At 59.2% G+C, this 57,671-nt stretch carries 51 protein-coding genes and 1 pseudogene (1 of these 52 cut by a window edge); 31 read left to right on the plus strand and 21 right to left on the minus strand.

Annotated elements, in window-relative coordinates; translation table 11 throughout:
• Nucleotides 1-487 precede the first annotated feature (487 nt).
• Nucleotides 488-991, minus strand: a complete 504-nt coding sequence (locus FBY12_RS08660) for a murein L,D-transpeptidase family protein (protein ID WP_092272827.1) — start codon at nt 989-991, stop codon at nt 488-490.
• 78 nt (nt 992-1,069) lie between these two features.
• Nucleotides 1,070-1,621, minus strand: coding sequence for an NUDIX hydrolase (locus FBY12_RS08665; RefSeq protein WP_092272824.1), 552 nt, complete (start codon nt 1,619-1,621; stop codon nt 1,070-1,072).
• Between the two features lie 146 nt (nt 1,622-1,767).
• On the opposite strand from FBY12_RS08665, the gene FBY12_RS08670 reads away from it, so the two are divergent.
• From FBY12_RS08670 to purT, 5 genes are all read left to right on the plus strand, one after another.
• The gene (locus tag FBY12_RS08670) at nt 1,768-2,367 is read left to right on the plus strand and encodes a CoA pyrophosphatase (RefSeq protein WP_121733027.1); all 600 of its coding nucleotides are present in this window, start codon (nt 1,768-1,770) and stop codon (nt 2,365-2,367) included.
• A gap of 51 nt (nt 2,368-2,418) precedes the next feature.
• Complete coding sequence (locus FBY12_RS08675; RefSeq protein WP_092272818.1) at nt 2,419-2,943, plus strand: gamma carbonic anhydrase family protein; 525 nt, start codon at nt 2,419-2,421, stop codon at nt 2,941-2,943.
• Complete coding sequence (locus FBY12_RS08680) at nt 2,940-3,149, plus strand: DUF1289 domain-containing protein (RefSeq protein WP_121733029.1); 210 nt, start codon at nt 2,940-2,942, stop codon at nt 3,147-3,149. The genes FBY12_RS08675 and FBY12_RS08680 overlap by 4 nt, the downstream gene beginning before the upstream one ends.
• A 504-nt stretch (nt 3,150-3,653) precedes the next feature.
• The gene (locus FBY12_RS08685) at nt 3,654-4,121 is read left to right on the plus strand and encodes a VUT family protein (RefSeq protein ID WP_145252619.1); all 468 of its coding nucleotides are present in this window, start codon (nt 3,654-3,656) and stop codon (nt 4,119-4,121) included.
• A gap of 100 nt (nt 4,122-4,221) precedes the next feature.
• Nucleotides 4,222-5,403 carry a formate-dependent phosphoribosylglycinamide formyltransferase gene (gene purT, locus FBY12_RS08690; protein WP_145252620.1) on the plus strand — a complete coding sequence of 394 codons (1,182 nt, stop codon included), beginning with the start codon at nt 4,222-4,224 and terminating at the stop codon, nt 5,401-5,403.
• Between the two features lie 108 nt (nt 5,404-5,511).
• On the opposite strand, the gene FBY12_RS08695 is transcribed toward purT, so the two are convergent.
• The 3 genes from FBY12_RS08695 to FBY12_RS08705 form a co-directional block, all read right to left on the minus strand.
• Nucleotides 5,512-6,828 (minus strand): MFS transporter, encoded by a 1,317-nt coding sequence (locus tag FBY12_RS08695; RefSeq protein WP_092272805.1) that lies wholly within the window; start codon nt 6,826-6,828, stop codon nt 5,512-5,514.
• 301 nt (nt 6,829-7,129) lie between these two features.
• Complete coding sequence (locus FBY12_RS08700; RefSeq protein ID WP_145252621.1) at nt 7,130-8,371, minus strand: HlyC/CorC family transporter; 1,242 nt, start codon at nt 8,369-8,371, stop codon at nt 7,130-7,132.
• 12 nt (nt 8,372-8,383) lie between these two features.
• Entirely contained in the window at nt 8,384-9,196 is an 813-nt protein-coding gene (locus tag FBY12_RS08705) for an inner membrane protein YpjD (RefSeq protein ID WP_101207568.1), read from the minus strand.
• A gap of 210 nt (nt 9,197-9,406) precedes the next feature.
• Between FBY12_RS08705 and ffh the strand changes: the two genes are divergently transcribed.
• From ffh to FBY12_RS08765, 12 genes are all read left to right on the plus strand, one after another.
• Nucleotides 9,407-10,783, plus strand: a complete 1,377-nt coding sequence (ffh, locus tag FBY12_RS08710; protein ID WP_101207567.1) for a signal recognition particle protein — start codon at nt 9,407-9,409, stop codon at nt 10,781-10,783.
• Between the two features lie 250 nt (nt 10,784-11,033).
• Nucleotides 11,034-11,285: a 30S ribosomal protein S16 gene (gene rpsP, locus FBY12_RS08715; protein WP_045059142.1), complete on the plus strand. Its 252-nt coding sequence runs from the start codon at nt 11,034-11,036 to the stop codon at nt 11,283-11,285.
• 5 nt (nt 11,286-11,290) lie between these two features.
• Nucleotides 11,291-11,827 carry a ribosome maturation factor RimM gene (gene rimM / locus FBY12_RS08720; protein ID WP_008014731.1) on the plus strand — a complete coding sequence of 179 codons (537 nt, stop codon included), beginning with the start codon at nt 11,291-11,293 and terminating at the stop codon, nt 11,825-11,827.
• Nucleotides 11,809-12,582: a tRNA (guanosine(37)-N1)-methyltransferase TrmD gene (gene trmD, locus FBY12_RS08725; protein WP_178111736.1), complete on the plus strand. Its 774-nt coding sequence runs from the start codon at nt 11,809-11,811 to the stop codon at nt 12,580-12,582. The genes rimM and trmD overlap by 19 nt, the downstream gene beginning before the upstream one ends.
• A 45-nt stretch (nt 12,583-12,627) precedes the next feature.
• Nucleotides 12,628-12,978: a 50S ribosomal protein L19 gene (rplS, locus tag FBY12_RS08730; RefSeq protein ID WP_063322826.1), complete on the plus strand. Its 351-nt coding sequence runs from the start codon at nt 12,628-12,630 to the stop codon at nt 12,976-12,978.
• Between the two features lie 100 nt (nt 12,979-13,078).
• The gene (gene xerD, locus FBY12_RS08735; RefSeq protein WP_145252622.1) at nt 13,079-13,975 is read left to right on the plus strand and encodes a site-specific tyrosine recombinase XerD; all 897 of its coding nucleotides are present in this window, start codon (nt 13,079-13,081) and stop codon (nt 13,973-13,975) included.
• A gap of 216 nt (nt 13,976-14,191) precedes the next feature.
• The gene (gene dsbC, locus FBY12_RS08740) at nt 14,192-14,923 is read left to right on the plus strand and encodes a bifunctional protein-disulfide isomerase/oxidoreductase DsbC (RefSeq protein ID WP_145252623.1); all 732 of its coding nucleotides are present in this window, start codon (nt 14,192-14,194) and stop codon (nt 14,921-14,923) included.
• Nucleotides 14,924-15,056: 133 nt separating this feature from the next.
• On the plus strand, nt 15,057-16,361 hold the full coding sequence (locus FBY12_RS08745) for a homoserine dehydrogenase (protein WP_046048339.1): 1,305 nt from the start codon (nt 15,057-15,059) through the stop codon (nt 16,359-16,361).
• Nucleotides 16,362-16,465: 104 nt separating this feature from the next.
• A complete protein-coding gene (gene thrC, locus FBY12_RS08750; RefSeq protein WP_101207566.1) occupies nt 16,466-17,890 on the plus strand; it encodes a threonine synthase in 1,425 nt (474 codons plus the stop codon).
• Nucleotides 17,891-18,009: 119 nt separating this feature from the next.
• Nucleotides 18,010-19,383 carry a transporter substrate-binding domain-containing protein gene (locus FBY12_RS08755; protein WP_121731167.1) on the plus strand — a complete coding sequence of 458 codons (1,374 nt, stop codon included), beginning with the start codon at nt 18,010-18,012 and terminating at the stop codon, nt 19,381-19,383.
• 116 nt (nt 19,384-19,499) lie between these two features.
• Nucleotides 19,500-19,907: a response regulator gene (locus tag FBY12_RS08760; protein ID WP_121731166.1), complete on the plus strand. Its 408-nt coding sequence runs from the start codon at nt 19,500-19,502 to the stop codon at nt 19,905-19,907.
• Between the two features lie 165 nt (nt 19,908-20,072).
• Nucleotides 20,073-20,360, plus strand: coding sequence for a DUF3509 domain-containing protein (locus FBY12_RS08765; protein ID WP_092272778.1), 288 nt, complete (start codon nt 20,073-20,075; stop codon nt 20,358-20,360).
• A 170-nt stretch (nt 20,361-20,530) separates the two neighbouring features.
• Here the strand turns inward: FBY12_RS08765 and FBY12_RS08770 are convergent, their stop codons facing one another.
• Both FBY12_RS08770 and FBY12_RS08775 read right to left on the minus strand, forming a co-directional pair.
• Nucleotides 20,531-21,463 (minus strand): TIGR02285 family protein, encoded by a 933-nt coding sequence (locus FBY12_RS08770; RefSeq protein WP_371927395.1) that lies wholly within the window; start codon nt 21,461-21,463, stop codon nt 20,531-20,533.
• Complete coding sequence (locus FBY12_RS08775; protein ID WP_145252625.1) at nt 21,444-22,643, minus strand: CaiB/BaiF CoA-transferase family protein; 1,200 nt, start codon at nt 22,641-22,643, stop codon at nt 21,444-21,446. The genes FBY12_RS08770 and FBY12_RS08775 overlap by 20 nt, the downstream gene beginning before the upstream one ends.
• Nucleotides 22,644-22,789: 146 nt before the next feature.
• On the opposite strand from FBY12_RS08775, the gene FBY12_RS08780 reads away from it, so the two are divergent.
• The 3 genes from FBY12_RS08780 to FBY12_RS08790 all read left to right on the plus strand — a co-directional run bounded on the left by FBY12_RS08780 (nt 22,790) and on the right by FBY12_RS08790 (nt 26,492).
• Complete coding sequence (locus FBY12_RS08780) at nt 22,790-23,332, plus strand: YaeQ family protein (protein ID WP_028623872.1); 543 nt, start codon at nt 22,790-22,792, stop codon at nt 23,330-23,332.
• A 66-nt stretch (nt 23,333-23,398) separates the two neighbouring features.
• Entirely contained in the window at nt 23,399-25,108 is a 1,710-nt protein-coding gene (gene recJ, locus FBY12_RS08785; RefSeq protein WP_145252626.1) for a single-stranded-DNA-specific exonuclease RecJ, read from the plus strand.
• Between the two features lie 277 nt (nt 25,109-25,385).
• Entirely contained in the window at nt 25,386-26,492 is a 1,107-nt protein-coding gene (locus FBY12_RS08790; RefSeq protein ID WP_145252627.1) for an NADH:flavin oxidoreductase/NADH oxidase, read from the plus strand.
• 207 nt (nt 26,493-26,699) lie between these two features.
• Here the strand turns inward: FBY12_RS08790 and FBY12_RS08795 are convergent, their stop codons facing one another.
• Nucleotides 26,700-28,337, minus strand: a complete 1,638-nt coding sequence (locus FBY12_RS08795) for a glucan biosynthesis protein D (protein WP_145252628.1) — start codon at nt 28,335-28,337, stop codon at nt 26,700-26,702.
• A 413-nt stretch (nt 28,338-28,750) separates the two neighbouring features.
• On the opposite strand from FBY12_RS08795, the gene FBY12_RS08800 reads away from it, so the two are divergent.
• Nucleotides 28,751-28,936, plus strand: a complete 186-nt coding sequence (locus tag FBY12_RS08800) for a hypothetical protein (RefSeq protein WP_121731159.1) — start codon at nt 28,751-28,753, stop codon at nt 28,934-28,936.
• A gap of 249 nt (nt 28,937-29,185) precedes the next feature.
• Here FBY12_RS08800 and FBY12_RS08805 read toward each other — a convergent pair whose 3' ends face one another.
• Nucleotides 29,186-29,671: a Bro-N domain-containing protein gene (locus FBY12_RS08805; RefSeq protein ID WP_145252629.1), complete on the minus strand. Its 486-nt coding sequence runs from the start codon at nt 29,669-29,671 to the stop codon at nt 29,186-29,188.
• Nucleotides 29,672-30,173: 502 nt separating this feature from the next.
• On the opposite strand from FBY12_RS08805, the gene FBY12_RS08810 reads away from it, so the two are divergent.
• Together FBY12_RS08810 and FBY12_RS08815 are read left to right on the plus strand one after the other, a co-directional pair.
• Entirely contained in the window at nt 30,174-31,424 is a 1,251-nt protein-coding gene (locus tag FBY12_RS08810; RefSeq protein WP_145252630.1) for an ATP/GTP-binding protein, read from the plus strand.
• A 2-nt stretch (nt 31,425-31,426) separates the two neighbouring features.
• Complete coding sequence (locus FBY12_RS08815) at nt 31,427-32,053, plus strand: RloB family protein (RefSeq protein WP_145252631.1); 627 nt, start codon at nt 31,427-31,429, stop codon at nt 32,051-32,053.
• 38 nt (nt 32,054-32,091) lie between these two features.
• Here FBY12_RS08815 and FBY12_RS08820 read toward each other — a convergent pair whose 3' ends face one another.
• From FBY12_RS08820 to FBY12_RS08855, 8 genes and pseudogenes are all read right to left on the minus strand, one after another.
• Nucleotides 32,092-33,576 carry an APC family permease gene (locus FBY12_RS08820; protein ID WP_145252632.1) on the minus strand — a complete coding sequence of 495 codons (1,485 nt, stop codon included), beginning with the start codon at nt 33,574-33,576 and terminating at the stop codon, nt 32,092-32,094.
• Nucleotides 33,577-33,752: 176 nt separating this feature from the next.
• Nucleotides 33,753-35,177 (minus strand): gamma-aminobutyraldehyde dehydrogenase, encoded by a 1,425-nt coding sequence (locus FBY12_RS08825; RefSeq protein WP_145252633.1) that lies wholly within the window; start codon nt 35,175-35,177, stop codon nt 33,753-33,755.
• Nucleotides 35,178-35,324: 147 nt separating this feature from the next.
• On the minus strand, nt 35,325-36,134 hold the full coding sequence (locus FBY12_RS08830; protein ID WP_121731154.1) for an ABC transporter permease: 810 nt from the start codon (nt 36,132-36,134) through the stop codon (nt 35,325-35,327).
• Nucleotides 36,124-37,071, minus strand: a complete 948-nt coding sequence (locus tag FBY12_RS08835; RefSeq protein ID WP_109503156.1) for an ABC transporter permease — start codon at nt 37,069-37,071, stop codon at nt 36,124-36,126. Before FBY12_RS08835 ends, FBY12_RS08830 begins: the two co-directional genes overlap by 11 nt.
• A 1-nt stretch (nt 37,072) precedes the next feature.
• A complete protein-coding gene (locus FBY12_RS08840) occupies nt 37,073-38,110 on the minus strand; it encodes an ABC transporter ATP-binding protein (RefSeq protein WP_145252634.1) in 1,038 nt (345 codons plus the stop codon).
• A gap of 251 nt (nt 38,111-38,361) precedes the next feature.
• On the minus strand, nt 38,362-39,513 hold the full coding sequence (ydcS, locus tag FBY12_RS08845) for a putative ABC transporter substrate-binding protein YdcS (RefSeq protein ID WP_145252635.1): 1,152 nt from the start codon (nt 39,511-39,513) through the stop codon (nt 38,362-38,364).
• A gap of 108 nt (nt 39,514-39,621) precedes the next feature.
• Nucleotides 39,622-41,080: pseudogene (locus tag FBY12_RS08850) on the minus strand (gamma-aminobutyraldehyde dehydrogenase).
• 132 nt (nt 41,081-41,212) lie between these two features.
• A complete protein-coding gene (locus FBY12_RS08855) occupies nt 41,213-42,127 on the minus strand; it encodes a LysR family transcriptional regulator (protein WP_121731150.1) in 915 nt (304 codons plus the stop codon).
• A gap of 209 nt (nt 42,128-42,336) precedes the next feature.
• On the opposite strand from FBY12_RS08855, the gene FBY12_RS08860 reads away from it, so the two are divergent.
• From FBY12_RS08860 to FBY12_RS08895, 8 genes are all read left to right on the plus strand, one after another.
• A complete protein-coding gene (locus FBY12_RS08860) occupies nt 42,337-43,083 on the plus strand; it encodes a tellurite resistance TerB family protein (protein ID WP_092272756.1) in 747 nt (248 codons plus the stop codon).
• 321 nt (nt 43,084-43,404) lie between these two features.
• Nucleotides 43,405-45,027, plus strand: a complete 1,623-nt coding sequence (locus FBY12_RS08865; protein WP_121731148.1) for a methyl-accepting chemotaxis protein — start codon at nt 43,405-43,407, stop codon at nt 45,025-45,027.
• The gene (locus FBY12_RS08870; protein WP_109503161.1) at nt 45,027-45,563 is read left to right on the plus strand and encodes a chemotaxis protein CheW; all 537 of its coding nucleotides are present in this window, start codon (nt 45,027-45,029) and stop codon (nt 45,561-45,563) included. Before FBY12_RS08865 ends, FBY12_RS08870 begins: the two co-directional genes overlap by 1 nt.
• Nucleotides 45,560-46,843 carry a protein-glutamate O-methyltransferase CheR gene (locus FBY12_RS08875; RefSeq protein WP_145252636.1) on the plus strand — a complete coding sequence of 428 codons (1,284 nt, stop codon included), beginning with the start codon at nt 45,560-45,562 and terminating at the stop codon, nt 46,841-46,843. Before FBY12_RS08870 ends, FBY12_RS08875 begins: the two co-directional genes overlap by 4 nt.
• On the plus strand, nt 46,840-47,523 hold the full coding sequence (locus tag FBY12_RS08880; RefSeq protein WP_121731145.1) for a chemotaxis protein CheW: 684 nt from the start codon (nt 46,840-46,842) through the stop codon (nt 47,521-47,523). The genes FBY12_RS08875 and FBY12_RS08880 overlap by 4 nt, the downstream gene beginning before the upstream one ends.
• The gene (locus FBY12_RS08885; protein ID WP_145252637.1) at nt 47,520-49,820 is read left to right on the plus strand and encodes a hybrid sensor histidine kinase/response regulator; all 2,301 of its coding nucleotides are present in this window, start codon (nt 47,520-47,522) and stop codon (nt 49,818-49,820) included. The genes FBY12_RS08880 and FBY12_RS08885 overlap by 4 nt, the downstream gene beginning before the upstream one ends.
• Nucleotides 49,817-50,821 (plus strand): chemotaxis response regulator protein-glutamate methylesterase, encoded by a 1,005-nt coding sequence (locus FBY12_RS08890; RefSeq protein ID WP_145252638.1) that lies wholly within the window; start codon nt 49,817-49,819, stop codon nt 50,819-50,821. Before FBY12_RS08885 ends, FBY12_RS08890 begins: the two co-directional genes overlap by 4 nt.
• 54 nt (nt 50,822-50,875) lie before the next feature.
• The gene (locus tag FBY12_RS08895; RefSeq protein WP_145252639.1) at nt 50,876-51,877 is read left to right on the plus strand and encodes a PleD family two-component system response regulator; all 1,002 of its coding nucleotides are present in this window, start codon (nt 50,876-50,878) and stop codon (nt 51,875-51,877) included.
• A 285-nt stretch (nt 51,878-52,162) separates the two neighbouring features.
• Here the strand turns inward: FBY12_RS08895 and FBY12_RS08900 are convergent, their stop codons facing one another.
• From FBY12_RS08900 to FBY12_RS08915, 4 genes are all read right to left on the minus strand, one after another.
• Complete coding sequence (locus tag FBY12_RS08900) at nt 52,163-53,227, minus strand: hypothetical protein (protein ID WP_256663287.1); 1,065 nt, start codon at nt 53,225-53,227, stop codon at nt 52,163-52,165.
• A 120-nt stretch (nt 53,228-53,347) separates the two neighbouring features.
• Nucleotides 53,348-54,412, minus strand: a complete 1,065-nt coding sequence (locus tag FBY12_RS08905) for a hypothetical protein (RefSeq protein ID WP_145252640.1) — start codon at nt 54,410-54,412, stop codon at nt 53,348-53,350.
• Nucleotides 54,413-54,533: 121 nt separating this feature from the next.
• On the minus strand, nt 54,534-55,598 hold the full coding sequence (locus FBY12_RS08910) for a hypothetical protein (RefSeq protein WP_256663288.1): 1,065 nt from the start codon (nt 55,596-55,598) through the stop codon (nt 54,534-54,536).
• Nucleotides 55,598-57,671, minus strand: the 3' portion of a protein-coding gene (locus FBY12_RS08915; protein ID WP_145252641.1) for a toxin VasX. It continues 1,649 nt past the right edge of the window; 2,074 of the gene's 3,723 nt are visible here — the last part of the coding sequence; its start codon lies off the right edge, out of view; the stop codon is at nt 55,598-55,600. The genes FBY12_RS08910 and FBY12_RS08915 overlap by 1 nt, the downstream gene beginning before the upstream one ends.

Genomic DNA, 57,671 nt, shown 5'->3' on the forward strand with positions numbered 1-57,671 from the left:
TAGGCAGTTTTCCGATGCGGATGTTGGATTTTTGTCGCCCGGTGGTGGGACGAAAACTAATACCACTTGCATACCATGTCAATCAGACCACTTGGCTCGACAGGCAATGAAATCGGGGCTTTCAGACGCGTAGGTAGGGTGCTGGTTTGAAGTGGTATTACAGCGGGGGATTTTGCGGGCTAAGTTCGCAGCCTGCGGTAATGCTTGCACAGGCAAGTGGTATCTCCACTGCCGGCGCTGCCGAGTGCTGCATTTTTTTGATTTATTTTGCGAAGGGCGACCGGAGGTAGCGTTCAGGCTCTTTGTTTGAGCTGACACACAACTCTGTGGCGAGGGGGTTTACCCCCGTTGCACTGCGCAGCAGTGCCAAATGTTGCCGCGCAGGTTTCATCGACAAACCGCGTGTGCTGACTTCACGACTGCTGCGCAGCCGGACGGGGGTAAACCCCCTCGCCACACGGATCTCAGGAAGAACGGATGCAAAAAGCTACGGGCGGATCTCGATCATCGTGCCATCCGGCACCAGTCCCCAGACTTCGCGCATGTCCATGTTGCGCATGGCGATGCAGCCATCGGTCCAGTCCAAGGTGTGAAAGAGGTTTTCCGGGTAGTCGTAGGTATCCGGCGTGCCGTGAATCATGATCATGCCGCCCGGCGGTACGCCTTCGCGGCGCGAGCGCTCGGTGTCGTCGCGGTTGGGGTAGGAGATGTGCATCGCCAGGTTGAAGCGGTCACTGACCTTGCGCCAGTCCACCCAATAAAAGCCTTCCGGGGTGCGCTTGTCGCCCTCCATCAGCTTCGCGCCACGCGGCTGTTTTCCCAGCGAGATGCGGTAAGTACGCAACGGCTGGCCGTCGGCGATCAGTTGCAGTTGATGGGCCGATTTGAGCACCAGCACTTTATCGATGGTCTTGCCGTCCAGGGTGACCGTGGTGGAGGCCTGGGAAACGACAACAAACGACAGGCAAAACAAGGCAAGCAACCAGCGCATTGAAACGATATCCCTAGAGGTGTCGCGACATGATTAAGTTATAGACGGCTAATTCAAAGCTGCTTTGCGCGCAGACGCTTAAGTGATGGCAGCTTGCGCGAGCGGTGGGATCGACTCGGAACGCACCGGGTAGACCTCGGTCTGCCGGTCCGCGAAAAAGCATTCTAAGGTACGGCCCACGGTGCGGAAAGCCAGGTCGGACCAAGGGATGTCAGCCTCTTCAAAAAGCTGCACTTCGAGGCTTTCCGGGCCGGCGGAAAAGTCCAGGTCGACCAGCTCGGCGCGGAAGAACACGTGCACCTGGCTGATGTGCGGCACGTCGATCAAGGTATAGATGCTCAATTCGCGCACGCGGGCGCAGGCTTCTTCGGCGGTTTCGCGCACGGCGGCTTGCTCGATGGTCTCGCCGTTTTCCATGAAACCGGCGGGCAGCGTCCAGTAACCGAGTCGCGGCTCGATGGCGCGGCGGCACAGCAACACTTTTGAACCCCAGGTGGCGACGCAACCGGCGACGATATTGGGATTCTGATAGTGAATGGTCTGACAGCTGTCGCAGACAAATCGCAGGCGCGAATCGCCTTCGGGAATACGCTGGGTGACCGGGTTACCGCACTGGCTGCAAAATTTCATGCTTGGGTTCCTGGAGGCTGCGCCTATCTTGGCGTGCGGCGGTGGCAGTCGGCAAGTTGTCGTTTCACGACATGGCGCAGTTCGGGGGTTGGGCGGTCGGTTCGATTGGTGCATGATGCGAGGTAGCCAACAGATCGAGAGCACTCATGCTGGACGAGCTACTTCATCGGGTAAGCAACCACACGCCAACAACGCTGGAGACCGACAAGCGTTTCCCCGAAGCCGCGGTGCTGGTGCCGATCACCCGCAGCGACGAACCGGAACTGGTCCTGACTCTGCGCGCCAGCGGGCTCTCGACCCATGGCGGCGAAGTGGCTTTTCCCGGCGGGCGGCGTGACCCCGAAGACCCTGACCTGATATTCACCGCGCTGCGTGAAGCCGAAGAAGAAATCGGCCTGCCGCCGGGGCTGGTCGAAGTGATCGGCCCGCTCAGCCCGCTGATTTCGCTGCACGGCATCAAAGTCACGCCTTACGTCGGGGTGATCCCCGATTACGTTGAATACCTGGCCAACGATGCCGAGATCGCTGCGGTGTTCAGCGTGCCGCTGGAGTTCTTTCGCAAGGACCCGCGCGAACACACGCACCGCATCGATTACCAGGGCCGCAGTTGGTACGTGCCGAGTTATCGCTACGGCGAGTACAAGATCTGGGGTTTGACCGCGATCATGATCGTCGAATTGATCAACCTGCTGTACGACGCCGACATCAGCCTGCACCGTCCGCCGAAAAGCTTTATCAATACCTGAATCAATACCTGAAAGTGCACCCGCGGCTGCCTGAGCCTTGAGGATAACGAGATGAAATACCGCTTGGGCGATGCCCGTGTCGAAACCCATCCACAGAGCTGGGTCGCGCCTAATGCCGTGCTGGTGGGCAAGGTCAAACTGGAAGAGGGCGCCAACGTCTGGTTCAACGCCGTGTTGCGCGGCGACAACGAACTGATCCTGATCGGCAAGAACAGCAACGTCCAGGACGGCACGGTGATGCACACCGACATGGGCTATCCGCTGACCATCGGCACCGGCGTGACCATCGGCCACAACGCCATGCTCCACGGCTGCAGCGTCGGCGATTACAGCTTGATCGGCATCAACGCGGTGATTCTCAACGGCGCGAAAATCGGCAAGAACTGCATCATCGGCGCCAACTCGCTGATCGGCGAAGGCAAGGAAATCCCCGACGGTTCGCTGGTCATGGGTTCGCCGGGCAAAGTGGTGCGCGAACTCACCGAGCCACAGAAGAAAATGCTCGAAGCCAGCGCCGCGCACTATGTGCACAACTCACAGCGTTACGCGCGCGATCTGGTCGAGCAGGAAGAATGAACGCCACGGAACGGCCGGTAATGTCGCCGTGCGTGAGCATTTGTGCGCTGGATGAGGATGACATTTGCACCGGTTGCCAGCGCACGGTCGAAGAGATCACGCGCTGGAGCCGGATGGACAACGACGAGCGGCGCAAGGTGTTGGGGTTGTGTCATGAGCGGGCCAAGTCCAGCGGGTTGATCTGGATGTTGCCTTCGAAATCCTGATTCGGCTTGAGATCGACCCCTCACCCTAACCCTCTCCCCGGGGGGGAGAGGGGACTGACCGAGGTGTTCCTGGAGTTACATCGACCTGGAAGACTGTGCCGAACTCAGGTTTCGGAGAAGACTTCGCCGTATTCAGGTTCTGGAAAAGACTGCGCCGCACTCAGGTTCCGGAAAAGCGGCTCTGGATTGAGCCGAGCACCCGAAAGCACCGAAGATCGGCTCCCTTTCCCCTCTCCCCACTGGGGAGAGGGGGCTGACCGAGGTGTTCCTGGAGTTACATCGACCTGAAAGACTGTTACGAATTCAGCTTCCGGAACAGCGGCTTCGGATTGAACCGAGCACCCGAAAACAACGAAGATCAGCTCCCTTTCCCCTCTCCCCACTGGGGAGAGGGCTGGGGTGAGGGGTGGCTCTCGAAGTCCGGCAACGATCTCAACATTTCCCTCCCTTGGCCCGACCTCACTCCCTGAAGTACCCTGTGCGCCAATTTCCCAGGTCGACCCCATGATTTTCCTGATTTCCTACATCAGCAGCGTCGTGCTGATCAACTACGCCTTTTCCACCGCGCCGCACCTCGACATCATCTGGTCGGCGTGGGGCGGCCTGGTGTTCGTGCTGCGCGACATGGTGCAGACCCGTTTCGGTCACGGCGCCATCGCCGCGATGCTGGCGGCGCTGGTGTTGTCCTACGTCACCTCCGATCCATCGATTGCGCTGGCCAGCGCCACCGCATTCGCGGTGTCTGAGTGCATTGACTGGCTGGTATTCAGCATTACCAAACGGCCGTTGCACGATCGCTTGTGGATAAGTTCGGCGCTGAGCATCCCGCTCGATACCTTCATCTTTTTCGGCATGATCGACGCGTTCACCCCAGGCGTGATCCTCACCGCAATGGGCTCCAAGTTCGCCGGCGTCACCGCCGTGTGGCTGATCATGGCGTGGCGCCTGCGCAAACAGGCCGTCGCCGGCTGAAGCCAAACCCTCTGGTTCATGTAAAATGCCGCGCTTTCTCCCCATGGGAAGCGCGCCCGGCGTCGCGACCCTCGATGATCCGCTTCTTTGAGGACCTGAGATGACCCGTATCGGAACTCCATTGTCGCCAACCGCGACCCGCGTAATGCTCTGTGGCTGTGGCGAGTTGGGCAAGGAAGTGGTGATCGAGCTGCAACGCCTGGGCGTTGAGGTGATTGCCGTCGATCGCTACGCCGACGCGCCGGCCATGCAAGTCGCGCATCGCAGCCACGTGATCAACATGCTCGACGGCGCCGCCCTGCGTGCGGTGATCGAAGCCGAGAAACCGCACTTCATCGTGCCGGAAATCGAAGCCATCGCTACCGCTACCCTGGTCGAACTGGAAGCCGAAGGCTTCACCGTGATCCCGACCGCGCGCGCCACCTCGCTGACCATGAACCGCGAAGGCATCCGTCGCTTGGCCGCCGAAGAGCTGGACCTGCCGACCTCGCCGTACCATTTCGCCGACACATTCGAGGACTACAGCAAGGCTGTCCAAGACCTCGGTTTCCCGTGTGTGGTCAAACCGGTGATGAGTTCATCGGGCAAGGGCCAGAGTCTGTTGCGCAGCGCCGATGATGTGAAAACCGCGTGGGATTACGCCCAGGAAGGCGGGCGCGCCGGTAAAGGTCGGGTGATCGTCGAAGGGTTTATCGATTTCGACTACGAAATCACCTTGCTCACCGTGCGCCACATTGGCGGCACCACGTTCTGCGCGCCGGTCGGTCACCGTCAGGAAAAGGGCGATTACCAGGAATCCTGGCAGCCGCAAGCCATGAGCCCGATTGCCCTGGCAGAATCCGAGCGCGTTGCCAAAGCCGTGACCGAGGCCTTGGGTGGCCGGGGTCTGTTTGGCGTCGAGTTGTTCATCAAGGGGGATCAGGTGTGGTTCAGCGAAGTTTCGCCGCGTCCGCATGACACCGGTCTGGTGACATTGATTTCTCAGGACCTGTCGCAGTTCGCGCTGCACGCACGGGCGATTCTGGGCTTGCCGATTCCGTTGATTCGTCAGTTCGGGCCATCGGCTTCGGCGGTGATTCTGGTGGAAGGGCAGTCGACCCAGACCGCTTTCAGCAATCTGGGCGCGGCACTCAGCGAGCCGGACACGGCGTTGCGTTTGTTCGGCAAGCCTGAAGTCAATGGCCAGCGCCGGATGGGCGTGGCGTTGGCGCGCGATGAGTCGATTGAAGCGGCTCGCGCCAAAGCGACCCGTGCTTCGAAGGCTGTTGTGGTAGAGCTGTAACCGAGGCTCGGCTATCGCGAGCAGGCTCACTCCCACATTGAATCGCGTTCTTTCTGACAGAACGCGGTCCCCTTGTGGGAGTGAGCCTGCTCGCGATGCTCTTGCTTTTTAAGCCACCCGATTCAAATCGTTATTACGCGTCTCTTTCAAGCACAGCACCGCAATCAAACTCAGCACCGCCGCCCCCGACACATACCCGCCGACGTAGCTCAAACCGCCCATCGCCACCAGTTTCTGCGCAAAGAACGGCGCCGCCGAGGCCCCGACAATACCGCCGAGGTTGTAGGCCGCTGACGCCCCGGTATAACGCACATGCGTTGGAAACAGCTCCGGCAGCAGCGCACCCATCGGCGCAAACGTTACGCCCATCAGAAACAGTTCGATGCACAAGAACAGCGCCACGCCCCAGGTCGAACCCTGCGTCAGCAACGGCTCCATCAGGAAACCCGACAAAACCGCCAGCACGCCGCCGATGATCAACACCGGTTTGCGCCCATAACGGTCACTGGCCAGCGCTGACAACGGCGTTGCGGCGGCCATGAACAGCACCGCAAAACACAGCAGCGCGAGGAAGGTTTCGCGGGTGTAGCCGAGGGTCGATACGCCGTAACTCAGCGAAAACACCGTCGAGATATAAAACAGCGCGTAGCACACCACCATCGATCCGGCACCCAGCAACATCGGCGCCCAGTACTGGCTGAACAGCTCGACCAGCGGAATCTTCACCCTCTCCTGACGCGCCATGGCGTTGGCGAACACTGGGGTTTCGTGGAGTTTCAGGCGCACGTACAGGCCGACCATCACCAGCGCCGCGCTCAGCAGAAACGGAATGCGCCAGCCCCACGCGCGGAACTGCTCGTCGCTGAGGGTCATGGCCAGCGTCAGGAACAGGCCGTTGGCCGCAAGGAAACCAATCGACGGCCCAAGCTGCGGAAACATGCCGAACCAGGCGCGTTTGCCTTTCGGCGCATTCTCGGTCGCCAGCAACGCCGCGCCGCCCCATTCACCGCCCAAACCCAGGCCTTGGCCGAAGCGCAGCACACACAACAGGATCGGCGCCCAGGCGCCAATGCTGTCGTAACCCGGCAACACGCCGATCAGCGTCGTACACACGCCCATCAACAGCAGCGAGGCGACCAGCGTCGATTTGCGCCCGATGCGATCACCGAAATGGCCGAACAGCGCCGAGCCCAGCGGTCGCGCGAGAAACGCGATGCCGAAGGTGAGAAACGCCGAAAGCATTTGCGCGGTGCCGGAGGTCTGCGGAAAGAACACCGGCCCGATCACCAGCGCGGCGGCGGTAGCGTAGACGTAGAAGTCGTAGAACTCGATGGCGGTGCCGATGAAACTCGCAGTGGCCACGCGGGTGGCGGAGTTTGTCGGCGGGGCAGGCGTGGTGTCGCTATAAGCGGTGCTGGTGGTCATGCGGTGATCCCTGACAGTCATGCTCCAGTGGAGCGAATTATTATGGTCGAACACCCAGGGATGTGGGTTTGCAGCAGGGTGCGGGTAGCACAGGGTAGGGCGGGGCTTGGGTAAGCGGATTCGATTATAGGAAGGTGGCTAATGATCGAACAAGAGGCTTGGATTGGAGAGGTGAATGCGCAGGAGTACAGAGGACCCTGTGGGAGCGAGTTTGCTCGCGATAGCGGTCTGACATTCAACGGCTATGTTGACTGAAAGATTGCCATCGCGAGCAAGCTCGCTCCCACAGGTGCTGCGTCTGTCAGTTCTTGGCCAGCGCTGGGGCCGAGCTGGTGTGCCAGATCAGCACGCGGCTGACGCGGTTGTCTTCGGTCTCGAGAATTTCCAGCCGATAACGGCCGATCTTCAGGCACACCGCGCAGTCCGGAATCGTCTCCAGCGCCTCGGTGACCAAGCCGTTAAGGGTTTTCGGCCCGTCGCTGGGCAGGTGCCAACCGAGGCTTTTATTCAGATCACGAATCGACGCTGCGCCATCAATCATCAAACAGCCGTCGGCCTGTGGATGAATGTGCGGGTTGTCGAGGCTGTGCTCGCTTTCGAACTCGCCGACGATTTCTTCGAGAATGTCTTCCAGCGTCACGATGCCAAGCACTTCGCCATACTCGTCGACCACCATGCCCAGGCGTCGCTGCTGCTTGTGAAAGTTCAGCAACTGCAATTGCAGCGGCGTGCTTTCCGGGACGAAATACGGTTCGTGGCAGGCTGCCTGCAAGGCTTCCAGGGTCAGGCTCGCATCCGCCAGCAAATGGCGGATCTGCCGAGTATTGAGCACCGCTTCGACCTGGTTGATGTCGCTGTGGAATACCGGCAAACGCGTGCGCCGGTTGCTGCGCAGTTGCTCGATGATTTCTTCGAGCGAGTCGTCGAGGTTGATCCCGTCGACGTCACTGCGCGGCACCAGAATGTCGTTGACCGTGATGTTGTCCAGCGCATGAATACCCGACAACGGATGCGGGCGGGTCGAAGCGTGTTCGTGTTCTTCGTGGCGATCGGTCGGCGCCTCGTCTTCGCTTTTTTGCACCACTTTCGCTTTGCGGGCGAACGGGCGCGTCAGCAATTGACTGAAGGCGTTGAGCAGCCACGCGGCGGGGTAGACCAGTTTCAGCGGGGTGCCGAGCAACGTATTGCCCAGTGAGAGGATCGCGTCCGGGTAACGCACGGCCAAGTTGCGCGGCAGGTATTCGGCGAACACCAGCAACAGCACGCAAACGCCGAGGCAAGCGGCCCACGGACCGTTTTCGGCGAAAGTGAAAATCGCCAGCAAAGTGCTGATGATGATGGCCAGCACGCGGCACAAGGTGTTGCAGAAGATCAGGCTGTTGAGCGCGAAGCTCAGCTTCGCCACCGGTTTGTCTCTGGAGCGCGACGCCACGCGCTGCGCCAGCAAATGCTGTTGCGCGACTTCGATGGCGGTAAACAGCCCCGACCACAAAATCAGCAGGGCAATCACCGCCAGCATCGGCCCTATGGGCAAGTCGTCCATTATTGCCGCCCGTCAGATGTGCAGAATGTATTCACGAACCAGCTTGCTGCCGAAATAGGCCAGCATCAGCAGGCAAAAACCGGCGAGGGTCCAGCGGATCGCCTTGTGCCCGCGCCAGCCGAGGCGGTTACGCCCCCACAGCAACACGCTGAACACAATCCACGCCAGACAGGCCAGCAGGGTTTTGTGCACTAGGTGTTGGGCGAACAGGTTCTCGACGAACAGCCAACCGGAAATCAGCGACAGCGACAGCAGGGTCCAACCGGCCCAGAGGAAGCCGAACAGCAGGCTTTCCATGGTTTGCAGCGGTGGGAAATTCTTGATCAGCCCGGACGGATGCTTGTGCTTGAGTTGGTGATCTTGCACCAGCAGCAGCAACGCTTGGAACACCGCGATGGTGAACATGCCGTAGGCGAGGATCGACAACAGAATGTGCGCGAGGATGCCGGGCTCTTCGTCGATCACCTGCACGGTGCCGGCGGGGGCGAATTGCGCCAGCAGCACAGTGGCCATCCCCAACGGAAACAGCAGCACCAAGAGGTTTTCCACCGGAATTCGCGAGCAGGCCAGCAGCGTCAGGGCGATCACCGCTGCGGCGATCAGACTGGCGGCGCTGAAAAAGTCCAGGCCCAGGCCGATCGGCGTCAGCAAATGGGTCAGCAGGCTGGCGCTATGAGCCAGCACCGCGAGCACGCCAAGCGTGACCAGCAGGCGTTTGTTCGCCTTGGCGCCAGTGGCCAGACGAGTGCCCTGATAGAGAGTCGCAGCGGCATATAAGCAGGCGGCGGCGAGGGTGGTGAGCAAACTGGGTGACAAGGGGAGCATAAATCCTGTTAGGCAAGCCCGAAAGGCGCTGAGTTTGGCATAGAACCCACTTCACACGAAAGACCATACAAGCTGACAGCGAGGTGTCCGCCAGACGCAGTCTTCGCTATAATCCGCGACCTGCCCACGCCGCAGGCTCGCCGAGCACATGTTTACTCCGGTCTGGGCCGCCATTATCCCGGTCTGTACAGGGCCTGAAAGGATCGCGCAATGTTTGAAAACTTAACCGACCGTCTCTCGCAGACGCTGCGCCATGTCACCGGCAAGGCCAAGCTGACTGAAGACAACATCAAAGACACCCTGCGTGAAGTGCGCATGGCGTTGCTCGAAGCCGACGTCGCCCTGCCGGTGGTCAAGGACTTCGTCAATTCGGTCAAGGAACGCGCCGTCGGCACCGAAGTGTCGCGCAGCCTGACGCCGGGCCAGGCCTTCGTGAAAATCGTCCAGGCCGAACTCGAAAGCCTGATGGGCGCGGCCAACGAAGACCTGAACCTGAGCGCCGTTCCACCTGCCGTCGTGTTGATGGCCGGTTTGCAGGGCGCGGGTAAAACCACCACCGCCGGCAAACTCGCGCGCTTCCTCAAAGAGCGCAAGAAGAAGACCGTCATGGTCGTGTCCGCTGACGTTTACCGTCCGGCGGCGATCAAACAGCTGGAAATGCTTGCCGGGGAAGTCGGCGTTACCTTCTTCCCATCCGACCTGAGCCAGAAGCCGGTCGAGATCGCGCAAGCCGCTATTAAAGAAGCAAAGCTGAAATTCATCGACGTGGTCATCGTCGATACCGCCGGTCGTCTGCACATCGACGAAGAGATGATGGGCGAGATCAAGGCATTGCACGCCGCGATCAACCCGGTCGAAACGCTGTTCGTGGTCGATGCCATGACCGGCCAGGACGCCGCCAACACGGCCAAGGCCTTTGGCGACGCATTGCCGCTGACTGGCGTGATCCTGACCAAGGTCGACGGTGATGCCCGTGGCGGTGCCGCGCTGTCGGTCCGCGCCATCACCGGCAAGCCGATCAAGTTCATCGGTATGGGCGAAAAGAGCGAAGCGCTCGAACCGTTCCACCCCGAGCGTATTGCTTCGCGCATCCTCGGCATGGGCGACGTGCTCAGCCTGATCGAGCAGGCCGAACAGACGCTCGACAAGGACAAGGCCGACAAACTGGCCAAGAAGCTGAAGAAGGGCAAGGGCTTCGACCTCGAAGACTTCCGCGATCAGCTGCAACAAATGAAGAACATGGGCGGCCTCGGCGGGCTCATGGACAAACTGCCGAACATCGGCGGCGTCAACCTGTCGCAAATGGGCAATGCCCAAGGCGCGGCGGAGAAGCAATTCAAGCAGATGGAAGCCATCATCAATTCCATGACCCCGGCCGAGCGCCGCGACCCTGAGCTGATCAGCGGTTCGCGCAAACGCCGGATCGCCATGGGTTCCGGCACCCAGGTGCAGGACATCGGTCGCTTGATCAAGCAACACAAGCAGATGCAGAAGATGATGAAGAAATTTTCCGCGAAAGGCGGAATGGCCAAAATGATGCGCGGCATGGGCGGTATGCTGCCCGGCGGCGGCATGCCGAAAATGTAAAGAATTCGAGCCTGGGCTTGCCTTGGCTCCGACCCACAGGGATGTGGGATCTCCAGTAAACCCGCCATTGGCGGGAGCTGACTCGCCGTTTTCAACGACGGCTCTATAGCAAATCTTGATGGCGACTGAAAGGCCGCCGGAAAAAGTCATTTGCAAAAGTCCGGATATTCCTTAGAATATGCGGCCTTTCGGGCACCTATGCCCGCTGTGCCTTTAGATTTGCAGCACCGACTACAGGAACGATGTTCACATGCTAACAATCCGTCTTGCCCTTGGCGGCTCCAAAAAGCGCCCGTTTTACCACTTGACCGTAACCGACAGCCGCAACCCGCGCGACGGTTCGCACAAGGAACAGGTTGGTTTCTTCAACCCTGTTGCTCGTGGTCAAGAAGTCCGTCTGTCCGTGAACCAAGAGCGCGTAGCCTACTGGCTGAGCGTTGGTGCACAACCTTCTGAGCGTGTTGCTCAGTTGTTGAAGGACTCGGCTAAGGCTGCGGCCTGAGCAATATGAACGCGACGCCTGCTGTTGCTGATGATTTGATCGTTATCGGCAAAATCTACTCTGTTCATGGCGTTCGCGGCGAAGTGAAGGTGTATTCCTTTACTGATCCGACTGAAAACCTGTTGCAGTACAAAACCTGGACGCTCAAGCGCGAAGGCAATGTGAAACAGGTTGAGCTGGTCAGTGGACGCGGGAACGACAAGTTCCTGGTCGCAAAGCTCAAGGGTCTCGATGATCGTGAAGAAGCTCGTCTTCTGGCCGGTTATGAGATCTGCGTGCCGCGCAACCTGTTCCCTGAATTGACCGACGGCGAGTACTACTGGTACCAGCTCGAAGGTCTGAAGGTCATTGACCAACTCGGGCAATTGCTCGGGAAGATCGATCATCTTCTGGAAACCGGCGCCAATGATGTAATGGTGGTCAAGCCTTGCGCAGGCAGCCTGGATGATCGCGAGCGCCTGTTGCCCTATACGGAGCAATGCGTGTTGGCCGTCGACCTTGCCGCAGGCGAGATGAAGGTGGAATGGGATGCGGACTTCTAAGCGTGGCTAATTTGCGCGTGGAAGTGATCAGTTTGTTTCCCGAGATGTTCTCCGCCATCAGCGAGTACGGCATCACCAGTCGTGCGGTGAAACAGGGGCTGTTGCAGCTCACCTGTTGGAATCCGCGAGACTACACGACGGATCGACATCACACTGTGGACGATCGCCCATTTGGCGGTGGCCCGGGCATGGTGATGAAGATCAAACCCCTGGAAGATGCTCTGGTTCAGGCCAAGGCAGCAGCCGGGGAGGCGGCGAAGGTGATTTACCTGTCCCCCCAAGGCCGTCAACTGAATCAGTCGGCGGTACGCGAGTTGGCGAATCTGGATGCATTGATCCTGATTGCCGGCCGTTATGAAGGCATTGACGAGCGTTTTATTGAAGCTCATGTCGATGAAGAGTGGTCGATTGGCGACTATGTACTGTCTGGCGGCGAGCTGCCGGCGATGGTCCTGATCGATGCGGTTACACGACTGCTGCCTGGAGCTTTAGGGCATGCGGACTCCGCCGAGGAAGATTCCTTTACGGATGGTTTGCTGGATTGCCCGCACTACACCCGACCGGAGGTGTATGCGGATCAGCGTGTTCCCGACGTATTGCTAAGTGGCAATCACGCGCATATCCGGCGTTGGCGTTTACAGCAGTCCCTTGGTAGGACCTTTGAACGACGCGCCGATCTTCTGGAAAGCCGCTCGCTTTCTGGAGAAGAGAAGAAGCTGCTCGAGGAATACATCCGCGAGCGGGACGATAGTTAACAACGTATCGATGGTAAATCCGACGATTTACCTTAGGAGCACAGCATGACTAACAAAATCATCCTTGCACTCGAAGCAGAGCAGATGACCAAAGAGATCCCTACCTTTGCCCCGGGCGACACTGTTGTCGTTCAGGTGAAAGTAAAGGAAGGCGACCGTTCGCGTCTGCAAGCGTTCGAAGGTGTTGTTATCGCCAAGCGTAACCGCGGCGTAAACAGTGCTTTCACCGTTCGTAAAATCTCCAACGGTGTTGGCGTAGAGCGTACTTTCCAGACCTACAGCCCGCAAATCGACAGCATGGCCGTTAAACGTCGCGGTGACGTACGTAAAGCCAAGCTGTACTACCTGCGTGACCTGTCCGGTAAAGCAGCTCGCATCAAGGAAAAACTGGCTTAAGTCCAGCTTCCCGATGCAGAAAAAAGCAGCCTACGGGCTGCTTTTTTGTTGCCTGCGATTTATCTTCCCTGACTGTAATGTCAGTCTTGCCTGAGCCTTTATGCCCGCCATCGACCATCCCCTGATAGACCAATTCCTCGACGCGCTGTGGCTGGAAAAAGGCCTCTCCGATAACACCCGAGATGCCTATCGCAGCGACTTGGCCCTGTTCAACGGCTGGCTGCAGGAGAAGGGGCTGGAACTGATCAACGCCGGCCGCGAGTTGATCCTCGATCACCTGGCCTGGCGCCTCGAGCAAAACTACAAACCCCGTTCCACGGCGAGATTTCTCTCCGGCGTGCGTGGCTTTTATCGTTATCTGCTGCGGGAAAAGCTGATTGCGGTCGATCCGACCTTGCGCGTCGATATGCCGCAACTCGGCAGGCCGTTGCCCAAATCCCTCTCCGAAGCCGACGTCGAGGCGTTGCTGAATGCGCCAGACCTGAGCGAACCAATCGGCCAGCGTGACCGCGCCATGCTCGAAGTGCTTTACGCCTGCGGCTTGCGTGTGACCGAGCTGATCAGTCTGACACTGGAACAGGTCAACCTGCGTCAGGGCGTGTTGCGCGTGATGGGCAAGGGCAGCAAGGAACGGCTGGTGCCGATGGGCGAGGAGGCGATTGTCTGGGTCGAACGTTACCTGCGCGACGGTCGGGGCGAGCTACTCGGCGGACGCCCGAGCGATGTGATGTTCCCGAGCCAGCGCGGCGAGCAGATGACCCGCCAGACCTTCTGGCACCGCATCAAGCATCAGGCCAAAGTCGCCGGGATCGGCAAATCGCTGTCGCCGCACACATTGCGTCACGCTTTCGCCACGCACCTGCTCAACCATGGCGCCGACCTGCGCGTGGTGCAAATGCTCCTCGGCCACAGCGACCTCTCGACCACTCAGATCTACACCCACGTCGCCCGCGCCCGCCTGCAAGACCTGCACGCCAAACACCATCCGCGCGGCTAACCAAAACCTGTCGCGCGGCCACCCACGACCCTTGCCACGCGGGTGCCCACGACATCAAAGCGTCGTGCGCCGTGAGCGGGAGGTGTTGCATCACCCGCATTCGGCCACGCAGCCCTTATGTGATAGGCTTTGCCGGTTTGCACGATGGGCGATTATGACCCGGTGTTTCGGCACGGGCGTTCTGATCGTCCCATTTGTCCGCCCTCAGGAGTTCTCATGCGTCTGACCCAGATTTTCGCCGCCGCAGCTATTGCGTTGGTCAGCACCTTTGCCGTCGCCGATGACGCGGCCGACAAAGCCATTCGTCACAGCCTCGAAAGCCTCCAGCTCGAAACACCCATCGAAGCCATCAGCGCCAGCCCACTGGCCGGCCTCTACGAAGTCAAACTCAAAGGCAGCCGCGTGCTCTACGCCAGCGCCGATGGCCAGTACGTGATGCAGGGCTACATGTTCCAGCTCAAGGACGGCAAACCGGTCAACCTGACCGAAAAAACCGAGCGCCTCGGCGTGTCCAAACTGGTCAATGAAATCCCGGTAGCCGAAACCGTGGTCTACCCGGCGATCGGCGAAACCAAATCGCACATCACCGTGTTCACCGACACCACCTGCCCGTATTGCCACAAGCTGCACGCCGAAGTGCCTGAGCTGAACAAGCGCGGCATCGAAGTGCGTTACGTCGCATTCCCGCGTCAGGGCCTCGGCTCGCCGGGTGACGAACAACTGCAAGCGGTCTGGTGCTCGAAAGACAAAAAAGCCGCCATGGACAAAATGGTCGATGGCAAGGAAATCAAGGCCGCCAAGTGCGACAACCCGGTTGCCAAGCAATTTGCGTTGGGTCAGTCGATTGGCGTGAACGGCACGCCGGCCATCGTTTTGGCTGACGGTCAGGTCATTCCGGGCTACCAGCCTGCGCCACAAGTCGCCAAACTGGCGCTGGGCGCGAAATAATTCGCATCGTCACGGTCAGCCTTTGACGATCATGGTTCGGCGGCAGCGTTTGCCGAGCCATTAATAGAGAACCGCGAGTATGCGGTTGTTTTCACGGCCGACCTTGCGTCGGCCGTTTTATGGGGAGTTCACAGTGAAACCGGTCAAAGTAGGCATCTGTGGGTTAGGGACCGTCGGTGGCGGTACCTTCAACGTACTTCAGCGCAACGCCGAGGAAATTGCTCGTCGTGCCGGGCGTGGAATCGAAGTGGCACAAATTGCCATGCGCACGCCAAAGCCTCAGTTCCAAACGACCGGTATTGCGATTACCAACGATGTCTTCGAAGTGGCCACGAACCCTGAGATCGACATCGTCATAGAGCTGATGGGCGGCTACACCGTTGCCCGCGAGCTGGTACTCAAGGCCATCGAGAATGGCAAGCATGTGGTCACCGCGAACAAGGCACTGATCGCCGTTCACGGTAATGAGATTTTCGCCAAGGCACGCGAGAAAGGCGTGATCGTCGCGTTCGAAGCGGCTGTGGCCGGTGGCATCCCGGTGATCAAGGCCATCCGCGAAGGCCTGTCCGCCAACCGCATCAACTGGGTCGCGGGCATCATCAACGGCACCGGCAACTTCATCCTCACCGAAATGCGTGAGAAGGGCCGCACCTTCGAAGACGTCCTCGCCGAAGCGCAGGCGCTGGGCTACGCCGAGGCCGATCCAACGTTTGACGTTGAAGGCATCGACGCCGCGCACAAACTGACGATCCTGGCGTCCATCGCGTTCGGCATTCCGCTGCAGTTCGACAAGGCCTACACCGAAGGCATCACCAAACTGACCACCGCCGACGTCAATTACGCCGAAGCGCTGGGCTACCGCATCAAGCACCTGGGCGTGGCGCGCAGCACCGCGGCCGGCATCGAGTTGCGGGTACACCCGACGCTGATCCCGGCCGATCGCCTGATCGCCAACGTCAACGGCGTGATGAACGCCGTGATGGTCAACGGTGACGCGGCCGGTTCGACCTTGTTCTACGGCGCCGGCGCCGGCATGGAGCCAACCGCTTCGTCGGTGATCGCCGATCTGGTGGACGTGGTTCGCGCCATGACCTCCGACCCGGAAAACCGTGTGCCGCACCTGGCGTTCCAGCCGGATTCGCTGTCGGCGCACCCGATCCTGCCGATCGAGGCCTGCGAAAGCTCCTATTACCTGCGCATCCAGGCAAAAGACCATCCGGGCGTGTTGGCCCAAGTGGCGAGCATCCTTTCGGAGCGCGGCATCAACATCGAATCGATCATGCAGAAAGAAGTCGAAGAACACGACGGCCTGGTGCCGATGATCCTGCTGACCCATCGCGTGCTGGAACAGCACATGAACGATGCCATCGCCGCGCTTGAAGCGTTGGCCGGCGTCGTTGGCCCGGTGGTGCGGATCCGCGTCGAACACTTGAATTGAAACAGCGGCAAGCGGCAAGCTTCAAGCTGCAAGTAAAAGCCGATGTGCTTTTGTCTTGCCGCTTGTAGCCTGCAACTTGTAGCTCAAACCGAAGGTTTGCCCCTATGCGCTATATCAGTACCCGCGGCCAGGCACCGGCCCTGAATTTCGAAGACGTTCTGCTCGCCGGCCTCGCCACTGACGGCGGCCTGTACGTGCCTGAATGCCTGCCACGTTTCACCCAGGAAGAAATCGCTTCGTGGGCCGGCCTGCCGTATCACGAATTGGCCTTCCGCGTGATGCGCCCATTCGTCACCGGCAGCATCCCGGACGCCGATTTCAAAAAGATTCTGGAAGAGACCTACTCTTCTTCCGAGCAAGGCGTGTTCTCGCACAGCGCCATCGCCCCGTTGCGTCAGTTGAACGGCAACGAATGGGTCCTGGAGCTGTTCCACGGCCCGACCCTGGCGTTCAAGGATTTCGCTCTGCAACTGCTCGGTCGCCTGCTCGATTACGTGCTGGAAAAACGCGGCGAGCGCGTGGTCATCATCGGTGCGACCTCCGGTGATACCGGCTCGGCCGCCATCGAAGGCTGCAAGCACTGCGAAAACGTCGACATCTTCATCCTGCACCCGCACCAGCGCGTGTCCGAAGTGCAGCGTCGGCAGATGACCGCCATTTACGGCGAGAACATCCACAACCTCGCCATCGAAGGCAACTTCGATGACTGCCAGGAAATGGTCAAGAACAGCTTCGCCGACCAGAGCTTCCTCAAAGGCACGCGCCTGGTAGCCGTGAACTCGATCAACTGGGCGCGGATCATGGCCCAGATCGTTTACTACTTCCACGCATCGCTGCAATTGGGCGGGCCGGCGCGCTCGGTGTCGTTCTCGGTGCCGACCGGCAACTTCGGCGACATCTTCGCCGGTTACCTGGCGCGCAACATGGGCCTGCCGATCAACCAGTTGATCGTCGCTACCAACCGCAACGACATCCTGCACCGCTTCATGAGCGGCAATCAGTACGTCAAGGAAACCCTGCACGCCACGCTGTCGCCGTCGATGGACATCATGGTTTCGTCGAACTTCGAACGTCTGCTGTTCGACCTGCACGGTCGCAACGGTGCCGCAATCGCCGGGCTGATGGACAACTTCAAGCAGGGTGGCGGCTTCAGCGTCGAACAGGAACGCTGGACCGAAGCGCGCAAACTGTTCGATTCGCTGGCCGTCGACGATGCGCAGACCTGCGAAACCATCGCCGAAGTCTACGCCCAGACCGGCGAGGTGCTGGACCCGCACACCGCCATCGGCGTCAAGGCTGCGCGCGAGTGCCGCCGTAGCCTGGACATCCCGATGGTGATCCTCGGCACCGCCCATCCGGTCAAATTTCCGGACGCGGTGGAGAAAGCCGGTGTAGGAAAAGCGCTCGAACTACCTACACATCTTTCTGATTTGTTTGAGAGAGAAGAGCGCTGCACCGTGTTGCCGAACGACCTGAAAGCCGTGCAGGCCTTTGTCAGCCAGCATGGCAACCGCGGCAAGCCGTTGTAAGCGCGAAAAACTGTCACATTTTGAAGCCCGTCTCCTGACGGGCTTTTTCATTTCTGCGTGCACACTTGCCGTGTTTTCGCCCCTGAGGGAAGGGCGAGTTGATCACGAAGGAAGCGGCAATGTTGTTTTTCAGAAGTTTGATTCCAGCCATCTGCTGGATTTTTTTGCTGAGTACGCTGGCACTCGCGCAACCTGGTTTCGCCGCGCAGTTGGTGGCTTATGAGGGCGCCAAGCCAGTGGCCGTCAACGCCATCAAGCTCAGTGCCGAGGAGCGCCAATGGATTCGGGCGAACCCGAAGGTCATCGTCGCTTCGGCGCAGTTTCCGTTGTATCTGTTCAAGGACGAGCATGGTCACTGGAGCGGTTTGAACAACGACATGCTCAACCGCATCAGTGCGATGACCGGCCTGAATTTTGTCCATGAAGAATCGTTTTCCACCGGTCAGTTGCTTGGGCGTCTGGAGCAGGGTGGGGCGGACATGAGCACCACGCTGGCGATGAGTGACGAACGCCGGGATTTTCTCGATTTCAGCCATGCCTTCGGCGGTTCGGCGTGGATTATGGTCGGGCGCGCCGGGGCGCCGGAGTTGCAGTCGCTGGAACAGTTGTCAGAAAAAGTCCTGGTGTTACCCGCCCGGCATGCCATGGAAGAAACCATTCGCCGCGACCATCCGCGCATCACATTGCTCACGGTCAAGACCTACGCCGAGGCGCGGGCACTGGTCGAAAGCGGTGAGGCGGACGCGACCATCGAGAACGAAACCGGCTCGCAGCTTTATCCGATCGGGCAACTGAAAGTAGGACATACGGTAGAAGGTTCGTGGGAAGCCGACCGTTTAGCCGTGCGCAAAGGCCAGCCGCAATTGTTGAGCATCCTCAACAAGGCGCTTGAAGCATTTCCTCCGGCAGAATTGCGCGCGATGCGCCTGAAGTGGCTCGACGGCATTGCCCCACGGCCGGCACTTTCGTTCTGGCAGCAGCTATCGCGATGGGGTTGCTGGGGCATGTTTTTCGTCAGCCTGTTCGCCCTGCTGTCGTTGCTCTGGAACCGTCGGCTCGCGGTGTTGATCAAGCGACATCGAGACGTCGAGAAAGACCTCGGCGATCAACTTGCCTTTCAGCAAGCGCTGTTTGATGCCATGCCTGATCCGATGTTTGTGCGTGATCTGCAGGGGCGTTTGATCAAGTGCAACAAAAGCTATGAAGAGGCTTTATCGAAGCGTTTCGATCAGGTTCAGGGGCTTCGCTTGATTGAAGGGAACATCTTGCCGAGGGAAACCGCAGAAATGCTGCATGCCGAATTCATCGTGCAGATCGAAACCCGCAAGCCGCGTTTCACCCGGCGTCTGCTGCTATTCAACAACGGTGTCAGGGACATCGATCAATGGACGGTGCCGTTCTACGGGGCGGACGGGCATGTTCGCGGGTTGCTGGGCGGCTGGACGGATATTGAGCTGCGCAAGAGTGAAGGGCGGTGCCAATGCGCACGCTGAGTTTCGGAATTGTCCTATACGACGTGGCTACTTTTCCGATGGGCCGCTGAAGAAGGCTGGCCTAGAGTGGTCGACAACTGCGGTCCGAGCCCGCGAGTGTCGTTCCAGAGGTCGCTATGCGCACGCTCAAAATCCTGATTCTTGAACACAATCCTTTCCAGATGATGGCGTTGCACCAGATGCTCAACGCCATCGGCGTCTATGACGTGCTGGCGGCGCCGTCGCTGCGGGTGGCGCAGCGTTCGCTGGCGCGCCGGGGCACGGTCGATATTGCCTTCTGCAATCCGCAATTGCGCGGCGGCGAGGGGCTGGCGTTGATCCGTCATCTGGTCGAACAGCGCGAGGCGCAATCGCTGGTGCTGCTCGGCAATGTCGCCTCCAGCGTCATGCCGGCCGTGACGGCGCTGCTGGCCGAACGCGAAGTGCAACTGCTCGGGCACCTGCACACGCCGGTGTCCGCCGTGCTGATGCGCCGGCTGCTGGACATTTATCTGATGGAATCGATGTTGAAAGCGCAGGCCTGAACAGGCGTGTTTTTTACTTGTCATCTTTGCCGTGCATGCTCAATCGACCGGGCACCGCCATCGAGCGCGTTCGGTATTCAGAACTTTCTACTCGGGCCAGGGGTCATTTATGTAGACACGCCCTCCCAGGCACTTTGTTTCGGACTATTGAGTGGTGATTGCCAGATGGAAAGTATCAGTCTATTGCTCGGCGAGGCTTTGAGCCCGTATCAAGTGACATTGACTCCTTCGGGCGTCCACGGCGAATGCTTGGTGACGCTGAAGAATGCCGTTGGGGCGATTGTGGTGGAACGCTCGTTCAATCAGGCGCAGTTGACCGACAAGTGGCAACTGACTGATGTCGTCGACGGCTTGCACCGCGATGTGCTGATTGCCGAAGGTCGCCTGGAGCCCTGCGTGATCGCGGCGTTGCGCAACGCCGCTCAGGACAAGATCCTGGCCAATCGTAATTGAATTGTTTTTTGTGGGAACCTTCCTGCGCCAAGGTCAGTCAGAGCATGTAACAGCAGGATCAAGCATTGTGCTCCGGTGCTTGTAGCTTGCTGCTACGGGTCTTTATGTAGACCACGTTTAACCCCGAGTTGTCTCCCCACTCCTCGGGGTTTCTTTTTGCCCGAATTTCGTCATGGGCCTGCGCGCTGTTGGAAAAACGCCCGGGTTTCTTCCAGGTATTCCACGCGTCGCTCCGGGTCCAGCCATTTTGCGTAGGCCTCCACCAAATGATCATGGGGCAGGGTACGCAGCACCTGGTTGATCTCGCTGATCGCCCGACGCCCCTGAGCCGTGTTCGAACAGGCGATATAAGTCGTAATGTATTTATCCGTGCCTCTGGCCGGGTAAAACGTCAGTTCGTCAGCCGCAATCTGTTCCTGTTGCGCCAGATATCGAATCTCCGGCCAGTAACCCATTACCCCGATCAAGCGCCCCAGCCGCTGCATCTGCAGCAGACTGCCGAGTGCGTCATTGCCGTAATGCTCAATCACCGTATCGGCCGGCGCCTCGGTCAATTGCGCATCGAGCAACTGGCCATAACTGCGTCCGGCCACCGCGCCGACTTTTTGTGTGCCGCTGGCGAGTAACGCCGCCACGTTGACTTCGCCGTTTACCAGATAAGGTTCGAGTTGGCGTTTGGCATCCTGGCGCACCGTGATTCCGTTGCTGACGATGCGGAACACTGGAGTCGAAAACACCATCCATGCTTCGCGCTCCTTGCTCCAGACCAGCGACGGATCGCAGGTGAAGGATTCCTCGCGCAGCATCTGCAGGCTGCGCGCACGATTGACTCGCATCAGTGTGTGATTGTATTGCGGCATGCCCGCGATCAACGACGGGATCAGTTGATCAATAACGCCCTTGCCCTTCTCCGGACCTTCGAAAATGGTCAACGGCGGCAAGTCGCGCAACAGCCAGATCAGCGTTTCTTTCGGTTGCGCATCGGCGGGCGCCGAGCCGCTTTGCAGCACCAACAGCACCAACATCGCCAGCACGTAGCGGCCGCTGGCGCGTTGGCCGAACACTGAACGCAGGCGCTTCAGCTTAAATGGCTCCGTCTTCACGCAACCGTGCAATCTGTCCCTCGTCGTAGCCAAGTTCGTGCAATACCTGCGCATTGTGCTCACCCAACTGCGGTCCGACCCATTCAGACGTGCCAGGTGTGTCAGAGAGTTTCGGCACGATCCCCGGCATCTTGAAGTCTTTGCCGTCGGGCAATTTGGCGTGGAGGAACATTTCCCGGGCCAGATATTGCGGATCGCTGAACATGTCTTCGGCGCTGAAGATCCGGCTGGCCGGGACCTCGGCCTGATTCAACTGCGCGATCACGCTGTCGAGCGGCAGCGAATTGACCCAGCGATCGATCACCCCATAAATCTCGTCGCGACGGCTGTCGCGCCCATCGTTGCTGGCCAGCAAGGGATCGTTGGCCAGATCTTCGCGGCCGATCAGGTGCATGAAGCGCTTGAAAATCGCATCGCCATTGGCGCCGATCTGCACGTGTTTGCCGTCGGCGCTGGTGTGAATCGAGGAGGGCGTGATGCCCGGCATGATGTTGCCGGTGCGTTCGCGGATGAAACCGAACGCGTCGAATTCCGGGACCATGCTTTCCATCATGGCGAAGATGGCTTCGTACAGCGCCACATCGACCACTTGCCCGAGACCGCCATTCACCTCGCGATGACGCAACGCCATCAGCGCGCCGATCACGCCCCAGAGCGCGGCAATCGAATCGCCAATGGAAATCCCGGTGCGCACTGGCGGTCGATCCTCGAAACCGGTGATGTAGCGCAGACCGCCCATCGATTCGCCGACTGCACCAAAACCCGGCTGATCTTTCATCGGCCCGGTCTGGCCGAAACCGGAGAGCCGCACCATCACCAGTTTCGGATTCAGCGCGTGTAAAACTTCCCACCCCAAACCGAGCTTTTCCAACACGCCGGGGCGAAAATTCTCGATCAGGATGTCTGCTTCGCTGAGCAGTTTTTTCAGGATCGCCAAGCCGTCCGGGTGTTTGAGGTTGAGCGTCAGGGACTTCTTGTTGCGTGCCTGGACAAACCACCACAGCGAGGTGCCTTCGTACAACTTGCGCCATTTGCGCAACGGATCACCGCCGTCCGGCGATTCGATCTTGATCACTTCGGCGCCGAATTCGCCGCAAATCCGCGAGGCAAACGGCCCGGCGATCAACGTGCCCAATTCGATGACTTTCAGACCTGAGAGCGGTTTTCCGGTGAGCGGCATACGGGATCCTGTAGGACAAAGTGCGAACGATAGAGCGTTTTAACATAGCCGCGTGTCAGTCGCGCGAAGTTGATGGCGGTCAATTCGTTGATTGCCTACTGCATCGGTTAGACTTGGCGCCTTTCCCCGTATCAAGAAGCCCGTTCATGGCCCAGCCGTCCACGACCTACAAGTTTGAACTGAACCTCACCGACCTCGACCGCAGCGTTTACGAGAGCGTTAAGCAGACCATCGCCCGTCACCCTTCGGAAACCGAAGAACGCATGACCGTGCGGTTGCTGGCCTACGCCTTCTGGTACAACGAGCAGCTGTCGTTTGGTCGCGGTCTGTCAGACGTGGATGAACCTGCCCTGTGGGAAAAGAGCCTGGATGACCGCGTGCTGCACTGGATCGAAGTCGGCCAGCCAGACGCCGATCGCCTCACGTGGTGCTCGCGTCGCACCGAGCGCACCAGCCTGCTGGCCTACGGCAGCCTGCGCGTCTGGGAAACCAAAGTGATCCCGGCGATCAAAAACCTGAAAAACGTGCACATCGCTGCGGTGCCGCAAGAAATCCTCGAAACCCTGGCCAAAGACATGCCCCGCGTCATCAAGTGGGACGTGATGATCAGCGAAGGGACGATTTTCGTCACCGACGACCGTGGTCAGCACGAAGTCCAGTTGCAGTGGTTGAGCGGCGAACGCGGCTGATCATTCAGCGTTCGCACGCGTCATCCGGTTTTATCCTACGTATTCAAGAGAAGCACCTGTCACCCCATGCGCATCGAACCTCGCCTGTTGCCCGACACCCTGCCATTCCTCGGTGACCTGCCGCCGCTGTTGACCCGCTTGTACGCGGCGCGCGGCGTGCTCAATGAGGCTGAACTGGACAAGAGCCTCGCGCGGCTGATTCCGTATCAGCAGCTCAAAGGCATCGATGCCGCAGTGGATTTGCTGGTGACCGCGCTGGAGCAACGCCAGCGGATTCTGATCGTCGGCGACTTCGACGCCGATGGCGCCACCGCCAGCACCGTTGGCGTGCTGGGCCTAAGGCTTCTGGGCGCGGCGCACGTCGATTATCTGGTGCCGAACCGCTTCGAATATGGCTACGGGCTGACCCCGGAAATCGTTGATGTCGCACTGACCCGCACCCCGCAATTGCTGATCACCGTGGACAACGGCATCTCCAGCGTCGAAGGCGTGGCAGCGGCGAAGAAGGCCGGGCTCAAAGTGCTGGTCACCGACCACCATTTGCCCGGCGACGAACTGCCGCTGGCCGACGCCATCGTCAATCCGAACCAGCCAGGTTGCGAGTTTCCGAGCAAGGCGTTGGCCGGGGTCGGGGTGATTTTCTATGTGTTGATGGCGTTGCGCGCGCGCCTGCGCAACCTCGGCTGGTATGCAAGCCAACCGCAGCCGAACATCGGCGAACTGCTGGATCTGGTAGCGCTGGGCAGCGTCGCCGACGTGGTGCCGCTCGACGCTAACAACCGCATCCTCGTGCATCAAGGCCTGGAGCGGATTCGCGCCGGCCGCGCGCGTCCGGGGGTCAAGGCAATCCTTGAAGTGGCCAAACGTGACCACGCGCGCATCACCTCTACCGACCTCGGTTTTATCGTCGGCCCACGCCTGAACGCGGCGGGGCGCCTGGACGACATGAGCCTGGGCATCGAATGCCTGCTCACCGACAACGCGCAAAGTGCGCGGGAAATGGCGGTGCAGCTCGACAGCATGAACCAGGACCGCAAATCCATCGAGCAAGGCATGCAGCGTGAAGCGCTGGCGCAGCTCAAGGATTTGCCGGTGGAATCGATGCCGTTCGGCTTGTGCCTGTTCGATCCCGAGTGGCATCAGGGGGTTATCGGCATCCTCGCGTCGCGAATGAAAGAACGCTATTTCCGCCCGACGTTTGCTTTTGCCGATGCCGGCGACGGTTTGCTCAAGGGCTCGGGACGTTCGGTGCAGGGCTTTCATATTCGCGACGCCCTGAGCGTGGTCGCGGCGCAACATCCGACGTTGATCAGCAAGTACGGCGGCCACGCGATGGCGGCCGGTTTGACCCTGCCGGAAGTGAATTTTCCGCTGTTTGCCGAGGCATTCGACGCTGAAGTGCGTAGGCAATTGCGCGAAGAAGACCTGACTGGGCGGTTGTTGTCGGACGGCACATTGGCGGTCGAAGAGTTTCATTTGGAACTGGCCCGCGCCCTGCGGCATGCCGGCCCTTGGGGCCAGCACTTTCCGGAGCCGCTGTTTCACGGGGTGTTCCAGTTGGTCGAGCAGCGCGTGGTCGGCGAGCGGCACCTGAAGGTGGTGCTGAAAAGTGAATGCGGTTCGGTGAAACTCGACGGGATTGCCTTCGGGATCGATCGCGAGATCTGGCCGAACCCGACGATCAAATGGGTGGAATTGGCCTACAAACTCGACCTCAACGAGTTTCGCGGCAATGAGACCGTGCAGTTGATGATTGCCCACATCGAACCGCGCTGATCCTATCGCGAGCAAGCTCGCTGCCACATTGGTTTTGTGAACACTGCAAAGCCCCGGTGGGAGCGAGCTTGCTCGCGATGGCGTCTCCCGGCGCCAAATATCCCGGAACCCTCGCTCATCCCGCGTTGTCGACTAGGCTCTAAGCACTGCTTGATTGGCCTTGTGACTTTTTGTCGAATTTTTTACCCGCGGGGGCGGGTGCTGCACCCTTTTTCTGTCACTCGTCGACTTTTCAAACAGAACCCTGGAGCCTGACCACTGATTCGAGAGGTGCCCCATGAGTCTGCTGCTTGAACCCTATACCCTTCGCCAATTGACCCTTAATAACCGCATCGCGGTGTCGCCGATGTGCCAATACTCGAGCGTCGATGGCCTGGCCAATGACTGGCACCTGGTCCACCTCGGCAGCCGTGCCGTTGGCGGCGCCGGGCTGATTTTCACCGAAGCCACGGCGGTCACTGCCGATGGTCGCATCACCGCCGAAGACCTCGGTTTGTGGAACGACGAACAGATCGAACCGCTGCAGCGCATCACCCGCTTCATCGCCGCCCAGGGCGCGATTGCCGGCATTCAACTGGCGCACGCCGGGCGCAAGGCCAGCACCCATCGGCCGTGGATCGGCAAGCATGGCAGCGTCAAACCGGAGGACGGTGGCTGGACCCCGGTCGGGCCTTCGCCGATTGCTTTCGACCCGCAGCACACACACCCGACCCAACTCGATGAAGGGCAGATCGCCGAGGTCATTCAGGCCTTTGTCGCTGCGGCCAAACGTGCTTTGACCGCCGGTTTCAAAGTGGTCGAGATCCACGCCGCTCACGGTTACCTGCTGCATCAATTCCTTTCGCCCCTGAGCAATCAACGGCGCGACCAGTACGGCGGCTCGTTCGAAAATCGCATTCGGCTGGTCCTGCAAGTCACCGAAGCAGTGCGTGCAGTCTGGCCTGAAGAGCTGCTATTGTTCGTCCGCGTGTCGGCCACCGATTGGGTGGAAGACGGCTGGAACCCGGATGAAACCGTGGAACTGGCGCGACGCTTGAAAGACCTTGGCGTGGACCTGATCGACGTTTCGTCCGGCGGCACCGCAGCGAATGCGGAAATTCCGACAGGCCCGGGTTATCAGACGCGCTTCGCTGAGCGGGTGCGCAAGGAGTCAGGCATCGCCACGGGCACCGTAGGAATGATTACCGAGCCGGCGCAGGCTGAGCACATTCTGCGCACCTGTCAGGCCGACATCATCTTCCTCGCCCGCGAATTGCTGCGCGATCCGTACTGGGCGCTGCATGCCGATGATGATCTGGGTGGGCGCAAAGCGGTGTGGCCGGCGCAATATCAGCGCGCTACGCATCGCGATCAGCCGATTCATGAGTCCGATTTGCGTGACTGATTGAGGCGCTGAAAACAAAAAGCCCCGGCCAATTGTGGTCGGGGCTTTTGCGTTTCTGAGTCGGGATTTCTGTTGCCTTTACCGTCCTCTTCGCGGGCAAGCCTCGCTCCTACAGGGTTTGCGGTGTGTGCCAATGATGCGGACGACACAAATCCCGTAGGAGCGAGGCTTGCCCGCGAAGACGCCCGCGAAAGCGACCCTTCAACCTCAGATGTACTTACGCTTCTCAGGCGCCGGCGGGAAGTATTGGTACAACCAGGTCTCGCTCAACGTCCGGTCATTGGTGCGGATAAACAACCGCAGCTCCACCGGCGCGACGCTGTCATTGGTCGGGTACCAGTCAAAGGTAATTCGGTAACCTTTGATGTCGTCCAGCACCAGCACGTTGAAATCCTTCACCTCGCCGTTCGAGCAGGTCACTACCGGCTCAATGCCCGCACCGGCCGGCAAGCGATCAAGCCCGCCGCCGGTGAAGTCCACGGCAAAACGCCGCGCCCAGACTTCCGGGTAATGCTCGCCCGGCGCCCAGCCTTCAACAAAACCGCCCATGCCCGAACGGGTCGCGTTGACCCGCGCCAGCGGGGTGCTGACCGGCGGCAGCGCGCTCCAGTAGAGCTTGTAGCCGTAATTCAGCGAGTCACCGGCAGCCACCGGTTTCTTCGGCGTCCAGAAAGCGACGATGTTATCCAGGGTCTCGCCGGTTGTAGGAATTTCCAACAAATCGATAGAGCCTTCGCCCCACGCGGTTGTAGGTTCTACCCACAGGCTCGGACGTTTGCTGTACCAATCGACGGTGTCCTGATAACTGGCGAACTCGTGATCGGTCTGCACCAGGCCGAAACCTTTCGGGTCAGTGTCGGCGAACGCATTGAATTGCAGGGTCGCCGGGTTGTTCAGCGGTCGGCAGATCCACTCGCCGTTGCCGCGCCACATTGCCAGGCGATCGGAGTCGTGGATTTGCGGGTGAATGGTGTCGCACATGCGCCGCTCGTGGGTGCCGCAGCTGAACATGCTGGTCATCGGTGCGATGCCCAATTGTTCGATGGCGGTGCGCGCATTGATGTGCGCGTCGATGGCCATGACCACTTGGCTGGCCTGGCAGTCGATATCAAAACGGTAGGCGCCGGTAGCGCTCGGCGAGTCGAGCAGGGCGTAGACCACAAACCGTGTGCTGTTCTTGTCCGGCGTTTCGAACCAGAACTTGGTGAAGTCGGGGAATTCTTCGCGTTTCTTCGCGTAAGTGTCGATCGCCAAGCCGCGCGCCGAGAGGCCATATTGGCCAGAGGCATCGACCGCGCGGAAGTAGCTGGCGCCGAGGAAAGACAACACGTCGTGCTTGTCCAGCTCAGGTGCCTTGAACAGTTTGAACCCGGAAAAACCCAGGTCGGCGCCCAGTTGCTTGGTGTCGACCGTGGTTTTTTCGTAGTTGAACAGCGACGGGCGGAAATGCACTTCACGCGCCTGACGCGTCTTCGGATCGACGCTGTACATGCGCACCGGTTGCTTGAAACCCATGCCGACATGGAAGAACTGCACGTCCAGTTGACCGTTGACGTCGTTCCACAGTGAGTGCTTGCCGTCGTACTGAATCGCGTTGAAATTCTGCGGTGTCATCGTCGCCAGCGTCGGCGGCAGCACCTGCTTGGTGTCCTGATAACGACTGGTGGCAAGCTGCTTGGCCTGGATTTTCAGCGCTTCGAAGTCAAACGCCTGAGCGTCGCCATCAGCGGCGCCACCATTCGCGCCATTGCCGGCCCACGCGCGTGCGGCGAGCAGGCCAGTGGCCGAAAGACCGGTGTAGGCAGCGATAGCCATGGACGCTTTGAGCAAATTCCTGCGGTGCATAAGTACAACCTGTCGTGAACAATCCCGCGCCATTCCTGGCACTGCTGGATCAAAAAAAGGGGTTCGGACATGCCTTCGGCCAAACGCAACGGACTTTAAACAGATGCCAAATAGCTTAAACCGTTCGGTCACCCAGAAAAAATGATTGGTTACAGCATGTCAGTGTGGCAATGAAACAAGACATGTCAGTGAACATTTCCCACAGCACTTTCTGATTTAGAGGGCATATCTGCTTTTTTCGACTAATTACTCTAAAAACCCCTTTTCAGCGCCGATTTAATTCCTATTCTATGGACATGACCGGTTGCGGCCCTGAAGGCCGGTGGGTTCAGCGCGCACCCAGTGACTGCTGAAAGTGGTAGGGCGATGCGGTTTTCTGAAGTTTTCTTTGACGTATTAAAAGGACATCGTCCATGTCGAAAGTACAAGGCATCACCGAACTGTTAGGAATCTTCCCTTGCCTGGCCACCGGCCGGCGCAGGCGTCGACTCAATTCGGAGGAAATGAAACTGGTGGAGCGTTATCGGGAGTTGTCCGAGAGCGATCGGATTGCGATGAGGTATCTGGTGGATGCGATGAGGAGTGTTTCGCGGTTTTGAGGAGGGGGATTCTGGCCGTGACAGGGTGTTGCGGCCGAAAGGCGATCATGTAGCAGCTGGCGAAGCCTGCGTTCGGCTGCGAAGCAGTCGTGAAATCAGACTGTGCGGTGCTTCAGGAAGACCGTGCGTTCAGGGTTTACGACTGCTCCGCAGCCGAACGCAGGCTTCGCCAGCTGCTACAAGGAGGGTGTTTCGACTAACCAAAGGGGCGGACCGTAAGGTCGGCCCCTTTTCATTTTTACCCTGCCTTCAACTGCAAGTGCCCATGATCTTGAAGGGACGCTGTACCTGCAGCAGGTCGGGCATATCGCGCCAGTTGATCCATGCTTGATGCTGCCAGTGCAGCAGCGGCACCGATATGCCGGCCCATTGCAGCGAGCTCATGCGTGGTCTGTTATCCATGGGTGACGCGCTGGAGTTGCGCAACATGGGGACGACTTCATTGCTCAGCCAGTGGCGCAGGTTTCGATTTTCTGGGATGAAATGGTGGATCAGCAGGGCATATACCCCGGATTCGCTGATCATCAGCGTTTCGACGCTCGCTCCGCTCCTGAGCAGCCAGACGTTGCGGCGCTGGTCTGGGTCCAGCTTCAGCGTCAGGCGTTCGGCCATCGGCCGGCACATCAGGCGCCCGAGGTCCTGTACGCAGAACCACGCTTGGTCATCTTGCAGGAGCGTGTGAAGGAAGCGGTTATGGCGGGTGAAGATAGTTGGGGTGAAGTAAGACTGAGTCATGGCTTGCTCCCGAATGGGAGGCTTGAAGCTTTTTCGAACGATTTTCGAGCGTGCCTGAACATGTAGGTAACTTCCGTTTTGAATTGAGAAAGTCGCCATCAACCCTTCGACAGATTGGGTGGCGGACCGAGTGGCGTTCGAAGTCGGGACACTTCCAGTCAAAACGCAAGCCAAAAGGCCCGCACCACACGGCCCGCCATAAAGCAGCACTGAAGGCATTGAACAGCTTCAGTTGCAATGGGGGCACGCAAGCACCGTTTTGATTTTTTCCGGCTTCGACACCAAGCCGCTGATTTGGCAGCGACGAGGTAAAGCCTATCGTCCAGGCGCTCGCGGCGGCTAGTCTACTCTGGCGCCGCGGGTTGTAGGAATCGGGGTCTTTGGCTGAAGGCTGGATCTGTAGGAAATTCCTGATTTTGCATGTGCCCACGTCTAGGAACGTTTGAACGCTGTTTTTTCCTATAGGTTTTGCACCCTCAGGAACGAACTACGGGTTTGCCAGATGTTGATCGAGTTTTCCGTTTCCAATTACCGCTCCTTCCGTGACAGGCAAACCCTGTCGATGGCGGCGACGCCGCGCCTGATCAAAAAGCGAAACCTCATCGCGCCGCCCGTTAATGGCGAAAAACTGCCGGATTTACTGAAAATCGCGGCAATTTACGGGCCGAACGCGTCGGGTAAATCGTCGCTCATCAGGGCCATGGGCATCATGGGCCAAATGATCGCCGCACCGCCCTCCCTGAACGATCAACCATTGCCTGTATCGCCTTTCCGGTTTGATCCGCAGCTTCTTAACGCGCCCAGTTGTTTCGAATACAACTTCATCCAGCGCGGTATTCGCTATCAATTTGTGCTGCGAATGACTGCGCTGCGAATTATCGAGGAACACTTGATTGCCTACCCCAATGGCAAGGAAGCATTGCTGTATCAGCGAAAGTTTGCAGAGGAGGGCGAACGTTACGTGTTCGGAGAAAGCCTTGAAGGTGGTAGCGATGTTCATAGCGCGTGGCGGCGCCTGACAAATCCAAAAACGCTGTTTATAGCGCAAGCGGTCGCCAATAGCAGCGAAGAACTCACGCAGCTGCGCGGGCCCTTTAGTTGGTTCCAGACCGGGCTACTGGTTATCGAGCAGAACAACATGATGGGGCTGTCAGCAGCGTCTATCAGATTTTTGCGGATGGCCTCGGACTCCACCAAAGATCTGCGAGATTTTCTGAGAGATGTGGATATTCCCGTCTCAGCCATCCAGCTCAATATTGAGGACGTGGCGGTCCAGAGCACTAGAAAACTTACGTTGAAAGAGTTCTTTGCCGCCGCCCAAAAAGACAAGGTGACCCTGACCCATAGCAGTCTCCTGGGCAAAGCAGAATTCGATTTTTCGGAGGAGTCCGGGGGTACAAAAAACCTGATCGGATTCTGGTTGCCCTGGTTCATGATCAATCACGCCGATGGCAGCGGAATTCTTTCAGTTGATGAGCTGGACAGCAGCCTTCATCCGCCAATAGTCGATGACCTGATTGAAAAACACCTCGAGAGCGGCCTGGATACCCAACTTATCTTCACAACTCACGACACCCATCTCATGAACGCCACAACGCTGCGGCGCGATCAGTTCTGGATTACCGAACGCGATGCAAACGGCGCCACCTGCCTGTTTTCTGTCCATGACTTTGAAGGTTGCGAGGGCGAGGATATTGAGCAGCGCTACTTTGATGGGCGCTATCGCGGCTTGCCGTTAATAAGGCGGGGTTGACTGTGGCGCGTTCTCTGCGGCGATTTGATCGAAAGGCGCCGAAGTTCAAACCTCAACCTAAAGTGCTGATCCTCTGCGAAGACAGCAAGTCTGGAAAACGATATCTGGAGGAAGCCGCCATTCATTTTCGTGCCAACGCTCAAGTGGAAATCGTCCATTGCGGCGTTACGCATCCAAGTGGCATTGTCGAAAAAGCGATCATCCGTCAGAACGGCTTTGACAAAGTTTTTTGTGCGTTGGATCGCGATACGCATCTGTGTTTCGAGAGAGCGATAGATCTTGCGGAGGCGCATCCGAAAATCACAATTATCGCCTCTTATCCCTGTTTCGAGTTTTGGCTGCTTTTGCACTTCGGTTTTAATCGAAAACCTTTCCGGGCGGTCGGAAAGTATTCGCCCGGTAATCTGGTCACTAAAAGCCTAAGGGAAAAGCCCAACATGGATAACTACCAGAAAGGCGAGGACACCAATTATTTCGCGCAACTATTGGGTGAGCCATTCCAGATGGCCAGAGCTTTGGCTCCGAGGATTATCGAAGACGTTGCGGCCAGCGGGGAACCCAACCCTAGTACCGAAATACATTTGCTGATGGATGAATTCGAGATGCTTTCCAAGCCTCTGCTCCTCTGACAACTCAGTCCGCATTGCTGCGGACTGAGCAAATTTCCCTACCGCCCCACCTTCCAGGCATCCCCCGCAGGCGCAGTCCCATGGTCATACGGCTTGCCCAACCACATATAAACCAGCCCCAACCCAATCACGATCGCTGTGCTCAGCACCATCGCGTAGTTGATGTACCAAGGCGCATCCGGCGTACGCGGCCATGCCATGTTGATGATTGCGCCGACGCCATACACCAGCGCGCCGATGTTCACCGGCCAGCCCCACGCGCCGAGGGTGAATTTGCCGTTGGGTTTCCAGCCTTTGGTCCGTGCGTACAGCGCTGCCAGCACGATCATCTGGAATGCCAGGTAAATCCCGATGGCCGCGAAGCTGACGATGGTGGCTACCGCGTCCTGCAGGAAGAAGCCGAGCGCGATGATCAGGGCCGGCAGGACGCCTGACACGAACAGCGCCGCAACCGGCACTTGTGTTGTAGGAGAAATCTTTTTCAGCAGGGCGCTGCCGATGACCATTTCGTCACGGGCGTAGGAATACAGCAGACGACTCGCCGCTGCTTGCAGGCTGATGACGCAGGAGATGAAGGAAATCATCACCACGCCCATCACTACTTTCGAACCGACGGCGCCGAATGCGTTGTTGAGGATGGTGGCGACCGGGTCTTTGTCGGTGCCGTTGATCACGGCTTGCATGTCCGGCACGGCGAGGATCAGTGCCAGGCAGGCGAACATCGCCGAGATGCCGCCGATGTAGATGGTCATGCGCATGGCAATCGGGATTTGTTTGCTCGGGTTCGGGGTTTCTTCGGCGACGTCACCGCAGGCCTCGAAGCCGTAGTAGAGGAACATCCCGGCCAGCGATGCGGTGAGGAAGGCCGGCAGGTACGAGCCATCGATGCTGATGTCGAAGGTGTTGAACAACACGCTGATCGGTTGGTGGCGCTCGAAGATCAGCAAGTAGACGCCGACGATCACCGCGCCAATCAACTCGCAGAGAAAGCCGAACATGGCGATTCGTGCGAGCACTTTGGTGCCGCTGAGATTGACCAGCGTGGCGAACAACGTGAGGACCAGCGCGATAACGATATTGGTGTTGTTGCTCGGTTCAAAACCCAGCATCGCCGCCAGGTACGGGCCGGCGCCAACCGCAACGGCAGCGATGGTCACGCACAGGGCAATGGAGTAGATCCAGCCGACCATCCACGCCCAGCGCTTGCCGACCAAGCGGCGCGCCCATGGGTAGACGCCACCGGAAATCGGGAACTGCGAGACCACTTCGCCGAAGATCAGGCACACCAGCAACTGGCCGCAACCGACCAGCAAATAGGCCCAGAACATCGGTGGCCCGCCCGCCGCGAGGCACAGGCCGAAGAGGGTATAAACCCCTACGACCGGCGAGAGATAAGTGAAGCCCAGCGCGAAGTTTTCCCACAGGCTCATGCTGCGGTTGAAGTTTGAGGTGTAACCCAGCTTGCGCAGTTGCTCGGCGTCGCTGTCGTGGACGTTTGGATTGAGGTCGGGTGATGCGTTCATGGTCATCGAGCTCCGGAAAATCGGCAGATTTCGGATGTCCGAAACCGTGGCGGGGCCTTGGCGGCGCAGCCCGGATCGGTGGTTATTGTTTTGTGTTGCGGTGAGGCCATCGCGAGCAGGCTCGCTCCCACTTGGATCGCGCTGAACCTGTGGGAGCGAGATCACTCGCGATGCTTTTAGTGTTTGAACATCACATGCCGAACCACGGTGTAGTCCTCCAGCCCATACATCGACATGTCCTTCCCGTAGCCGGACAATTTCTGACCGCCGTGGGGCATTTCGCTGACGAGCATGAAGTGCGTATTCACCCACGTGCAGCCGTATTGCAAACGCGCCGCGAGGCGATGAGCGCGACCGACATCGGCGGTCCACACCGAAGACGCCAAGCCGTAATCCGAGTCGTTGGCCCAGCCCAGCACCTGCGCTTCATCGACAAACTGCGTCACCGACACCACCGGCCCGAACACTTCGCGCCGGACAATTTCATCGTCCTGTTGCGCGTCCGCCAACACCGTTGGTTCGAAGAAAAATCCGTTGCCCTCCACCGCTTTACCGCCGGTGATCAAACGAATGTGCGATTGCGCCACGGCGCGTTCGACGAACCCGGCCACGCGGTCGCGATGTTGCGCGGTGATCAACGGACCCAGCTCGGTCGCCGGGTCATCCTGCACGCCGTACTTGATGCTGCTGACCGCCGCGCCAAGCTTCTCGACAAACTTTTCGTAAATGCCCTTCTGCGCGTAGATGCGGCACGCGGCGGTGCAATCCTGGCCGGCGTTGTAAAAACCGAAGGTGCGAATGCCTTCGACGGCAGCGTCGATATCGGCGTCGTCGAAAATGATCACCGGGGCTTTGCCACCCAGCTCCATGTGCGTGCGTTTGACGCTGTCGGCCGTGCTGGAAATGATGTTCGAGCCCGTGGCGATGGAGCCGGTCAGCGAGACCATGCGCACTTTTGGATGCGTGACCAGTGGCTGGCCGACGGTAGGACCCCGACCAAACACCAGATTGAGTACGCCGGCGGGGAAAATCTCTGACGCCAGTTCGACCAGACGCAGCGCGGTCAGCGGGGTTTGTTCCGACGGTTTGAGCACCACGGTATTACCAGCGGCGAGCGCCGGGGCGATTTTCCAGGCAACCATCATCAACGGGTAATTCCACGGCGCGATGGACGCGACCACGCCGACCGGGTCGCGGCGGATCATCGAGGTGTGGCCGGGCAGGTATTCGCCGCCCGCCGAACCGCTCATGCAACGGCTGGCACCGGCGAAGAAGCGGAACACGTCGGCAATCGCCGGGATCTCGTCGTTGAGCGCTGCGCTGTAGGGTTTGCCGCAGTTGTCCGATTCCAGTTTGGCCAGTTCTTCGCTGTGGGCTTCGATGGCGTCGGCGAGTTTGAGCAGCAGCAGCGAACGCTCTTTCGGCGGAGTTTGCGACCAGGCGTCGAAGGCATTGTCGGCGGCGCGCACGGCGGCATCGACCTGGGCTTCGCTGGCTTCGTTGATTTCCACCAGCACACGGCCAAGCGCCGGGTTGAACACCGGTTGGGCGGGGCCTTCGCCGTCGATCAGTTGGCCGTTGATCAAGAGTCTGGTTTGCATGGTCTTGTCCTCGTCAAAGCAATTGTTATTTTTCTGCACAATCCCGATCCCTTGTAGGAGCGAGGCTTGCCCGCGAAGGCGTCTTCGAGGCCGCCAAAAGCTTCGCGGGCAAGCCTCGCTCCTACAGGATTCGGTTTGCACGTTGGTTTATTTCCCGCCACTACCCGCCACGCTTTCACCGCCCCGGGTCAGGTAATACGCGCCGAGAATCGGCAACATCGTCACCATCATCACCAGCATCGCGACGACGTTGGTCACCGGCACATCGCGTGGGCGGCTGAGCTGGTTGAGCAGCCACAGCGGCAGCGTGCGTTCATGCCCGGCGGTGAAGGTGGTGACGATGATTTCGTCGAACGACAAGGCAAACGCGAGCATGCCGCCGGCCAACAGCGCCGAGCCGAGATTGGGCAAAACGATGTAGCGAAAGGTCTGCCAGCCATCGGCGCCGAGGTCCATCGAGGCCTCGATCAAGCTGTGCGAAGTGCGGCGCAAACGGGCGATGACGTTGTTGTAAACGATGACCACACAGAAGGTCGCGTGGCCGACGATGATGGTGAACATCCCAGGCTCGATCCCCAGTGTCTTGAAGGTTGCCAGCAGCGCGATCCCGGTAATGATCCCCGGCAGCGCAATCGGCAGGATCAGCATCAGCGAAATGCCTTGCTTGCCGAAAAAATCGCGCCGGTACAGCGCCGCTGAAGCGAGGGTGCCGAGGACCATCGCGATCAGCGTGGCGATGGCGGCGATTTGCGCCGAAAGCTTGATCGCTTCGAGCACGTCGGGCCGCGAAAACGCCACGCTGAACCACTTCAACGTGAAGCCCTTGGGCGGAAAACTGAACGCCGCGTCTTCGGTGTTGAAGGCGTAGAGAAAGATGATCAGGATCGGGAAGTGCAGGAACACCAACCCGCCCCACGCGGCGACGCGTAAACCCAGTGAAGCGCGCTCAGAGTGCATCGAAGGCCCCCAGTCGTTTGACGATGGTCAGGTAAACGGCGATCAACACAATCGGCACCAGCGTGAACGCGGCGGCCATCGGCATGTTGCCGATCGCGCCTTGCTGCGCGTAGACCATGCTGCCGACGAAGTAGCCCGGCGGCCCGACCAGTTGCGGCACGATAAAGTCGCCCAGCGTCAGCGAAAAAGTGAAGATCGAACCGGCGGCAATGCCCGGAATCGACAGCGGCAAAATCACCTGCATAAAGGTCTGGCGCGGCTTGGCGCCAAGGTCCGCCGAGGCTTGCAGCAGGGACGGCGGCAAGCGTTCGAGCGAAGCCTGGATCGGCAGGATCATGAACGGCAGCCAGATATAGACGAACACCATGAAACGCCCCAAATGCGAGGTCGACAACGTGCTGCCGCCCACCCCCGGAATGCCCAGCACAAACTGCAAGACCGGCTCCAGGCCCAAGTGCTGAACGAACCACTGGGCGACGCCGCCCTTGGCCAGAAGCAAGGTCCAGGCGTAGGCCTTGACGATGTAACTGGCCCACATCGGCAGCATCACCGCGATGTAGAAAAACGCCTTGGTTTTGCCGCTGGTGTAACGCGCCATGTAGTAGGCAATCGGGAACGCGACGATGGCGCTGGCGATCGAGACGACGATGGCCATGCTCAGCGTGCGCAGGATGATGTCGAAGTTCGACGGCTGGAACAGCGCGGCAAAATTCGCCAGCGTCAGGTCCGGCGTGACCGCCATGGTGAAGTCGTCGAAGGTGTAGAAACCCTGCCACAACAGCATCAGCAGCGAGCCAAGGTAAATCGCGCCGAACCACAGCAGCGGCGGTACCAGCAGCAACGTCAGGTAGAAGTTCGGTCGGCGATACAGCAGGTTGGAAAACCGCCGCAACGGCGAACGGCTGGCCGCCGATTGAGAGAGCGCCAAAGTGCTCATCTCAAGCTCCGCCAACGACGTGGTCATGTAACGGGATCATCGCTTCGCGAGCCCAACGTGCGCTGATGCGTTGGCCGGTTTGATGGCGGGCGCTGGTGTCCAGCCACTGGTTGTTTGCCTGGCTGATGTTCAGCGTCTGGCCGTTTTCCAGTTTCACTTCGTAGCGCGTGGCGCTGCCCTGATATTGGATGTCGTGAAGCAAACCGCTGACTTCTATTTCATGGCTGGCCAGCGGGCCTTCAGCGAAACGCACGTGTTCCGGACGAATCGAAAACGCTTGCGGATTGCCGCTCAATTGTCTGGCCAGCTCGCCGCGAATCACGTTGGAGGTGCCGACGAATTCTGCGACGAAGGTGGTGGCCGGTTTCATGTAGAGGTTGCGCGGCGTGTCGACTTGCTCGATGCGTCCTTTATTGAATACGGCGACGCGGTCGGACATCGACAGCGCTTCGGTTTGATCGTGGGTGACGAAGATGAACGTGATGCCGAGTTGGCGTTGCAGTTTCTTCAGTTCGCTTTGCATTTGTTCGCGCAGTTTGAGGTCGAGCGCGCCGAGCGGTTCGTCGAGCAGCAACACGCGCGGACGATTGACCAGCGCGCGGGCGAGGGCGACACGCTGGCGCTGACCGCCGGAGAGTTGCACCGGTTTGCGCTCGCCGTAGCCGCCGAGGGCGACCATGTCGAGGGCTTCTTCGGCGCGTTTGTGGCGTTCGGTTTTGCCCACGCCTTTGACTTTCAAGCCGTAGGCGACGTTGTCGCGAACGTTCATGTGCGGGAACAGTGCGTAGTCCTGGAACACGGTGTTGACGTCGCGTTGATAGGGCGGCAATCCGGCGGCTTCTTCGCCGTGAATGCGGATCGAACCGGCGCTCGGTTGTTCGAACCCGGCAATCAGCCGCAGGCAGGTGGTTTTGCCCGAGCCGGACGGGCCGAGCATGGAAAAGAACTCGCCGTCCTCGATGTCGATGGAAACCCGGTCAACGGCCTTCACCTCGCCGAACTGCCGGGAAACATTGGTGAACTGGACTGCAAGCGTCATGGTGCGGTGCTCCGAAAAAGCGCGGGCCGTCACAGCGGCCCTGCCTGGACTTCTGAAAAATCTGAAACATCTGAAGGTGAATGCGATCCGCTTTCAGCTCCCTCTCCCTCCGGGAGAGGGCGGGGGGTGAGGGCGGCTTTATCAGCCCTTACCCAAAATTTCGAGGCAAGATCAAACGCTACCCCCTCACCCCAGCCCTCTCCCCCAGAGGGGAGAGGGGGAAAGGGAGCCGACCGAGTTGTGTCCGAGAGCTATCTGCCGCCCATGATCGCGATGTAATCCTGAGTCCAGCGGCTGTAAGGGACGAATTTGCCGCCCTCGGCCTGCGGGGTTTTCCAGAAGGCGATCTTCTCGAACTGGTCGAAACCGTTGGTTTTGCAACCCTCGGCGCCGAGCAATTCGCTGCCGGTGCACGCTGCCGGCACCGCTGGCAACGAGCCAAACCACGCCGCCACATCGCCCTGGACTTTCGGTTGCAGCGACCAGTCCATCCATTTGTAAGCGCAGTTCGGGTGCTTGGCCTCGGCGTGCAACATCGTCGTGTCAGCCCAGCCGGTCGCGCCTTCTTTGGGGATCGTCGAGGCAATCGGCTGCTTCTCGTTCATCAAACCATTGACCTGATACGGCCAGGCACTGGATGCCACCACGCCTTCGTTCTTGAAATCGCTCATCTGTACGGTGGTGTCGTGCCAGTAGCGGTGGATCAGCGGCTGCTGTGCGCGCAACAGATCGAGCACAGCCTTGTACTGATCTTCGCTGAGTTGATACGGGTCTTTGATGCCCAGCTCGGGTTTGGTGCTCTTCAGATACAGCGCCGCGTCGGCGATGTAGATCGGGCCGTCGTAAGCCTGCACGCGCCCCTTGTTCGGCTTGCCGTCGGGCAGGTTCTGCGCGTTGAACAACACGTTCCAACTGGTCGGCGCGGTTTTGAATACGTTGGTGTTGTACATCAACACGTTCGGCCCCCACTGGTACGGGGTGCCGTAAGTCTGGTTGTTGACCACGTACCACGGCGCATCCTTGAGGCGCGGGTCGAGACCTTTCCAGTTCGGGATCAACGCGGTGTTGATCGGCTGCACACGCTTGCCGCCGATCAAGCGCAACGAGGCATCGCCCGACGCGGTCACCAGGTCATAACCGCCCTTGGCCATCAGGCTGACCATTTCGTCAGAGGTCGCCGCCGTTTTCACGTTGACCTTGCAGCCGGTTTCCTTCTCGAAACCCGTCACCCAGTCGTAGGCCTTGTCGCTCTCGCCACGTTCGATGTAACCCGGCCAGGCGACGATATCCAACTGACCTTCGCCGGCACCGACAGTTTTCAGCGGTTCGGCGGCCTGGATACTGGCACTGGCGAGCAGTGCCGTAGTGATTGCGCTGAGCAATGCGGTCTTGTGCACGAACATGGGGTTTCCCTCTTCTTTAATTATGGTCGGGGCAGTTGTGAACGTGGTGAAGCATGCCGTTGGCGGCTGGTTTTTATCAGGCCGTTATCGGTCTTGTTATTAGCGTAGTCAGAGATGCTGGCCGTGCCGGGCCATGATGTGCCGCACCACGCTGTAGTCCTGCAGCGAATCGCTGGACAAATCTTTGCCGTAGCCCGAACGCTTGAGCCCGCCGTGCGGCATTTCGCTGACCAGCATGAAATGGCTGTTGATCCAGGTGCAGCCGTATTGCAAACGCGCCGCGACTTGCATGGCTTTGTCGAGGTTCTGCGTCCAGATCGACGAGGCGAGCCCGTATTCGGAGTCGTTGGCCCAGTCCACCGCTTGCGCGAGTTCATCGAAACGGGTGACGGTCACCACCGGGCGCGAATACTTCGCGCTGGACGATTTCATCGCTTTGCTTGCAACCGGCGAGCAAGGTCGGCTGATAGAAGAAACCGGCGCCGGAATGCACCGCCGCACCGGTGACGCGTTCGATGTGCGGCTGACCGAGAGCGCGCTCGACAAAACTGGCGACGCGGTCGCGCTGGCGGGTGCTGATCAGCGGACCGATTTCATTGTCGGCATCGCGTTTGCCGGCGAAACGCAGGCTGCTGACCGCCGCGCCAAGCTCTGCGACCAACCGATCATGAATCCCGGCCTGCGCGTAAATCCGGCACGCGGCGGTGCAATCCTGGCCGGCGTTGTAATAGCCGTAAGTGCGCACGCCTTCGACCACCGCTTGAATATCCGCGTCGTTGCAGACGATCACCGGCGCTTTGCCGCCGAGTTCGAGATGCGTGCGTTTGAGGGTTTTCGCCGCCGCTTGCAGGATCTTCTGCCCGGTGACGATATCGCCGGTCAGCGAAACCATGCGCACTTTCGGGTGGCTGACCAAATGGCTGCCGACCCCTTCGCCGCCGCCACAAATAATGTTGATCACCCCGCGCGGGAGAATCTCGGCCAGCGCTGGCGCCAGTGCGAGGATCGACAGCGGCGTGTGTTCGGACGGCTTGAACACCAGCGTGTTGCCGGCAGCGAGGGCCGGGGCGATTTTCCACGCGGCCATCATGATCGGGTAATTCCATGGCGCAATCGATGCGACCACGCCAATCGGATCGCGCCGCACCATGCTGGTGTAGCCCGGCAGGTATTCGCCGCTGAGCTGGCCAGTCTGGCAACGCACGGCGCCGGCAAAAAAACGGAAGACATCAACCGTCGCGCTCAAATCATCCTGACGCGCCAAGTGCAACGGCTTGCCGCAATTCAGCGATTCGAGGCGGGCGAGCAGGTCGGCGTTTTTTTCGATGGCGTTGGCGATATCCAGCAACAGGTTCGAGCGCTGCTGCGGGGTGGTCCGCGACCAACTGGCGAACGCACGGTGGGCGGCGAGGATCGCGGCTTCGACTTGCTCGGTGCTGGCCTCGGCAATGTGCGTCAGCACTTCCCCGGTGGCCGGATTGAGGATCGGCTCGACAAAACCCTGACCCGCGACCAGTTCGCCATCGATCAACAGTGCGGTGAACAAAGGGGTCTGCGCGCCGGGCATTTTTCGGGTTCTCTTTTCTTGTGTAGCCATGGTGCTCCCAGTGACTGGAGCCCGGCCGTCTTATAAAGATGTGACAAGACTAGTGCGCGGGCCCGAGGTCGACAAATTCTAAATACTGAAGGTGGCGTTCGATTAAATAGATGGCTTGCGCCCGCCGTGCGGTTGTTCGCGAGCGACGGTCAGGAACGGGTCGACCAGCGCCGGACGTGCCGTGCCCCGGCGCCAGGCGAGGCCGACGTCGAGGGTCTGGCTGAGGTCGGCGATCGGCCGCGCCTCAATGATGTCGCCCTCCAGCGACCACGGCCGGTAGGTCATGTCAGGCTGGATTGACACGCCCAGACCCGCCGCCACCAGACTTCGCACGGCTTCCGTCGACGCAGTTTTGAGGGTGATGCGCGGTTGCAGGGACGCGGCCGACCACATGCGCTGGGCGTTGCGGTCCATTTCATCGACGTTGAGCTGGATCAGCGGCTCGCGGGTCACGTCGGCGAGGTTGATGCTGTCGTGTTCCAGCAGCGGATGTTGTGCCGGCAGCCACAAACGGTGCGGCGAATGCGTGAGCACTTCAGTCTGCAAGGCGTGGCGATCTTCGAGGTTGGAGAGGATCAACACGCCGACATCGATTTCGCCGCTGACCAGCAAATGCTCGATGTACGGGCGCTCGTCTTCCATCACGCGGATCTCGACGTTGGGGTAAGCGCGCTGGAATCGGGTGAGCAGATCGGCGAGGTAATAACCGGCGACGAGGCTGGTCACGCCGATGATCAATTGCCCGGCAACCTGATCGGTGCTTTGTTGCAGGCTGCGTTTGGCGTTGTCGACCGTGGCCAGAATCAGGTGCGCCTGGCGCAGAAATTGATGCCCCTGGTGCGTCAGCGTCATGCCTTTGGCGTGCCGGTTAAACAGGCTGACGCCGATTTCCTGCTCCAGTTGCTGGATCGCCAGCGTCAGGGTCGATTGCGAAATGAATGCGGTTTGCGCAGCAGAGGAAATGGAGCCGGTCTCGGCCACGGCAATGAAGTGACGGATTTGACGCAGGGTCATCATTGGAAAATACCCGGTGGGCGGTTTTTATCGATGTGTTCGAGTGTATGTCTGTTTTTTCGAATGACCAGTTTCCAATCATGAAAGCTTGCGGGACAGGATTAATTGGCCAAGCAACATCTGGAAGCACTCTCGCCGCCGGGCGTTGGGCACTTTCGCCCTAGGCTGGTTGCCTTATTGATCCGGTTACCCCGAATTCGTGGAGGCAACAAATGAACACCCGTGGATTGCTCGATCAGCTACTCAAATCCGGCCAGGACTTGTTGCAGAAAAAGGCTGGCGGTCACTCGCAGAAGTCTTCTGGCGGCTCGGTTGGCGGTTCTGTCGGCGGCGCGCTGGGCGGTTTGCTCGGCGGCAGTGGTGGCTCGGGCGGCCTCGGCGGTTTGCTCTCGGGCGCGGGCGGCGGCGCATTGGCAGCGGGCGCGATGGGGCTGTTGATGGGCAACAAAAAGGTCCGTAATGCTGGCGGCAAAGTCGCGCTCTACGGCGGCCTCGCGGCGTTGGGCGTGATTGCCTACAAGGCTTACGGCAACTGGCAGGCGCAGCAGGGCACCGCAGCGAAGGTCGAACCGCAAACCGTCGACCGGGTGCCGCCCGCGCAGGTCGAGCAACACAGCCAGGCGATTCTCAAAGCACTGGTCGCGGCAGCCAAGGCTGATGGTCATGTCGATGAGCGCGAACGTGCGTTGATCGAGGGCGAATTCACCAAGCTCGATAACGATCAGGAACTGCAGCACTGGCTGCACGCCGAGCTGAACAAACCGCTGGACCCGACCGACGTCGCCCGCGCCGCCAGCACCCCGGAAATCGCCGCCGAAATGTACATCGCCAGCGTGATGCTGGTGGACGAAGAGAATTTCATGGAGAAATCCTACCTCGACGAACTCGCGCGGCAGTTGAAGCTTGAGCCGGGGTTGAAGCTCGAACTGGAAAAACAGGTACGCGCCGCTTCGGTGTAAAACCTGAAATTGCCCTCGCGGGCAAGCCTCGCTCCTACACAGTTAGCGTTGGTCGGTCGCTCGCACACGACAGCGATTCTGTGGGAGCGAGGCTTGCCCGCGAAAGCGTCTTCAGCCGCGCACCATGTCTGCTGGCCAATCCACGGCCCACTTCTGCCAATCCCCCTCTGGCAAACACCCCCCGATCTAGCGGAAAGTCCCATCCCAGAGCCTGCCCGGCGATCTGCGCGCGCAAATTGCGGCAACGCGCATCCGTCTTATAAATGAAACACTGCGCTCAGCTATACTCCGCAGAATTTGAAAATGGCCCGAGGACTTACTGTGAAGAACTGGACGTTGCGCCAACGGATCTTGGCGAGCTTTGCGGTGATTATCGCCATCATGTTGCTGATGGTCGTCGTCTCGTATTCGCGGCTGTTGAAAATCGAAGAAAGCGAAGCCAGCGTCCGTGAAGACGCGTTGCCCGGCGTCTATTACAGCTCGATGATCCGGGGCGCCTGGTCCGACAGTTACCTGCGGGTTCAGGAAATGCTCGGCCTCAAGGAAGGGCAGGGCTTCAGCACCGAAGATGCCGCCGAATTCAAGACGTTCGAACTGCGCTTGCAGGCGCAGATCGACAACTACCGCGCCACCGTCACCACCGAAGAAGACAAGGTCGAATTCGCCACTTTCGAAAAGATCCACGAAGAGTACAAAACGCTGCTGGCCGCGGTGCTCGACTTGCATCAACGCAATCTGGAAGTCGAAGCGGTCAAGTTATTCAACGAAAAACTCACGCCGACCTGGACCGCCGGTCGCGTGAAGCTCAACGACATCCTCCGTGAAAACAAAGCCGTCGCCGATCAGGACATCATCGCCATCGACAACGCCGTGCTCGCGGCCAAAGTCAGCATGGGCGTCTCGCTGCTGGTCGCGGTGCTCGCCGCCGGTTTCTGCGGTTTGCTGCTGATGCGCGCGATCATGGCGCCGATGAACCGCATCGTGCAGATCCTCGAAATCATGCGCACCGGCGACCTCAGCGGTCGCCTCAATCTGGAACGCAAAGACGAGTTCGGCGCCGTCGAAACCGGCTTCAACGACATGATGGCCGAGCTCACCTCGCTGGTGTCGCAGGCGCAGCGCTCGTCGGTGCAAGTCACCACGTCGGTGACCGAAATCGCCGCGACGTCCAAGCAACAACAAGCCACCGCCACCGAAACCGCCGCCACCACCACCGAAATCGGCGCGACCTCGCGGGAAATTGCCGCGACCTCGCGTGACCTGGTGCGGACCATGACCGAAGTCTCCACCGCCGCCGACCAGGCCTCGGTGGCCGCCGGCTCCGGGCAGCAAGGGCTGGCGCGCATGGAAGAAACCATGCACTCGGTGATGGGCGCAGCGGATCTGGTCAACGCCAAACTGGCGATCCTCAACGAGAAGGCCGGCAACATCAACCAAGTGGTGGTGACCATCGTCAAGGTTGCCGACCAGACCAATCTGTTGTCGCTGAACGCTGCCATCGAGGCGGAAAAGGCTGGCGAATATGGCCGCGGATTTGCCGTGGTCGCCACCGAAGTCCGGCGTTTGGCGGACCAGACCGCCGTGGCCACTTACGACATCGAACAGATGGTCCGGGAGATTCAGTCGGCGGTGTCGGCCGGGGTCATGGGCATGGACAAATTCTCCGAAGAAGTGCGGCGCGGCATGTCCGAAGTGCAGCAAGTCGGCGAGCAGCTGTCGCAGATCATTCATCAGGTGCAGGCGTTGGCGCCGCGGGTGTTGATGGTTAACGAAGGCATGCAGGCGCAGGCCACCGGCGCCGAGCAAATCAACCACGCGCTGGTGCAGTTGGGCGATGCCAGCAGCCAGACCGTCGAGTCGTTGCGTCAGGCCAGTTTTGCCATCGACGAACTGAGCCAGGTGGCCGTCGGGCTGCGCAGTGGCGTCTCGCGATTCAAAGTCTGATGAACGAACTCACGGCCAAACGCCACGCCGTGACGGCGGCGAGGCAAGCGCTGTTTCTGGTGTTTCGCATCGGTGACGAGCGTTATGCGCTGCAAGCCATCGAAGTCGCGGAAGTGTTGCCGCGCCTGCCGCTGAAACCGATTGCGCGGGCGCCGCAGTGGGTCGCCGGTGTATTCGCCTATCGCGGCGCCGTGGTGCCGGTGATTGACTTGAGCGCGCTGACATTTGGCCAACCGGCGCAGGCGCGCACCAGTACGCGGCTGGTGCTGGTGCACTATCGCCCCGACGCCGCCACGCCCGCGCAATTGCTCGGGTTGATCCTCGAACAAGCCACCGACACTTTGCGCTGCGACGCGGCGGAATTTCAGCCCTATGGCCTCGACAATCGCCAGGCGCCGTACCTCGGCCCGGTGCGCAAAGACGCGCTGGGATTGCTGCAATGGGTGCGGGTTGCCGACCTGCTCGACGACGATGTGCGCGCGCTATTGTTTCCGCCATCGCCGCTGGACCTGACGTTGCTTGAGGATCAGCCATGAGCAGCGATCAGCGCTTTTTCGATTTCCTCAAGGATCGCATCGGCCTCGACGTTGCGTCGGTCGGCGCGGCGATCATCGAACGCGCGGTTCGCCAGCGCACCACAGCCTCAAAAGCGCTGAGCGCCGATGAGTATTGGCAGACTTTGCAAGGCTCGCGGGATGAGCAGCAGGCGCTGATCGAAGCGGTGATCGTCCCGGAAACCTGGTTTTTCCGTTACCCGGAATCCTTCGCCACGCTGGCGAAACTGGCGAGTAAACGCCTGACCGAGATCAACCACATGCGCGCCTTGCGCATTCTCAGCCTGCCGTGTTCCACCGGCGAAGAGCCTTATTCGATTGCCATGGCGTTGCTCGACGCCGGGCTCAAACCGCACCAGTTCAAAGTCAAAGGCATGGACGTCAGCCCGCTTTCGGTGGAAAAAGCCAGGCGCGCGGTGTACGGCAAAAACTCCTTTCGTGGGCAGGACATCGCGTTTCGCGAGCGGTATTTCAGCGCCGAAGACGACGGCTACAAGCTCAGCGAACGGGTGCTGGAACAAGTGCGTTTGCAAGTGGCGAATCTGCTCGATCCGACGTTGCTGGCGAACGAGCCGCCCTATGACTTCGTGTTCTGTCGCAACCTGCTGATCTATTTCGATCAGCCGACCCAGCAGCAAGTGTTCGAAGTGCTCAAGCGCCTGACCCACGTCGATGGGGTGCTGTTTATCGGCCCGGCTGAAGGCAGTTTGCTCGGGCGATTGGGCATGCGTTCGATCGGTATTGCGCAGTCGTTTGCGTTCAGTCGGCAAAGTCTGGCAGAGCCGGAACCGTTACCACCGACCGTTTTGCCAACGCCGCTGCAAACACCGCTGCCCGCGCGCCAACCACTGCGCAGCGCGACGCCGCCGCCACGCAGTCGCCCGTTCGCGGCGGTTGTGCCATTGACGAACTCCACGAAAACGCCCAACTCCGACGCCGCCACGTTACTGGCGAGCATCGCCGCGCTGGCCAACGAAGGCAAAAGCACCGAGGCGCGGGCGGCGTGTGAACTGTATCTGCGCAGCCACGAACCGGTCGCGCAGGTGTTTTATTGGCTGGGATTGCTCAGCGACGTGGCCGGGCGTGCGCTCGAAGCGCAGGGCTTTTATCGCAAGGCGTTGTACCTCGAACCGCAACATCCTGATGCTTTGATGCACTTGGCGGCGTTGCTGCAATCCCAAGGCGATACGGCGGGCGCGCGACGCTTGCAGGAACGCGCCGCGCGCAGCGAACGCGCGGCTGACAGTGAGCGTAAACGATGAACGGCGCGGACACTTTGCACGTCACCCACGAAGATGCGCAGGCCATCGACGACTGCTGGAACCGTATCGGCATCCACGGCGACAAGTCCTGCCCGCTGCTGGAAGAGCACATTCATTGCCGCAATTGCTCGGTGTATTCGGCGGCGGCCACGCGGTTGCTCGACCGTTACGCGTTGCAGCAGGACCACCACGAGCAAGTCGCGACGGCGCTCGAAACCGAGGTCAAAACCCGCTCGCTGCTGATGTTCCGGCTCGGCGAAGAATGGCTGGGGCTGGCCACGCGCAGCCTGGTGGAAGTCGCGCCGCTGCAAGCCATCCATTCGCTGCCGCACCAGCGCTCGCGGGCCCTGCTCGGCGTGGCGAATGTGCGCGGCGCGTTGGTCGCGTGCCTGTCGCTGGTGGAATTGCTTGGCCTCGACACCAGCAACAATGTCGCGTCCGGCGCGCGAGTGATGCCGCGCATGTTGATCATCGCCGCACGCGGTGGCCCGGTGGTGGTGCCGGTGGACGAGGTCGACGGGATTCACGCGATCGACCAACGCATCCTCGACGCCGCCTCGCAATCGGGCGCGCAGGCCAGCGCCAAATACACCCGTGGCGTGTTGCAATTCAAAGGTCGCAGCCTGCGCTGGCTGGATGAAGAACAGTTGTTGTCCGCCGTGACCCGGAGCCTCACATGACCCCCGAGCAAATGCGCGACGCCTCTTTGCTGGAGTTGTTCAGCCTCGAAGCCGAGGCCCAGACCCAAGTGCTCAGCGCCGGACTGCTGGCGCTGGAGCGCGACCCGACCCAGGCCGATCACCTCGAATCGTGCATGCGCGCGGCGCATTCGCTCAAGGGTGCGGCGCGGATTGTCGGGGTGGATGCCGGGGTCAGCGTCGCGCATGTGATGGAAGATTGCCTGGTCAGCGCGCAGGAATCGCGGCTGTATCTACGCCCCGAACACATCGACGCATTGTTGCAAGGCACCGACCTGTTGATGCGCATCGCCACGCCAACCCACGCGCCGTCGGCGCTGGACGTCGAGGCTTATGTGGCGCTGATGGGGCGCTTGCTCGATCCGCTGGCACTGGCGCCGCCGATCAGCACGCCGATTGCGCCGTTCATGGACGAGCTGCAATTGCCGGCGCCAACGGTCGAAGTGCCGGTGCCGGTGATCGAGCAACCGCTGGTGGCGCCGGCCGTTGCGAGCGAGCCTCCCCGGGTCAACCGCCGCACCACGGAAAACGGTGAGCGCGTGTTGCGCGTCACCGCCGAGCGGCTGAACAGTTTGCTGGATCTGTCGAGCAAATCGCTGGTGGAAACCCTGCGGCTGAAACCGCATCTGGCGACCATGCAGCGGCTCAAACGCACGCAGAGCAATGGCTTGCGCGCGCTGGAAAACCTCAATGTTCATCTCAAGGATTTGCACCTGAGCCTCGAAGCTCAGGAAGCGCTGGATGACGCGCGGCGGTTGTTGGCGGAATCCCAGCAGTTGCTGGTGGAAAAAAACGCCGAACTGGATGAGTTCGCCTGGCACGCCAGCCAACGCGCGCAGGTGTTGTACGACACTGCGCTGGCCTGCCGCATGCGCCCGTTCGCCGATGTGCTGAGCGGGCAAGTGCGCATGGTCCGCGACCTCGGGCGCGACTTGGGTAAACAGGTGCGGCTGGAGATCGAAGGCGAGAAAACCCAGGTTGATCGCGACGTCCTGGAAAAACTCGAAGCGCCGCTGACCCATCTGCTGCGCAACGCCGTCGACCACGGCATCGAAACCCCGGAACAACGCCTGCTCGGGGGTAAACCGGCGGAAGGTCTGATCCGCTTGCGCGCCTCACATCAGGCCGGTTTGCTGGTCCTTGAACTCAGCGATGACGGTAACGGCGTCGACCTCGAAAAGGTCCGCCGCAGCATCATCGAGCGGCAGTTGTCGCCGGCGGAAACTGCTGCGCAGTTGAGCGAAGAAGAACTGCTGACGTTCCTGTTTCTGCCGGGTTTCAGCCTGCGCGACAAGGTCACCGAAGTCTCCGGGCGCGGGGTTGGCCTCGACGCGGTTCAGCACATGGTCCGCCAGTTGCGCGGCGCCGTGGTGCTGGAGCAGACGGCGGGCGAGGGCAGTCGTTTTCATCTGGAAGTGCCGCTGACCCTGTCGGTGGTGCGCAGCCTGGTGGTCGAAGTCGGCGACGAGGCTTATGCCTTTCCGCTGGCGCACATCGAGCGCATGTGCGACCTCGAAGCGGACGACATCGTCCAGCTCGAAGGGCGCCAGCACTTCTGGTACGAAGGCCGCCACGTCGGTTTGGTCGCGGCCAGCCAATTGCTGCAGCGCCCGGCGAGCCAGACCAGCCAGCAAACGCTCAAGGTCGTGGTGATTCGCGAGCGCGATGCGATCTACGGCGTGGCGGTTGAACGTTTTGTCGGCGAGCGGACCTTGGTGGTCTTGCCGCTGGATGAGCGGCTGGGCAAGATTCAGGACATTTCCGCCGGGGCCTTGCTCGACGACGGTTCGGTGGTGTTGATTGTCGACGTCGAAGACATGCTGCGTTCGGTCGACAAACTGCTGAATACCGGGCGCCTGGAGCGGATCGCCCGGCACAGTAATCAGGCCGCTGAAGCGGCGCGCAAACGCATTCTGGTGGTTGACGATTCGCTGACGGTACGTGAATTGCAGCGCAAGTTGCTGCTCAATCGGGGTTACGACGTGGCCGTCGCGGTCGACGGCATGGATGGCTGGAACGCGTTGCGTTCGGAGGATTTCGATCTGCTGATTACTGACATCGATATGCCGCGCATGGATGGCATCGAACTGGTGTCGCTGTTGCGTCGGGACAATCGCCTGCAATCGCTGCCGGTGATGGTGGTTTCCTACAAGGACCGCGAAGAAGACCGCCGCCGTGGACTGGACGCCGGAGCCGACTATTATCTAGCCAAGGCGAGTTTTCATGACGACGCCCTGCTCGATGCGGTGGTTGAGCTCATTGGAGGAGCGCGGGCATGAAAATCGCTATCGTCAATGACATGCCCATGGCGGTCGAAGCGCTGCGCCGCGCCCTCGCATTCGAGCCCGCGCACCAGGTGATCTGGGTCGCGAGCAATGGCGCCGAAGCGGTACAACGCTGCGTCGAACAGACGCCGGACCTGATCCTGATGGACTTGATCATGCCGGTGATGGACGGCGTCGAGGCGACCCGGCGGATCATGGCCGACACGCCGTGCGCCATCGTGATTGTCACGGTGGACCGCCAGCAGAACGTGCACCGGGTGTTCGAAGCCATGGGGTATGGCGCGCTGGACGTGGTCGATACGCCGGCGATTGGTGCCGGCAATCCTGCGGAAGCGGCGGCGCCGTTGCTGCGCAAGATCCTCAATATCAGTTGGCTGATTGGCGACAAGGGCAATCGTGTGCGCACGGCGCCGAGCCCGCTGCGCAGCTCCGGCTCGCGGCAAAAACTGGTAGCGATCGGCTCGTCGGCGGGCGGGCCGGCGGCACTCGAAGTGTTGCTCAAAGGCTTGCCGAAGAATTTTTCCGCCGCAATTGTGCTGGTGCAGCACGTCGACCAGGTTTTCGCCGCCGGCATGGCCGAATGGCTGAGCAGCGCCAGCGGCCTCAATGTGCGGCTGGCTCAGGAGGGTGAACCGCCGCAACCCGGCACGGTGTTGCTGGCGGGGACCAATCACCATATTCGTCTGTTGAAGAACGGCACGCTGGCTTACACCGCCGAACCGGTCAACGAGATTTACCGGCCTTCGATCGATGTGTTTTTCGAAAGCGTGGCCAGTTACTGGAATGGCGACGCAGTCGGCGTTTTGCTCACCGGCATGGGGCGCGACGGCGCGCAGGGGCTTAAACTCATGCGCCAACAGGGTTACCTGACTATCGCTCAGGACCAGAACAGCAGTGCGGTGTACGGAATGCCGAAAGCGGCGGCGGCAATCGATGCCGCCAAAGAGATCCGTTCACTGGACACGATAGCGCCACGATTGCTGGAGATATTCTAGAAATGACGACTTTTCGCCGCAATCCTGGCCCCGGCAGTATTCAGGTGACCGCACATGAATGACCTACAACTCGACGACTTCAAGACCGACGAAAACGCCGCCATGGTGTTGTTGGTCGACGATCAAGCGATGATCGGCGAGGCGGTTCGGCGCGGTCTGGCGAATCAGGAAAACATCGATTTCCACTTCTGCGCCGATCCGCATCAGGCCATCGCACAAGCGGTTCGTATCAAACCGACGGTGATCCTCCAGGATCTGGTGATGCCCGGCCTCGACGGTCTGTCGCTGGTGCGCGAATACCGCAATCATCCGGCGACCAAGGACATCCCGATCATCGTCCTCTCGACCAAGGAAGACCCTCTGATCAAAAGCGCGGCGTTCGCGGCCGGGGCCAACGATTACCTGGTGAAACTGCCGGACAACATCGAACTGGTGGCGCGAATTCGTTACCACTCGCGCTCGTACATGACGTTGTTGCAGCGCGATGCGGCGTACCGCGCGTTGCGTGTCAGTCAGCAGCAATTGCTCGATACCAATCTGGTGTTGCAGCGCCTGATGAACTCCGATGGCCTGACCGGGCTGTCGAACCGACGGCATTTTGATGAATACCTCGAACTCGAATGGCGCCGCTCATTGCGTGACCAGACGCAACTGTCGTTGCTGATGATCGACGTCGATTACTTCAAATCCTACAACGACAGCTTCGGCCATCTGGAGGGCGACGAAGCCCTGCGCAAAGTCGCCACGGCGATCCGCGACGCCAGCGCCCGACCTTCGGACTTGCCGGCACGCTATGGCGGCGAAGAGTTTGCGCTGGTGCTGCCAAACACCTCGCCGGGCGGCGCGCGATTGGTCGCGGAGAAACTTCGGCAGACTGTGGCGGGGCTGAAAATCCCCCACGTGTTCCCGGCAGAAGGGGCGATTCTGACCATCAGCATCGGCCTGTCAACGATCACCCCGCAGCAGGGCAGCGATTGCCGGCAACTGATCTCGGCGGCGGATAAAGGGCTGTATCTGGCGAAGAACAATGGGCGTAATCAGGTGGGGATTGAGTAGCGGGTGGCCTGAGCTCATTTTCCAGGCTTAGACGCCCCGAGGCACGGGGCTTTTGTGGCGAGGGGGCTTGCCCCCGTTGGGTCGCGAAGCGGCCCCGGCGTTTTTCCTCCCATACGCTTCGATCCTTCTACGACTAATTCTCAGCCGAACGGGAGCAAGCTCCCTCGCCACAGGTTATTCGTGCTCGACACCTGCGCTTCTTTCACCCTTGGCTAGCTAACGGCCACCCCGATAGCCATTCCCCATAAAGTGTTTCGCCGCAGTGCGCGGCATATCTTTAGTAGCTCAATCGACATACGTCACATAAGCCGCCATCAAATTCGGCCGTTGAAACGTATCGATGTTGGCGACGCGCTGATGCATTTCCCTGACCACCTGTTTGAACGTCGCATCATCCATGTCGATCCAGAAACGCGGGTTGCGACCGGTGCGGCGGTCGTATTCGGCGGTGGTGGGGTCGAGGTGGCGGTACTCCTCGTATTGCGGCAGATCCGGCAGGGGGCGGCTGACGTCCATGTAGTTCTGGATGAAATCCCACAGTGCGCACGCGGGTTGCACCTCGGGACCGGGACAGAGCAGTGCGCCGAAGTTGATCATGATGTTGCGGTAGCGATGGGCGAGGTAGAGCACATTCATCGGCATGCCCTGACTGTCCGGGGACGTGGCGATGTAGGCATCAAACTCGTAGAAAGCGGCGGTGAGTTCACCGATGGTGCCGTTCTTTTTATATTCACCGTTGTTTTTGTAGTCGAAGACGGTGACCAGACCGGTGCGGCGGTTGAGTTCCCAGATGGGGCCTCGGGAGGGTTTTAGCCAGAGGTTTGGGAAGTGTTTTATGACTATTGAACCTATTGCCCAGCATAGGAGTGGTATGCCGAGGAACCAGGAAAAAAACTCTATAAAAATACTTTTAGTGGAATCCCATACAGACTTCGTTTCGTTTGAGATTTCAGAAAAATATGGAAGGATACTGGCAATTAAAAATAAAAAGAATAAGAAGCGCCCTCCTCCAGACATATACATCCAAAAGTGGGAGCTTGCGGGCAGAAGAGCATATCTGAACCGTTCATTATCATCCCTTATATGAAAATCTATATGCCCGTATGGGTTAGGATCAAACGTATTTGTGGCTATCTGCTCTTCACGCTCTTTCTTGAAACCCTCGTGGAGACGGAGTTCTTTTGGTGAGAATTTTTCGAGAAGATTTGCAGCCGTTACGTCATCCGTATTGCCCCATGGCAGTCTGGCTCTAGCAAAGCGCATAATCCACGGACGTTCAGTCGAGCATTCTTGTTGAGGTACCTCATTCCATCCGTAGGCGGTCTGGGCATACCACGATTGATCTGTCATTAGTCACCACTCCGCGATATGTCGGTAAATTCATCAGCCCAATGAAGTTTCACCTCACTGCTGGAATCGAGATTGTTGCCATAGAACGACGCGGCAAATCCCGGCAACTTTTTATTTGGCTCAATCGACATACGTCACATAAGCCGCCATCAAATTAGGCCGTTGAAACGTATCGATGTTGGCGACGCGCTGATGCATCTCCCTGACCACCTGTTTGAATGTCGCATCATCCATGTCAATCCAGAAACGCGGGTTGCGACCAGTGCGGCGATCATATTCGGCAGTGGTGGGGTCGAGGTGGCGGTACTCCTCGTATTGCGGCAAGTCGGGTAAGGGGCGGCTGACGTCCATGTAGTTCTGGATAAAATCCCACAGTGCGCAGGCGGGTTGCACTTCGGGGCCGGGACAGAGAAGTGCGCCGAAGTTGATCATGATGTTGCGGTAGCGATGGGCGAGGTAGAGGACATTCATCGGCATGCCCTGACTGTCCGGAGAAGTTGCGATGTAAGCGTCGAATTCGTAGAAAGGGGCGGTGAGTTCACCGATGGTGCCGTTCTTTTTATATTCACCGTTGTTCTTGTAGTCGAAGACGGTGACTAGACCGGTGCGGCGGTTGAGTTCCCAGATCGGGCCTCGTGAGGCTTTTATCCACAGGCTGGGGAAGTGTTTTATGACTATTGAGCCGATTGTCCAGGATAGGAGAGGTAGGCCTAAGAACCAAGAGTAATACTCGAATATTGAGCGTTTTGTCAGTTCCCAGAATGGTTCTGTAGTTGCTGACGTCATCACGAAGTGACTTGGGATGCTGAATATAAAAGAGATGTAAAAAATCCATTTTCCAAAAGCTCTTATATACAGCCAAAAGTGAGAGCTCGCTGGAAGACTTGCGTATCTGAATTGTTCGTGGTCATCCCTTATGTGGAAATCAATAAGTTCGTGTGGGCTAGGATCATAAGTGTTCGTGGCTATTTTCTCTTCATGCTCTTTCTTGAATTTTTCATGGAGACGAATTTCTTCTGGAGAGATTTTTTCGAGAAGGTTTGCAGCCGTGACTTCATCAGTATTGCCCCACGGCAGTCTGACCTTGGCGAATCGCATAATCCACGGACGTTCAGTCGAGCATTCTTGTTGAGGTACCTCATTCCATCCGAAGGCGGTCTGGGCATACCACGATTGATCTGTCATTAGTCACCACTCCGCGATTTATCCGTAAGTTCATCAGCCCAATGAAGTTTCACCTCACTACTGGAATCGAGATTGTTGCCATAGAACGACGCGGCAAATCCCGGCAAGTTTTCTATTTGGTTCAATCGACATACGTCACATAGGCCGCCATCAAATTAGGCCGTTGAAACGTGTCGATGTTGGCGACGCGTTGATGCATTTCCCTGACCACCTGTTTGAACGTCGCATCGTCCATGTCGATCCAGAAACGCGGGTTGCGACCGGTGCGGCGGTCGTATTCGGCGGTGGTGGGGTCGAGGTGGCGGTACTCCTCGTATTGCGGCAGGTCCGGCAGGGGGCGGCTGACGTCCATGTAGTTCTGGATGAAATCCCACAGGGCGCAAGCGGGTTGCACCTCGGGACCGGGACAGAGCAATGCGCCGAAGTTGATCATGATGTTGCGATAGCGATGGGCGAGGTAGAGCACATTCATCGGCATGCCCTGACTGTCCGGAGAAGTTGCGATGTAGGCGTCGAATTCGTAGAACGGCGCGGTGAGTTCACCGATGGTGCCGTTCTTTTTATATTCACCGTTGTTTTTGTAGTCGAAGACGGTGACTAGACCGGTGCGGCGGTTGAGTTCCCAGATCGGGCCTCGGGAGGGTTTTAGCCACAGTTTTGGGAAGTGTTTTATGACTATTGAACCGATTGTCCAGGATAAGAGAGGTAGGCCGAGAAGCCAGGAAAATAGTTGGATAAAGATAGTTTTAGTTGACTCCCATATTGGATCGTATCCTGTGGAAATAACCGCGAAATAGGCAGGTATGCTGACAATGAAAAGTAGGAAAAACATAAATCGTCCTCCTCCTGACATGTACATCCAGAAGTGGGAGCTTGCGGGTAGGAGGGCATATCTAAAGCGTTCGTGGTCATCCTTGATGTGAAAATCGATGTGTTCGAACGGACTCGGGGCATAGGTGTTTGTGGCTATTTGCTCTTCGCGGTCTTTCTTGAATCCTTCATGGAGACGGAGTTTTTTGGGTGAGAATTTTTCGAGAAGATTTACAGATGTTATGTCCTCTGCATTGCCCCAAGGCAGTCTGACCTTGGCGAAACGCATAATCCACGGACGTTGAGTTGAACGTTCTTGCTGGGGTACCTCGTTCGCCCCATAGGCAGTTTCGGCGTACCACGATTCGTTGGTCATTAGTTGCTGTTCCGCGATTTATTTGTCACTTCGTCTGCCCAGTAAAGCGAACCTTCACTGCCGAAGTCGGGTTTGTTGTAGGTTACGTCGAATGGCGTGCCGTCCTTGGGTGGTGGCGCAGGAAAGTGCCAGCATCGATTGTTTTGTTCCAGTACACACTGCGCTCTCACTTGCCATTGTTGTGCAATGCCAGATGAACCTGTGACCGAGTCGAAGGCGTAGCTTGGCGGGGTTTCAAAAAACAGGTCCAGGCCTTGTGGTAGCAGGCGTTGTGCTTTGGGCGAGACGAGTTGGCTCTTGATCAGTTTTTTGAACGGCACGGTTTCACTTTTGATGCGCCCAGCTCTAAGTTCGAATGTATTGAGTCGACAGCGAGCATTAATATTGATCGCGCCCAAGTGGGCGACCAACCCCGGTAAGTTGCTTTCTATGCGAATGCAGGTGTTGGACGAGATCATCTGAAAAGGCGTCTTGCCGTGAATGTCATGTTTGGCATTGGGGACGAATTCAGGGTTGCTGCCGATGTTGATGCGAATGTCGGCAAACAAACTGATCAGGTAGTAGAAACCACGTTGCGGATCTAGTAGGTGCGCATTGTTGGAATGAACTTGAGTGCCGAATGGGCCATTCTTCAGCCATTCCTCGATGGGCTTGTCGGCGAGCCACCAGGCCAGTCCGGCACCGATAACGATTAAGATCAGCGCTGCCCAGCCACCGGGGCCCAGCCCCAGAAAGGTTACGGTAGGAATGATCAGGGTGCTGAGTGCGCTAATAGATCCCCCCATGGACATCATCAGATACCCCCACATGGCATCATCACCCCATCTTTGGGCGTGCCAAGCGTCGTACAAGCTTATGGCTGTAAGAACTAGCCCCGAAGCAATTTGCGCAAGGATTCGACCGGTAAACTCCTTTGCTAAATACTCCGCTACTCGAGAGCTTAAGGATCTCGCGGCCTCATCTGAAATAGTAAAAAGAATCTTGCGACCCGCCGCCAAAACGGACTTGGTACCAGCAAGTTTTACCGTCAACATCTCCAGCGCTATAAGCAGATCAATGCCAGCTCCGACAAAGGATAGACCTGCGCGTAATGAACCTTTTTCCCGCTGTACTTGCTCCGCCGCCCCTAACTCCGTCCTAACATTCCAAACCTCCAACATCAAAACCCCAGCCGCAAACGGCAACGAGCCCAACACCCGATAAACCCGGCTGTTAGCCAAATCCGCATGCCCATCCACACCTTGCTGCAACGCACCTTTAACCTTCGCGTTATCTGCCCCGCGAGCTTCAACATCTGCTTTATGCACCGCGTTAATCCGCCGATTCAGCTCACTAAGGCTGCGCACCGTCGGATGAGCCACTGGCATCACCAGCAATTTGTAATTTCCCACACGTGAAGCGCTCGGCGTCTCGAAAGCATCAGCGGCATTCCCCACCGTTAACGGCCGCCCCTGCGCATCCAGATATTCCCCCATCAACCGCCGTGGCCGCTGATCCCCGTTCGGCACGTCGGACAACCCGAACAGGTGATAGCGTTGCGGATCTGCATCTCGGCGATTGATGAGGTGCATTTCACCAAAGGTATTGGGCATCAAACTGCGCAACAGCCCCACGCCCAGGCCATGCAGATAGGCGCTCGTAGGGGCAGGTGCAACTTGGGCCATCACCGCACTGCTGGCGGTTTCCAGAGAGCCGGCGAGATTTTCGTAAATGCTGATCAACGTACTGGCCGCCGCTTTCGATTGCCCGGTCAGCGTGCTGTTCAGGCTGCCGTTGGCCAGCAACCCTTCCAGCAAATGCCCGTCGAGGTGTTCGACCTGCGGGTAATAAGGCCCCGGGTCGGTTTCGAATTCGGCGAGGTGTTCAGCGCGTAACCGACCATCACCTTCATTGACGGTTTTCTCGGTGGGCGGCACGTAAGGCGTGTCCAACGCGGCGTCATCGACAGCCGGCCAAAGCATCCCGTGCAGCGGGTGCGCCGAGTCGTGGGCGATGTCGTTGAGCAACGTTTGGCCGACACTGGCCTGCGGGCTGTAAAGGCTTAACCCGGTCAGCGCATCGGAGACATCACCA

It is taken from the genome of Pseudomonas sp. SJZ131, from assembly GCF_007828705.1.
Classification (GTDB): Bacteria; Pseudomonadota; Gammaproteobacteria; order Pseudomonadales; family Pseudomonadaceae; genus Aquipseudomonas; species Aquipseudomonas prosekii.

Bases quoted from the DNA above. Each gene is read 5' to 3' on its own strand.
- FBY12_RS08660 (WP_092272827.1), bottom strand. From the start codon at position 991: ATGCGCTGGTTGCTTGCCTTGTTTTGCCTGTCGTTTGTTGTCGTTTCC.
- FBY12_RS08665 (WP_092272824.1), bottom strand. From the start codon at position 1,621: ATGAAATTTTGCAGCCAGTGCGGTAACCCGGTCACCCAGCGTATTCCC.
- FBY12_RS08670 (WP_121733027.1), top strand. From the start codon at position 1,768: ATGCTGGACGAGCTACTTCATCGGGTAAGCAACCACACGCCAACAACG.
- FBY12_RS08675 (WP_092272818.1), top strand. From the start codon at position 2,419: ATGAAATACCGCTTGGGCGATGCCCGTGTCGAAACCCATCCACAGAGC.
- FBY12_RS08680 (WP_121733029.1), top strand. From the start codon at position 2,940: ATGAACGCCACGGAACGGCCGGTAATGTCGCCGTGCGTGAGCATTTGT.
- FBY12_RS08685 (WP_145252619.1), top strand. From the start codon at position 3,654: ATGATTTTCCTGATTTCCTACATCAGCAGCGTCGTGCTGATCAACTAC.
- purT (WP_145252620.1), top strand. From the start codon at position 4,222: ATGACCCGTATCGGAACTCCATTGTCGCCAACCGCGACCCGCGTAATG.
- FBY12_RS08695 (WP_092272805.1), bottom strand. From the start codon at position 6,828: ATGACCACCAGCACCGCTTATAGCGACACCACGCCTGCCCCGCCGACA.
- FBY12_RS08700 (WP_145252621.1), bottom strand. From the start codon at position 8,371: ATGGACGACTTGCCCATAGGGCCGATGCTGGCGGTGATTGCCCTGCTG.
- FBY12_RS08705 (WP_101207568.1), bottom strand. From the start codon at position 9,196: ATGCTCCCCTTGTCACCCAGTTTGCTCACCACCCTCGCCGCCGCCTGC.
- ffh (WP_101207567.1), top strand. From the start codon at position 9,407: ATGTTTGAAAACTTAACCGACCGTCTCTCGCAGACGCTGCGCCATGTC.
- rpsP (WP_045059142.1), top strand. From the start codon at position 11,034: ATGCTAACAATCCGTCTTGCCCTTGGCGGCTCCAAAAAGCGCCCGTTT.
- rimM (WP_008014731.1), top strand. From the start codon at position 11,291: ATGAACGCGACGCCTGCTGTTGCTGATGATTTGATCGTTATCGGCAAA.
- trmD (WP_178111736.1), top strand. From the start codon at position 11,809: ATGGGATGCGGACTTCTAAGCGTGGCTAATTTGCGCGTGGAAGTGATC.
- rplS (WP_063322826.1), top strand. From the start codon at position 12,628: ATGACTAACAAAATCATCCTTGCACTCGAAGCAGAGCAGATGACCAAA.
- xerD (WP_145252622.1), top strand. From the start codon at position 13,079: ATGCCCGCCATCGACCATCCCCTGATAGACCAATTCCTCGACGCGCTG.
- dsbC (WP_145252623.1), top strand. From the start codon at position 14,192: ATGCGTCTGACCCAGATTTTCGCCGCCGCAGCTATTGCGTTGGTCAGC.
- thrC (WP_101207566.1), top strand. From the start codon at position 16,466: ATGCGCTATATCAGTACCCGCGGCCAGGCACCGGCCCTGAATTTCGAA.
- FBY12_RS08755 (WP_121731167.1), top strand. From the start codon at position 18,010: ATGTTGTTTTTCAGAAGTTTGATTCCAGCCATCTGCTGGATTTTTTTG.
- FBY12_RS08760 (WP_121731166.1), top strand. From the start codon at position 19,500: ATGCGCACGCTCAAAATCCTGATTCTTGAACACAATCCTTTCCAGATG.
- FBY12_RS08765 (WP_092272778.1), top strand. From the start codon at position 20,073: ATGGAAAGTATCAGTCTATTGCTCGGCGAGGCTTTGAGCCCGTATCAA.
- FBY12_RS08775 (WP_145252625.1), bottom strand. From the start codon at position 22,643: ATGCCGCTCACCGGAAAACCGCTCTCAGGTCTGAAAGTCATCGAATTG.
- FBY12_RS08780 (WP_028623872.1), top strand. From the start codon at position 22,790: ATGGCCCAGCCGTCCACGACCTACAAGTTTGAACTGAACCTCACCGAC.
- recJ (WP_145252626.1), top strand. From the start codon at position 23,399: ATGCGCATCGAACCTCGCCTGTTGCCCGACACCCTGCCATTCCTCGGT.
- FBY12_RS08790 (WP_145252627.1), top strand. From the start codon at position 25,386: ATGAGTCTGCTGCTTGAACCCTATACCCTTCGCCAATTGACCCTTAAT.
- FBY12_RS08795 (WP_145252628.1), bottom strand. From the start codon at position 28,337: ATGCACCGCAGGAATTTGCTCAAAGCGTCCATGGCTATCGCTGCCTAC.
- FBY12_RS08800 (WP_121731159.1), top strand. From the start codon at position 28,751: ATGTCGAAAGTACAAGGCATCACCGAACTGTTAGGAATCTTCCCTTGC.
- FBY12_RS08805 (WP_145252629.1), bottom strand. From the start codon at position 29,671: ATGACTCAGTCTTACTTCACCCCAACTATCTTCACCCGCCATAACCGC.
- FBY12_RS08810 (WP_145252630.1), top strand. From the start codon at position 30,174: ATGTTGATCGAGTTTTCCGTTTCCAATTACCGCTCCTTCCGTGACAGG.
- FBY12_RS08820 (WP_145252632.1), bottom strand. From the start codon at position 33,576: ATGAACGCATCACCCGACCTCAATCCAAACGTCCACGACAGCGACGCC.
- FBY12_RS08825 (WP_145252633.1), bottom strand. From the start codon at position 35,177: ATGCAAACCAGACTCTTGATCAACGGCCAACTGATCGACGGCGAAGGC.
- FBY12_RS08830 (WP_121731154.1), bottom strand. From the start codon at position 36,134: ATGCACTCTGAGCGCGCTTCACTGGGTTTACGCGTCGCCGCGTGGGGC.
- FBY12_RS08835 (WP_109503156.1), bottom strand. From the start codon at position 37,071: ATGAGCACTTTGGCGCTCTCTCAATCGGCGGCCAGCCGTTCGCCGTTG.
- FBY12_RS08840 (WP_145252634.1), bottom strand. From the start codon at position 38,110: ATGACGCTTGCAGTCCAGTTCACCAATGTTTCCCGGCAGTTCGGCGAG.
- ydcS (WP_145252635.1), bottom strand. From the start codon at position 39,513: ATGTTCGTGCACAAGACCGCATTGCTCAGCGCAATCACTACGGCACTG.
- FBY12_RS08855 (WP_121731150.1), bottom strand. From the start codon at position 42,127: ATGATGACCCTGCGTCAAATCCGTCACTTCATTGCCGTGGCCGAGACC.
- FBY12_RS08860 (WP_092272756.1), top strand. From the start codon at position 42,337: ATGAACACCCGTGGATTGCTCGATCAGCTACTCAAATCCGGCCAGGAC.
- FBY12_RS08870 (WP_109503161.1), top strand. From the start codon at position 45,027: ATGAACGAACTCACGGCCAAACGCCACGCCGTGACGGCGGCGAGGCAA.
- FBY12_RS08875 (WP_145252636.1), top strand. From the start codon at position 45,560: ATGAGCAGCGATCAGCGCTTTTTCGATTTCCTCAAGGATCGCATCGGC.
- FBY12_RS08880 (WP_121731145.1), top strand. From the start codon at position 46,840: ATGAACGGCGCGGACACTTTGCACGTCACCCACGAAGATGCGCAGGCC.
- FBY12_RS08885 (WP_145252637.1), top strand. From the start codon at position 47,520: ATGACCCCCGAGCAAATGCGCGACGCCTCTTTGCTGGAGTTGTTCAGC.
- FBY12_RS08890 (WP_145252638.1), top strand. From the start codon at position 49,817: ATGAAAATCGCTATCGTCAATGACATGCCCATGGCGGTCGAAGCGCTG.
- FBY12_RS08895 (WP_145252639.1), top strand. From the start codon at position 50,876: ATGAATGACCTACAACTCGACGACTTCAAGACCGACGAAAACGCCGCC.
- FBY12_RS08900 (WP_256663287.1), bottom strand. From the start codon at position 53,227: ATGACAGATCAATCGTGGTATGCCCAGACCGCCTACGGATGGAATGAG.
- FBY12_RS08905 (WP_145252640.1), bottom strand. From the start codon at position 54,412: ATGACAGATCAATCGTGGTATGCCCAGACCGCCTTCGGATGGAATGAG.
- FBY12_RS08910 (WP_256663288.1), bottom strand. From the start codon at position 55,598: ATGACCAACGAATCGTGGTACGCCGAAACTGCCTATGGGGCGAACGAG.